General features: G+C 66.3%; 58 protein-coding genes and 1 tRNA gene (2 of these 59 running past the window's edge). 31 read left to right on the plus strand and 28 right to left on the minus strand.

The annotated features are described in order from the left end of the window. A protein-coding gene (gene phaE / locus SriyCCGPB3_RS13320) for a class III poly(R)-hydroxyalkanoic acid synthase subunit PhaE (protein ID WP_350259401.1) crosses the window boundary here: on the minus strand, positions 1-426 show its start. Its footprint begins 651 nt before the window's first position; 426 of the gene's 1,077 nt are visible here — the first part of the coding sequence; it begins with the start codon at positions 424-426; its stop codon lies off the left edge, out of view. Positions 427-448: 22 nt separating this feature from the next. Further along, positions 449-1,063, minus strand: coding sequence for a CDP-alcohol phosphatidyltransferase family protein (locus SriyCCGPB3_RS13325; RefSeq protein ID WP_014037616.1), 615 nt, complete (start codon positions 1,061-1,063; stop codon positions 449-451). A gap of 344 nt (positions 1,064-1,407) precedes the next feature. Between SriyCCGPB3_RS13325 and SriyCCGPB3_RS13330 the strand changes: the two genes are divergently transcribed. Beyond that, positions 1,408-2,058 carry a class I SAM-dependent methyltransferase gene (locus SriyCCGPB3_RS13330; protein WP_248857970.1) on the plus strand — a complete coding sequence of 217 codons (651 nt, stop codon included), beginning with the start codon at positions 1,408-1,410 and terminating at the stop codon, positions 2,056-2,058. Positions 2,059-2,442: 384 nt separating this feature from the next. Here the strand turns inward: SriyCCGPB3_RS13330 and SriyCCGPB3_RS13335 are convergent, their stop codons facing one another. From SriyCCGPB3_RS13335 to ppsR, 5 genes are all read right to left on the minus strand, one after another. Beyond that, entirely contained in the window at positions 2,443-3,807 is a 1,365-nt protein-coding gene (locus SriyCCGPB3_RS13335; protein WP_350259402.1) for an MATE family efflux transporter, read from the minus strand. 118 nt (positions 3,808-3,925) lie between these two features. Continuing rightward, positions 3,926-4,543 carry a DUF2239 family protein gene (locus SriyCCGPB3_RS13340; protein ID WP_248857972.1) on the minus strand — a complete coding sequence of 206 codons (618 nt, stop codon included), beginning with the start codon at positions 4,541-4,543 and terminating at the stop codon, positions 3,926-3,928. Between the two features lie 124 nt (positions 4,544-4,667). After that, the gene (locus SriyCCGPB3_RS13345) at positions 4,668-5,156 is read right to left on the minus strand and encodes an NUDIX hydrolase (RefSeq protein WP_248857973.1); all 489 of its coding nucleotides are present in this window, start codon (positions 5,154-5,156) and stop codon (positions 4,668-4,670) included. A 42-nt stretch (positions 5,157-5,198) separates the two neighbouring features. Next, positions 5,199-5,708, minus strand: a complete 510-nt coding sequence (locus SriyCCGPB3_RS13350; RefSeq protein ID WP_049398213.1) for a DUF1249 domain-containing protein — start codon at positions 5,706-5,708, stop codon at positions 5,199-5,201. 150 nt (positions 5,709-5,858) lie between these two features. Further along, entirely contained in the window at positions 5,859-6,680 is an 822-nt protein-coding gene (gene ppsR / locus SriyCCGPB3_RS13355; RefSeq protein WP_110712723.1) for a posphoenolpyruvate synthetase regulatory kinase/phosphorylase PpsR, read from the minus strand. A 145-nt stretch (positions 6,681-6,825) separates the two neighbouring features. On the opposite strand from ppsR, the gene ppsA reads away from it, so the two are divergent. Next, the gene (ppsA, locus tag SriyCCGPB3_RS13360; RefSeq protein ID WP_350259403.1) at positions 6,826-9,204 is read left to right on the plus strand and encodes a phosphoenolpyruvate synthase; all 2,379 of its coding nucleotides are present in this window, start codon (positions 6,826-6,828) and stop codon (positions 9,202-9,204) included. A 149-nt stretch (positions 9,205-9,353) separates the two neighbouring features. Next, positions 9,354-10,247, plus strand: coding sequence for a mechanosensitive ion channel family protein (locus SriyCCGPB3_RS13365; RefSeq protein WP_110712725.1), 894 nt, complete (start codon positions 9,354-9,356; stop codon positions 10,245-10,247). 87 nt (positions 10,248-10,334) lie between these two features. Here SriyCCGPB3_RS13365 and SriyCCGPB3_RS13370 read toward each other — a convergent pair whose 3' ends face one another. From SriyCCGPB3_RS13370 to SriyCCGPB3_RS13390, 5 genes are all read right to left on the minus strand, one after another. Continuing rightward, a complete protein-coding gene (locus SriyCCGPB3_RS13370; RefSeq protein ID WP_180855460.1) occupies positions 10,335-11,450 on the minus strand; it encodes an alkene reductase in 1,116 nt (371 codons plus the stop codon). 208 nt (positions 11,451-11,658) lie between these two features. After that, entirely contained in the window at positions 11,659-12,531 is an 873-nt protein-coding gene (locus tag SriyCCGPB3_RS13375) for an EcsC family protein (RefSeq protein ID WP_110712727.1), read from the minus strand. A gap of 159 nt (positions 12,532-12,690) precedes the next feature. After that, positions 12,691-13,263, minus strand: a complete 573-nt coding sequence (orn, locus tag SriyCCGPB3_RS13380; protein WP_110712728.1) for an oligoribonuclease — start codon at positions 13,261-13,263, stop codon at positions 12,691-12,693. Positions 13,264-13,337: 74 nt separating this feature from the next. Beyond that, positions 13,338-13,862: a tRNA adenosine(34) deaminase TadA gene (tadA, locus tag SriyCCGPB3_RS13385; RefSeq protein WP_248857975.1), complete on the minus strand. Its 525-nt coding sequence runs from the start codon at positions 13,860-13,862 to the stop codon at positions 13,338-13,340. 75 nt (positions 13,863-13,937) lie between these two features. Beyond that, positions 13,938-14,297, minus strand: coding sequence for a winged helix-turn-helix transcriptional regulator (locus SriyCCGPB3_RS13390; RefSeq protein WP_153856070.1), 360 nt, complete (start codon positions 14,295-14,297; stop codon positions 13,938-13,940). A 78-nt stretch (positions 14,298-14,375) separates the two neighbouring features. On the opposite strand from SriyCCGPB3_RS13390, the gene SriyCCGPB3_RS13395 reads away from it, so the two are divergent. The 3 genes from SriyCCGPB3_RS13395 (at position 14,376) to SriyCCGPB3_RS13405 (ending at position 15,914) form a co-directional block, all read left to right on the plus strand. Next, positions 14,376-15,143, plus strand: coding sequence for an NAD(P)H-dependent oxidoreductase (locus SriyCCGPB3_RS13395; RefSeq protein WP_153856069.1), 768 nt, complete (start codon positions 14,376-14,378; stop codon positions 15,141-15,143). Positions 15,144-15,211: 68 nt separating this feature from the next. Further along, complete coding sequence (locus SriyCCGPB3_RS13400; protein WP_153856068.1) at positions 15,212-15,649, plus strand: acetyltransferase; 438 nt, start codon at positions 15,212-15,214, stop codon at positions 15,647-15,649. A gap of 58 nt (positions 15,650-15,707) precedes the next feature. Further along, positions 15,708-15,914 (plus strand): hypothetical protein, encoded by a 207-nt coding sequence (locus tag SriyCCGPB3_RS13405; RefSeq protein ID WP_153856067.1) that lies wholly within the window; start codon positions 15,708-15,710, stop codon positions 15,912-15,914. Positions 15,915-15,936: 22 nt separating this feature from the next. Here the strand turns inward: SriyCCGPB3_RS13405 and SriyCCGPB3_RS13410 are convergent, their stop codons facing one another. Both SriyCCGPB3_RS13410 and SriyCCGPB3_RS13415 read right to left on the minus strand, forming a co-directional pair. Next, complete coding sequence (locus SriyCCGPB3_RS13410; protein ID WP_433963275.1) at positions 15,937-16,467, minus strand: GNAT family N-acetyltransferase; 531 nt, start codon at positions 16,465-16,467, stop codon at positions 15,937-15,939. 46 nt (positions 16,468-16,513) lie between these two features. After that, a complete protein-coding gene (locus tag SriyCCGPB3_RS13415; protein WP_110712735.1) occupies positions 16,514-16,771 on the minus strand; it encodes a YjhX family toxin in 258 nt (85 codons plus the stop codon). 264 nt (positions 16,772-17,035) lie between these two features. Between SriyCCGPB3_RS13415 and SriyCCGPB3_RS13420 the strand changes: the two genes are divergently transcribed. Both SriyCCGPB3_RS13420 and SriyCCGPB3_RS13425 read left to right on the plus strand, forming a co-directional pair. After that, positions 17,036-17,701 (plus strand): HD domain-containing protein, encoded by a 666-nt coding sequence (locus SriyCCGPB3_RS13420; RefSeq protein WP_180847883.1) that lies wholly within the window; start codon positions 17,036-17,038, stop codon positions 17,699-17,701. 108 nt (positions 17,702-17,809) lie between these two features. Beyond that, the gene (locus tag SriyCCGPB3_RS13425) at positions 17,810-19,021 is read left to right on the plus strand and encodes an MFS transporter (RefSeq protein ID WP_110712737.1); all 1,212 of its coding nucleotides are present in this window, start codon (positions 17,810-17,812) and stop codon (positions 19,019-19,021) included. 16 nt (positions 19,022-19,037) lie between these two features. Here the strand turns inward: SriyCCGPB3_RS13425 and SriyCCGPB3_RS13430 are convergent, their stop codons facing one another. After that, entirely contained in the window at positions 19,038-19,517 is a 480-nt protein-coding gene (locus SriyCCGPB3_RS13430) for a MerR family transcriptional regulator (RefSeq protein WP_153856064.1), read from the minus strand. Between the two features lie 89 nt (positions 19,518-19,606). On the opposite strand from SriyCCGPB3_RS13430, the gene SriyCCGPB3_RS13435 reads away from it, so the two are divergent. The 4 genes from SriyCCGPB3_RS13435 (at position 19,607) to SriyCCGPB3_RS13450 (ending at position 22,160) form a co-directional block, all read left to right on the plus strand. After that, positions 19,607-20,845, plus strand: coding sequence for an NADH:flavin oxidoreductase/NADH oxidase family protein (locus SriyCCGPB3_RS13435; RefSeq protein WP_350259404.1), 1,239 nt, complete (start codon positions 19,607-19,609; stop codon positions 20,843-20,845). 92 nt (positions 20,846-20,937) lie between these two features. After that, entirely contained in the window at positions 20,938-21,414 is a 477-nt protein-coding gene (locus SriyCCGPB3_RS13440; RefSeq protein WP_350259405.1) for a hypothetical protein, read from the plus strand. A gap of 106 nt (positions 21,415-21,520) precedes the next feature. Continuing rightward, positions 21,521-21,790: a hypothetical protein gene (locus tag SriyCCGPB3_RS13445; RefSeq protein WP_110712741.1), complete on the plus strand. Its 270-nt coding sequence runs from the start codon at positions 21,521-21,523 to the stop codon at positions 21,788-21,790. A 124-nt stretch (positions 21,791-21,914) separates the two neighbouring features. Then, positions 21,915-22,160 carry a hypothetical protein gene (locus SriyCCGPB3_RS13450; protein WP_110712742.1) on the plus strand — a complete coding sequence of 82 codons (246 nt, stop codon included), beginning with the start codon at positions 21,915-21,917 and terminating at the stop codon, positions 22,158-22,160. A 44-nt stretch (positions 22,161-22,204) separates the two neighbouring features. Here SriyCCGPB3_RS13450 and SriyCCGPB3_RS13455 read toward each other — a convergent pair whose 3' ends face one another. Beyond that, positions 22,205-23,728, minus strand: coding sequence for an FAD-dependent monooxygenase (locus SriyCCGPB3_RS13455; RefSeq protein WP_153856061.1), 1,524 nt, complete (start codon positions 23,726-23,728; stop codon positions 22,205-22,207). A gap of 82 nt (positions 23,729-23,810) precedes the next feature. Between SriyCCGPB3_RS13455 and SriyCCGPB3_RS13460 the strand changes: the two genes are divergently transcribed. Continuing rightward, positions 23,811-24,455, plus strand: coding sequence for a TetR/AcrR family transcriptional regulator (locus SriyCCGPB3_RS13460; RefSeq protein WP_350259406.1), 645 nt, complete (start codon positions 23,811-23,813; stop codon positions 24,453-24,455). Between the two features lie 73 nt (positions 24,456-24,528). Beyond that, positions 24,529-26,670 carry a TonB-dependent siderophore receptor gene (locus tag SriyCCGPB3_RS13465; protein ID WP_350259407.1) on the plus strand — a complete coding sequence of 714 codons (2,142 nt, stop codon included), beginning with the start codon at positions 24,529-24,531 and terminating at the stop codon, positions 26,668-26,670. 54 nt (positions 26,671-26,724) lie between these two features. Here the strand turns inward: SriyCCGPB3_RS13465 and SriyCCGPB3_RS13470 are convergent, their stop codons facing one another. After that, positions 26,725-27,006, minus strand: a complete 282-nt coding sequence (locus SriyCCGPB3_RS13470; protein ID WP_008266215.1) for a hypothetical protein — start codon at positions 27,004-27,006, stop codon at positions 26,725-26,727. Between the two features lie 194 nt (positions 27,007-27,200). Between SriyCCGPB3_RS13470 and SriyCCGPB3_RS13475 the strand changes: the two genes are divergently transcribed. The 7 genes from SriyCCGPB3_RS13475 to SriyCCGPB3_RS13505 all read left to right on the plus strand — a co-directional run bounded on the left by SriyCCGPB3_RS13475 (position 27,201) and on the right by SriyCCGPB3_RS13505 (position 34,147). Then, complete coding sequence (locus SriyCCGPB3_RS13475; protein WP_180855467.1) at positions 27,201-27,875, plus strand: response regulator transcription factor; 675 nt, start codon at positions 27,201-27,203, stop codon at positions 27,873-27,875. Next, positions 27,875-29,218, plus strand: a complete 1,344-nt coding sequence (locus SriyCCGPB3_RS13480; RefSeq protein WP_164162067.1) for a sensor histidine kinase — start codon at positions 27,875-27,877, stop codon at positions 29,216-29,218. The genes SriyCCGPB3_RS13475 and SriyCCGPB3_RS13480 overlap by 1 nt, the downstream gene beginning before the upstream one ends. A 317-nt stretch (positions 29,219-29,535) precedes the next feature. After that, complete coding sequence (locus SriyCCGPB3_RS13485; RefSeq protein WP_239506173.1) at positions 29,536-29,958, plus strand: hypothetical protein; 423 nt, start codon at positions 29,536-29,538, stop codon at positions 29,956-29,958. A 135-nt stretch (positions 29,959-30,093) separates the two neighbouring features. After that, positions 30,094-31,293: an efflux RND transporter periplasmic adaptor subunit gene (locus SriyCCGPB3_RS13490; protein WP_248857977.1), complete on the plus strand. Its 1,200-nt coding sequence runs from the start codon at positions 30,094-30,096 to the stop codon at positions 31,291-31,293. Beyond that, positions 31,290-33,257, plus strand: coding sequence for a MacB family efflux pump subunit (locus SriyCCGPB3_RS13495; protein ID WP_433963276.1), 1,968 nt, complete (start codon positions 31,290-31,292; stop codon positions 33,255-33,257). The genes SriyCCGPB3_RS13490 and SriyCCGPB3_RS13495 overlap by 4 nt, the downstream gene beginning before the upstream one ends. An 89-nt stretch (positions 33,258-33,346) precedes the next feature. Beyond that, positions 33,347-33,745, plus strand: a complete 399-nt coding sequence (locus SriyCCGPB3_RS13500) for a hypothetical protein (RefSeq protein WP_110712751.1) — start codon at positions 33,347-33,349, stop codon at positions 33,743-33,745. 129 nt (positions 33,746-33,874) lie between these two features. Next, on the plus strand, positions 33,875-34,147 hold the full coding sequence (locus SriyCCGPB3_RS13505) for an EF-hand domain-containing protein (protein WP_350259409.1): 273 nt from the start codon (positions 33,875-33,877) through the stop codon (positions 34,145-34,147). Between the two features lie 175 nt (positions 34,148-34,322). Here SriyCCGPB3_RS13505 and SriyCCGPB3_RS13510 read toward each other — a convergent pair whose 3' ends face one another. Both SriyCCGPB3_RS13510 and SriyCCGPB3_RS13515 read right to left on the minus strand, forming a co-directional pair. Beyond that, positions 34,323-34,778, minus strand: coding sequence for a hypothetical protein (locus tag SriyCCGPB3_RS13510; RefSeq protein WP_164162064.1), 456 nt, complete (start codon positions 34,776-34,778; stop codon positions 34,323-34,325). Between the two features lie 185 nt (positions 34,779-34,963). Further along, positions 34,964-35,173, minus strand: a complete 210-nt coding sequence (locus tag SriyCCGPB3_RS13515; protein ID WP_153856052.1) for a hypothetical protein — start codon at positions 35,171-35,173, stop codon at positions 34,964-34,966. A gap of 188 nt (positions 35,174-35,361) precedes the next feature. On the opposite strand from SriyCCGPB3_RS13515, the gene SriyCCGPB3_RS13520 reads away from it, so the two are divergent. Further along, on the plus strand, positions 35,362-38,112 hold the full coding sequence (locus SriyCCGPB3_RS13520; RefSeq protein WP_350260377.1) for a UvrD-helicase domain-containing protein: 2,751 nt from the start codon (positions 35,362-35,364) through the stop codon (positions 38,110-38,112). Positions 38,113-38,368: 256 nt separating this feature from the next. Here SriyCCGPB3_RS13520 and SriyCCGPB3_RS13525 read toward each other — a convergent pair whose 3' ends face one another. After that, complete coding sequence (locus tag SriyCCGPB3_RS13525) at positions 38,369-38,962, minus strand: suppressor of fused domain protein (protein ID WP_350259410.1); 594 nt, start codon at positions 38,960-38,962, stop codon at positions 38,369-38,371. A gap of 622 nt (positions 38,963-39,584) precedes the next feature. On the opposite strand from SriyCCGPB3_RS13525, the gene SriyCCGPB3_RS13530 reads away from it, so the two are divergent. Continuing rightward, a complete protein-coding gene (locus SriyCCGPB3_RS13530) occupies positions 39,585-39,800 on the plus strand; it encodes a helix-turn-helix transcriptional regulator (protein ID WP_010480570.1) in 216 nt (71 codons plus the stop codon). A gap of 65 nt (positions 39,801-39,865) precedes the next feature. Here the strand turns inward: SriyCCGPB3_RS13530 and SriyCCGPB3_RS13535 are convergent. Next, positions 39,866-39,955: transfer RNA gene (locus SriyCCGPB3_RS13535), tRNA-Ser, on the minus strand. A 124-nt stretch (positions 39,956-40,079) separates the two neighbouring features. Here SriyCCGPB3_RS13535 and SriyCCGPB3_RS13540 point away from each other — a divergent pair. Next, on the plus strand, positions 40,080-41,150 hold the full coding sequence (locus tag SriyCCGPB3_RS13540) for a DUF4241 domain-containing protein (protein ID WP_350259411.1): 1,071 nt from the start codon (positions 40,080-40,082) through the stop codon (positions 41,148-41,150). A gap of 81 nt (positions 41,151-41,231) precedes the next feature. Here SriyCCGPB3_RS13540 and SriyCCGPB3_RS13545 read toward each other — a convergent pair whose 3' ends face one another. Further along, on the minus strand, positions 41,232-42,224 hold the full coding sequence (locus SriyCCGPB3_RS13545; RefSeq protein ID WP_005410175.1) for a LysR family transcriptional regulator: 993 nt from the start codon (positions 42,222-42,224) through the stop codon (positions 41,232-41,234). A 127-nt stretch (positions 42,225-42,351) separates the two neighbouring features. On the opposite strand from SriyCCGPB3_RS13545, the gene SriyCCGPB3_RS13550 reads away from it, so the two are divergent. Together SriyCCGPB3_RS13550 and SriyCCGPB3_RS13555 are read left to right on the plus strand one after the other, a co-directional pair. Continuing rightward, positions 42,352-42,939 (plus strand): FMN-dependent NADH-azoreductase, encoded by a 588-nt coding sequence (locus tag SriyCCGPB3_RS13550; RefSeq protein WP_014037684.1) that lies wholly within the window; start codon positions 42,352-42,354, stop codon positions 42,937-42,939. A 136-nt stretch (positions 42,940-43,075) separates the two neighbouring features. Next, positions 43,076-43,426 (plus strand): ligand-binding protein SH3, encoded by a 351-nt coding sequence (locus tag SriyCCGPB3_RS13555; RefSeq protein ID WP_110712764.1) that lies wholly within the window; start codon positions 43,076-43,078, stop codon positions 43,424-43,426. Positions 43,427-43,567: 141 nt separating this feature from the next. Here SriyCCGPB3_RS13555 and serS read toward each other — a convergent pair whose 3' ends face one another. After that, on the minus strand, positions 43,568-44,848 hold the full coding sequence (gene serS / locus SriyCCGPB3_RS13560; RefSeq protein ID WP_350259412.1) for a serine--tRNA ligase: 1,281 nt from the start codon (positions 44,846-44,848) through the stop codon (positions 43,568-43,570). A 113-nt stretch (positions 44,849-44,961) separates the two neighbouring features. Here serS and SriyCCGPB3_RS13565 point away from each other — a divergent pair, with 113 nt between their 5' ends. Both SriyCCGPB3_RS13565 and SriyCCGPB3_RS13570 read left to right on the plus strand, forming a co-directional pair. Continuing rightward, positions 44,962-45,600, plus strand: coding sequence for an energy transducer TonB (locus SriyCCGPB3_RS13565; RefSeq protein WP_110712765.1), 639 nt, complete (start codon positions 44,962-44,964; stop codon positions 45,598-45,600). A 119-nt stretch (positions 45,601-45,719) separates the two neighbouring features. Beyond that, the gene (locus SriyCCGPB3_RS13570) at positions 45,720-46,292 is read left to right on the plus strand and encodes an energy transducer TonB (RefSeq protein WP_153856023.1); all 573 of its coding nucleotides are present in this window, start codon (positions 45,720-45,722) and stop codon (positions 46,290-46,292) included. A 272-nt stretch (positions 46,293-46,564) separates the two neighbouring features. On the opposite strand, the gene aroA is transcribed toward SriyCCGPB3_RS13570, so the two are convergent. From aroA to SriyCCGPB3_RS13590, 4 genes are all read right to left on the minus strand, one after another. Then, positions 46,565-47,872 carry a 3-phosphoshikimate 1-carboxyvinyltransferase gene (gene aroA, locus SriyCCGPB3_RS13575; protein ID WP_350259413.1) on the minus strand — a complete coding sequence of 436 codons (1,308 nt, stop codon included), beginning with the start codon at positions 47,870-47,872 and terminating at the stop codon, positions 46,565-46,567. A gap of 76 nt (positions 47,873-47,948) precedes the next feature. Further along, the gene (gene pheA, locus SriyCCGPB3_RS13580) at positions 47,949-49,148 is read right to left on the minus strand and encodes a prephenate dehydratase (RefSeq protein ID WP_350259414.1); all 1,200 of its coding nucleotides are present in this window, start codon (positions 49,146-49,148) and stop codon (positions 47,949-47,951) included. Between the two features lie 51 nt (positions 49,149-49,199). Continuing rightward, a complete protein-coding gene (serC, locus tag SriyCCGPB3_RS13585) occupies positions 49,200-50,285 on the minus strand; it encodes a 3-phosphoserine/phosphohydroxythreonine transaminase (protein WP_350259415.1) in 1,086 nt (361 codons plus the stop codon). A gap of 337 nt (positions 50,286-50,622) precedes the next feature. Next, the gene (locus SriyCCGPB3_RS13590; RefSeq protein ID WP_132810424.1) at positions 50,623-51,429 is read right to left on the minus strand and encodes an FHA domain-containing protein; all 807 of its coding nucleotides are present in this window, start codon (positions 51,427-51,429) and stop codon (positions 50,623-50,625) included. Between the two features lie 126 nt (positions 51,430-51,555). On the opposite strand from SriyCCGPB3_RS13590, the gene SriyCCGPB3_RS13595 reads away from it, so the two are divergent. The 3 genes from SriyCCGPB3_RS13595 to SriyCCGPB3_RS13605 all read left to right on the plus strand — a co-directional run bounded on the left by SriyCCGPB3_RS13595 (position 51,556) and on the right by SriyCCGPB3_RS13605 (position 53,647). Next, complete coding sequence (locus SriyCCGPB3_RS13595) at positions 51,556-51,831, plus strand: polyhydroxyalkanoic acid system family protein (protein ID WP_005417302.1); 276 nt, start codon at positions 51,556-51,558, stop codon at positions 51,829-51,831. Between the two features lie 80 nt (positions 51,832-51,911). Continuing rightward, complete coding sequence (locus tag SriyCCGPB3_RS13600; protein ID WP_110712770.1) at positions 51,912-52,403, plus strand: phasin family protein; 492 nt, start codon at positions 51,912-51,914, stop codon at positions 52,401-52,403. A 236-nt stretch (positions 52,404-52,639) separates the two neighbouring features. After that, positions 52,640-53,647 carry a restriction endonuclease gene (locus SriyCCGPB3_RS13605; protein ID WP_180855557.1) on the plus strand — a complete coding sequence of 336 codons (1,008 nt, stop codon included), beginning with the start codon at positions 52,640-52,642 and terminating at the stop codon, positions 53,645-53,647. 119 nt (positions 53,648-53,766) lie between these two features. Here the strand turns inward: SriyCCGPB3_RS13605 and SriyCCGPB3_RS13610 are convergent, their stop codons facing one another. Beyond that, positions 53,767-53,927 carry the end of a type II toxin-antitoxin system HicB family antitoxin gene (locus SriyCCGPB3_RS13610; protein ID WP_134951390.1) on the minus strand. Its footprint extends 232 nt past the window's final position, so 161 of the gene's 393 nt are visible here — the last part of the coding sequence; the start codon falls outside the window, past its right edge; the stop codon is at positions 53,767-53,769.

The raw sequence follows: 53,927 nt of genomic DNA on the forward strand, positions 1-53,927 counted from the left end.
GAACTGCTGCAGCCAGGCGGCAAACTCCGGTACAGCGGCGCCAGCGTGGGTGCTGCCACGGGCCCCCTGCAGCATCCACTGCAGCATGCCATCGCCCTGCCCCTGCACCGCCTCGCGCCAGGCCTGGGCCACGTCGGTGCTGCTGGCGTCGCGGCCGGCGAAACGCGCGGCGACTTCCTGCATGGTGCCGTACCAGCTGCCCGCCTGTTCGCGGAAGCGGCGCACGGCATCTTCCGGCGCACCCTGCCCCTGTTCGGGCAGCAGCTGGCCCCACCAGTCGAACAGCCGTTGCCAGCTGCCAGGGTCATCGCCAGCCGGCGCACCGGGCGTGGTCGCACGGCGCAGGGCATCGCCCCAGGCGCCGAAGTACTGCCGGGCCAGGGTTTCGAAATCGCTGCTGCCGGCGTCGTGGGCCGAGCTGGTCATCGCAGGCCTCCGCAGGGCTGGCTCATGGCTTGGGGATACGCAGGGTCTTGCTGATCATCAGCGACCCGGACAGGGCGAACAACAGCACCATCGGGTGCAGCTGCCACGGGCCGATCTGCCACTGGCCGAACCAGATGTTCTGGCCGATGGCATCGGTACCGGCGGCGATCGCCAGCACGATCACCAGCAGCAGGCTGGTCGGGATCGGGGTGCCCTCGAAATACGCGACCTTGCCCTCGTCGCCGGCCAGCGCCTCGGCGGTGACGTTGTAGCGTGCCAGGCGGCTGACGCCACAGCAGACGAAGTAGCTCAGCACCAGCCAGTCCCAGCCGCCCTGCATGCCGCACGCATACGCCAGCGCTGCCGGTGCCACACCGAAGGAGATCACGTCGGACAGAGAATCCAGTTCGCGGCCGAGGGTCGAGCTGGACTTGCGCCAGCGCGCGATGCGCCCGTCGAGGGCGTCGAAGATGAAGGCCAGCGGGATCAGCGCCATGCCGAACAGCAGGTAGCCGCGCTCGCCGTCCTGCAGGAAGCGCATCGCGGCAAACACCGCACCGGTGCCGCAGAAAGCATTGGCCAGGGTGAACCAGTCGGCCAGCTGGAATTCGCGCAGCATCGAGAAGTGACGTTTCATGGGGTCTCACGGAGCATCAAGGCCCACAGGTTACCGCGAGCGCCGCCGCTGGCGACAGCGCTGGCGCGGCCGATCCTTCACCGCTCCCTCACCCATCGTCACCGGCGGTGAATTTTTCGCCACCCATCTTGACAGCCTAGGGGGGTGGCGCCTGTCGCGGCTTATCCACAAAGTTGCCCACGCGTAATCCACACCCCCTGTGGACAACCAGATCTCACCGACTGCGACGGTGGACATTTCCTCATCACCCTTCCGCGGGGTTTCCCTACTTCCCAAGCCGCAGAGTCGGCGCTATGGTCAGCGGCGGACCCGCCGCCGCCACGTCCGAAACCCTGCAACGGACGATGATGATGCTGGATGCTTCCACCCTGGCCGCGCAGCTGCGGCAGCCCCATGGCGAGGCCGCGCTGGCGGTGGCCGACTCGATGAACCGCAGCAATGGCGCGCTCAACCTGGCCGCGATCGGGCTGCTGGCCGTCGGCACTGGCGAACGGGTCCTGGAGATCGGCCCAGGCAATGCGGCGTTCGCGCCGCTGATGCTGCAGGCCACCGACAGCCACTATCTGGGTATTGAGCTGTCCACCGCCATGGTCGAGGCCGGCAACCAGCGCCTGGCCAGCGCCGGGTTGGCCGAGCGTGCCGCGATGCGACACGGCGACGCTCATGCGCTGCCGGTCGCCGATGCCGCGATGGATGCCGCGCTGGCGGTCAACACCCTGTACTTCTGGCCGAACCTGGCGCCGGTGCTGGACGAGCTGGCGCGGGTGCTGCGCCGGGGCGGCCGCCTGTGCCTGGCCTTTGGCGACGCCAGCTTCATGCGCAGCCTGCCATTTGCTGCCGACTTCCAGCTGCATGAGCTGGACGCGGTGGAGCTGGCGCTGCGTGTGTCGGGCTTCCGCGTCTCGGCCTGGCGCAGCCACCGCGAAATCGCGAGCGGCAATGACGGCCAGACCCGCGAAAAGCACTTCCACCTGCTGCTGGCACAGCGGCGCTGAAGTGGTAGAGCCGGCCGCTGGCCGGCTGCCCCGGCATTCCGGATTGCCGGCCAGCGGCCGGCACTACCCAGCCTGCATTCGCCGCCAGCGAGCAACACAGAACACCTGCATCACCAGTGGCCGGCCCACCGCAGCCGCCGCAACGACGGTGATCCGACCGCGTGGTAGAGCCGGCCGCTGGCCGGCTGCCCCGGCATTCCGAATTGCCGGCCAGCGGCCGGCACTACCCAGCCTGCATTCGCCGCCAGCGAGCAACACAGAACACCTGCATCACCAGTGGCCGGCCCACCGCAGCCGCCGCAACGACGGTGATCCGACCGCGTGGTAGAGCCGGCCGCTGGCCGGCTGCCCGGACCATTCCGGGTTGCCGGCCAGCGGTCGGTATTACCCGCCTTGCACCCGTCGCCGCCAACGCGCGAAGCAGAACACCTGCATCACCAGCATGGCCACCAGTCCCAACGGCCACGCCCACCACAGCCCCGGCAGCCCATGCCGCGCCTGCAACCACACCGCCAGCGGCAGCTCCAGCAGCAGTACCGCCGCCATGCCCAGCAACGCTGGCAACATCACCGTGCCACTGCCTCGCATCACTCCGACCAGCACCGTGCTGCCCCCCATCGCCAGCACGCCCCATACCACCGTGCGCAGCTGCGAAGCGGCCAGTTCGCGCACCTCTGCGGCCGCCAGAATCAGCCCGGTCAGCCAGGGTGCCAGCGCCACAACCAGTACCACCACCGCGCTCAGCATTGCCAGTCCAAGCAGCACGCCGGTGCGAGCGATGGCGGGCAGCCGTGCCGTACGCCCTGCGCCCATCGCATGCGCCGCGAGGATGGTGGCGGTAATGCCCAGTGACATCGCCGGCAGCTGCACCCAGCTCATCAACTGGTTGACCGCACCATAGGCGGCCGTGGCCGTGTAGCCGTAGCGGTTGATCCAGCCCAGCAACACGATCTCGGCAATGGCCAGACTGAGCATCTGCAACGAGGACGGCACGCCGATGCGCAGCATCGCGCGGATGATCGCGCTATCGAAACGGATGGTGCGCAGCAGCTCATGCCCCGGCGCCAAGGGGTGCCCCATCCGCTGCCAGCGCCACATCAGCCAGACCAGGGCCAGCAACGAGGCGAATGCCGCCGAAACTGCCGCACTGGCCGCGCCCAGCTGCGGCAGGCCCGCCCAGCCCAGGATCAGCAGCGGCGTGCACAGCAGGCCGATCGCCGTGGCCAGCAGCAGCGCATGCAGTGGCGTCGTTGCATCCCCCACTGCGCGGCTTACGGCAGTGGCCAGCCACAACAGGAAGAACACCGGAGCCCCCAGCAGCAGGACGCGTGCATAGACAATGGACTCACTGAGGACCGGCGCCGGCGTACCCAGTGCCGCCAGCAGTTGTGGCGCGAAGCCGCCGCCCACGGCCATCACCAGCACCGACAGCAGCAGGATCAGCGCCACCGCACTGCCAGCCACCGCGCGTGCCTGTTGCGGGCGGCCCGCGCCCCAGGCCTGGCCGATCAGCACCATCGCGCCCGTGGCCAGGCCCATCACCAGTGCCAGCAGCAGGAAGAAGACCGGGAAGAACGCAGCGGCTGCAGCCACTGCCTGTGTGCCGAGCAGATGGCCGAGGTAAATATTGTCCAGCGTGCCTGCGGCCAGCTGCAGCGCGTTGGTCAGCAGCATCGGCAACAGCAGGGTCAGGTAGGTGCGCCACAGTGGTGGTGCAACCGGGGGCGTCGGATGTACAGGGGTGCTCATGGGAGTCTCTGGGCAAGGCGCCGCCCTGCCCGGCGTTTCCGCCAGCAAAGCAAGCACAGGGGAAGCGGGCCGTGGCCCGCGGTCAGGTGGCGCCGTCGCTCAGCAACGGCGCGATGGCTCAGCCGCCAGCGTCTTCGAAGGCCAGGCGCAGGGCGTGGGCGCGCACATCCGCGGGCCAACTCCGCAGCGCCGCTTCCAGGCCCGCGCGGTCTTGCGCGAACAGGACACGGATCGCCTCCTCGAAACCCGGCAGGTCACCGGCGATGGTCTGCAGGAAGTGATAGGTACGCTCGCTGTGGCGGCGCTGGCGGTCCTTGTCGGCACCGGCACGGCTGGCCGCTTCCACCAGCCGGCGAAGCACCACCGAGGCCCCACCCGGCTGTTCGGCCAGCCACGCCCAATGGCGTGGCAACAGCGTCACTTCGCGGGCGACCACGCCCAGCTTGGGGCGGCCACGGCCACGCGGGGTTGCGGGCGCCTCTTCGGCAGTGACGTCGGCCTCCGTCTCCACGGCGGCGGGAAACGCTTCGTTTACCCGCGCCAGCAGTTCTGCGTCACTGCCGCGCGTATCGAAATCGCGAGTGCGTCCGGTGGCGTTGTCGAACACCAGCAATGGTCCGGCAGCGTTGTCGGCGCGCAGCTGCTTCAGCGCCAGCACGGCCACTTCCGGGGTACCGGAAGCGACAAGGCGATGGCCGTCGAAACAACTGAAGGGAGGGAGTCGGGACGCAGGCATGGCAATGGCATCAGAGGCGATGCGCAAATATTGCCCGGGTAATTTGATCCCGTCAATATTGCCCGGGTATTAATTTGCCAGAAGAGCGTACCAACCAAGGTTGGCAGCTACCCGATTTCCCGGTTCACAGGCGGCTGAAGGACCAGCTCACCATGCGCCCGTCCTTGTACGGCATCACGCCGTGGAACGGGCGCGGGTCGGCGTCGAACACCAGCGGCAGGAAGTTGCGGTCGCCCTCCCACATCGGCAGGGTATCCAGCTTGTCCAGGTCCACCCACTCCAGCGTGCCTTCGTGGTTGCCGCCGTGCGGGGTGCCCTCGAATCCATCGATGACGAACACGAAGCCAAGCCAATCCTCGCCGTGCTTGCCGAAGCCTGGCCAGCTGATGGTGCCGCGCAGGCGCATGCCGGTGCAGTCGATGCCGGCTTCCTCGGCGATCTCGCGGCGCATGCTGGCCGCCACATCCTCGTCCGCTTCGATCTTGCCTCCCAGGCCGTTGTACTTGCCCAGGTGGTGGTCACCGGGACGGGTATTGCGATGGATCATCAGCACCTTGCGACGATCAGGCGACAGCACATAGCCCAGGGTGGCGACGATCGGGGTGTACGGCATGGGGCAGCATCCAGCGGCAGGTCAGCCGTGGATTATGGCCGATCAGCGCACCAGCGACAGGCGGCGCTCGGCAGGTGTGCCAGCACCGTCGGGATCGCGGCGCAGGGTGGCCACGCCGTGGCCGCGCTCGGCCAGGTACTCCAGCCACTTGCCGAGGAAGGTGTTCATCCGCATGCGGTGGCTGATCAGCTCCGCTGGCGGCGGATACAGGCCCATCGTGTCCTGCCAGCGGCGGCCCACGTAGCAATGGGTGGTCTCGGCCTGGCGCGCGTCACGGTACAGGCGCACATAGGCCGACGGATCCGGCTCGCCGGTGACCGGGTCGGCCAGGTCGTAGGTCAAGCGCAGTTCCACCGTGTAGCGGTGGCACTCGATCACGTCCAGGCGCACGTCCAGGCCGTCGCCGATCGAGGAAATGTAGCTGCCCGCCACCAGTCCGGCCGGTTCGAACAGGCGCACCAGGTGGCGGTAGTTTTCCGCGTACAGGCCCATGAGCCAGCTCAGCCGGCTCAGGCGGGGAATGCGTTCGGTGCGGGGCAAGGCTCGGGCCATGGGTCGATCCTACACGTTGGTGCTTCAACGTGGGGGCGCGCACGTGCAAGCCAACCCCTGGGTAGTGCCGGCCGCTGGCCGGCAGCCCTGCATCGCAGCCGAGGGTTCATCGAGCAGCCGGCCAGCGGCCGGCTCTACCAGCTCTGAGGATCAATACAGCTCGCGCTGCAGCCCCAGCGTGGCCAGCACCTTGCTGGAAATCTCCTCGATCGAGGTATGGGTGGTGCTCAGGGTCGGGATCCGCTCCATCTGGAACATCACCTCCGCTGCAGCCACCTCGCGCTTGCAGGTGTCCAGGTTGGCGTAGCGCGAGTTCGGGCGCCGCTCCTGGCGGATCTGCTGCAGCCGGTCGGGATCGATGGTCAGGCCGAACAGCTTGCGCCGGTAGGCACGTAGCCGCGGCGGCAGGCGGTCGCTTTCCAGGTCTTCGTCGGTCAGCGGGTAGTTGGCCGCGCGCACGCCGTAATGCAGGGCCAGGTAGATGCAGGTGGGCGTCTTGCCGGCGCGCGACACCGCCACCAGGATCACGTCGGCATCGTCGTAGTTCACCGCGATGCCGTCGTCATGGGTCAGGGCGAAGTTCATCGCGTTGATGCGGCGGTGGTAGGTGTCGAAATCGACCATGCCATGGGCCTGGCCGACCCGGGCCAGGCGCGGGGTGGCCAGTTCGCGCTCCAGCGGTTCGATGAACGGCGCGAACACATCCAGCATCAGCGCGCCGCTGTCGGCCAGGATCAGGCTCAGGCTCTGGTCCACGCAGGAGTTCACCACGATCGGCCGGACCTGGTACCGCTCCCCTGCCGCCTGGATCCGGGCACAGGCTTCACGCGCTTTTTCGGGGTCGTCGACAAACGACATGCGATCGGTAATGAAGCTGAACCCGGAGAACTGGGTGAGCAGGCTATGCCCAATGGTTTCAGCGGTGATACCGGTTCCATCGGAAACGTAGAACACCGGACGGATGGTCGACATGCGCGCTTTTACCCCCTACGAAGCCTAAAAAGGCCGCCAGCACAAGCTTGTGCCGACGGTACTCTGCCCGGCATCATATCGGCTTCTTCCTACGGACGCGGCCATTCCAGCCCGCCTCGGGCGATGGCCAAACGGAGCATCGCGCTTGAACGAGAACATCCTGTGGTTGCACGAACTGCGTCTGGCCGATCTGGCCCGCGTAGGCGGCAAGAATTCGTCGCTGGGCGAGATGATCGGCAACCTGGCCGGTCTGGGCGTTTCGGTGCCGGGCGGTTATGCCACCACCGCTGAAGCCTTCAAGGACTTCATCGCGCACAACGATCTGTCCAAGCGCATCTTCGACAAGCTGGCCACGCTGGACGTCGAGGACGTCAACGCGCTGACCGCAGCGGGCAAGGAAATCCGCACCTGGGTGATCGATGCCCCGCTGCAGCCGCAGCTGGACCAGGACATCCGCACCGCCTACGCCCAGCTGAGCGCCGACAACGGCGGCGGCGACGTGGCCGTGGCCGTGCGTTCGTCGGCCACCGCCGAGGATCTGCCGGACGCCTCCTTCGCCGGCCAGCAGGAAACCTTCCTCAACGTCACCGGTGCCGACGACGTCGTGCACAAGGTCAAGGAAGTGTTCGCCTCGCTGTACAACGACCGTGCCATCGCCTACCGCGTGCACCACGGTTTCAAGCATGAGGACGTGTTCCTGTCCGCCGGCGTGCAGCTGATGGTGCGTTCGGGCGTCGGTTCCTCTGGCGTGCTGTTCACCCTGGACACCGAGTCTGGCTTCCGCGACGTGGTATTCGTCACCTCGTCCTTCGGCCTCGGCGAAATGGTCGTGCAGGGCGCGGTCAACCCGGACGAGTACTACGTCTACAAGCCCACCCTGCAGGCCGGCAAGCCGGCGATCCTGCGCCGCTCGCTCGGCAGCAAGGCGATCCGCATGGTGTATTCGGATGTTCCGGGTGAGCGCGTCAGGATCGAGGACACCCCGGCAGAACTGCGCACCACCTTCTCGATCAGCGACGAGGACGTGCAGGAACTGTCCAAGCAGGCGCTGGTCATCGAAAAGCACTACGGCCGCCCGATGGATATCGAGTGGGCCAAGGACGGTGTCAGCGGCAAGCTGTTCATCGTGCAGGCGCGCCCGGAGACGGTGAAGTCGCGCAGCCATGCCACCCAGATCGAGCGCTTCGCGCTGACCGAAAAGGGCGGCAACGTGCTGGCCGAGGGCCGTGCCGTTGGTGCCAAGATCGGCTCGGGCGTGGCCCGCGTGGTGAAGACGCTGGACGACATGAACCGCGTGCAGCCGGGCGACGTGCTGATCGCCGACATGACCGACCCGGACTGGGAACCGGTGATGAAGCGTGCCTCGGCCATCGTCACCAATCGCGGTGGCCGTACCTGTCATGCCGCGATCATCGCGCGCGAGCTGGGCGTGCCGGCCGTGGTCGGTTCGGGCAACGCCACCAAGGTCATCGAAGATGGTCAGCTGGTCACCGTCAGCTGCGCTGAAGGCGATACCGGCTTCATCTACGAAGGCAAGCTCGGCTTCGAGCGCACCACCACCGATCTGGGCAACATGCCGCCGGCACCGCTGAAGATCATGATGAACGTGGCCAACCCGGAACGTGCCTTCGACTTCGGCCAGCTGCCGAACGCCGGCATCGGCCTGGCCCGCCTGGAAATGATCATCGCCAGCCACATCGGCATCCACCCGAACGCGCTGCTGGAATACGACCGCCAGGATGCGGCGACGAAGAAGAAGATCGACGAGAAGATCGCCGGCTATGGTGATCCGGTCAGCTTCTACGTGGATCGCCTGGCCGAAGGCATCGCCACCCTCACCGCCTCGGTCGCCCCGAACGCCGTGATCGTGCGCCTGTCGGACTTCAAGTCCAACGAGTACGCCAACCTGATCGGCGGCAGCAACTACGAGCCGCACGAAGAGAACCCGATGATCGGCTTCCGCGGCGCCAGCCGTTACGTCGACCCGAGCTTCTCGGCCGCCTTCGCGCTTGAGTGCAAGGCCGTGCTGCGCGTGCGCAACGAAATGGGCCTGGACAACCTGTGGGTCATGATTCCGTTCGTGCGTACCCTGGAAGAAGGCCGCAAGGTCATCGAGGTGCTGGAACAGAACGGCCTGAAGCAGGGCGAGAATGGCCTGAAGATCATCATGATGTGCGAAGTGCCGTCCAACGCACTGCTCGCCGATGAGTTCCTGGAGATCTTCGACGGCTTCTCGATCGGCTCCAACGACCTGACCCAGCTCAGCCTGGGCCTGGACCGCGATTCGTCGATCGTCGCGCACCTGTTCGACGAACGTAACCCGGCAGTGAAGAAGCTGCTGTCGATGGCGATCAAGTCGGCACGTGCCAAGGGCAAGTACGTCGGCATCTGCGGCCAGGGCCCGTCCGATCACCCGGATCTGGCCGAATGGCTGATGCAGGAAGGCATCGAGTCGGTGTCGCTGAACCCGGACACCGTGGTCGACACCTGGCTGCGCCTGGCCAAGCTGAAGGCCAACGGCTGATGCCGTGATGGCCACAGGCTGACGTCGTGTTCATCGGCGTCGGCCGATACTGCTGCTGCACGCAAGCCCCGCCTCTGCGGGGCTTCGTGTTTCTGGCGTCCATGTACGCCCTGCCCCGCGCAGATTCCCCCGCAGCAAAGGACTTCCGCATGATCGCCGCAGCAGCACCCGCCCCCGCCGCAACACCCTGGTTCCACTCCCTCGATTGGGAACGCCTGCTGGAGACCTACGGCGTGCCATTGCTGGCCGCGATCGTGGTGCTGCTGGTCGGCATGTGGGTGGCACGACGCCTGTCCAATGCGATGCCACGCGCCACCGCGCGCATGGGCGTGGACCCGATGCTGGGCAATTTCCTGCGCAACGTGGTGTACGCCGCATCGCTGGTGATCGTGGTGGTGCTGGCGATCGGCACGTTGGGCGTGCAGATCACCCCGCTGCTGGCCGTGCTTGGCACCGCCGGCCTGGCGGTAGGCCTGGCGCTGAAGGATTCGCTGTCCAACATCGCCTCGGGCGTGATGCTGGTGACGCTGCGCCCGTTCCGCGTCGGTGACGTGGTGACGGTGGCCGGACAGACCGGCACGGTGCGCGAAGTGCGCATCTTCCAGACCGTCATCACCGGTGCCGACAACCAGCACACCACCATTCCGAACACGTTGATCACCGCTGCGCCGATCATCAACCTGACCGCCGAGCCGACCCGCCGCGTCGAACTGGTGGTGGGCATCGGCTATGAAGACAACATCCAGCTGGCGCGCGACACCGCGCTGGCGCTGATGAAGGCCGACCCGCGCGTGTTGCAGACGCCGGCACCGGACGTAGTGGTGTACGAACTGGGCGCGCACGCGATCAATCTTGGCATCCGCTGCTACGTGAAGTCGGCCGACTGGTTCGGTACCAAGGTCACGCTGCTGGAACAGCTCAAGCTGGGCTTCGACAAGGCCGGCATCAACATCCCGTATCCGCAGCAGGACATGCACCTGTACCTGCATGGCAAGGATGGCGGCGTGGTCGAGGCCGACGCGCTGGTGCGCGACAAGCCCTGATCCGACACAGAAATGCCGGCCAGCGGCCGGCACTACCCTGCCCCGCGCGCCCCGGTAGTGCCGGCCGCTGGCCGGCAGCCTCCGGGATCAGGCGGCGACGCTTTCTTCCAGCGTTGGGTAATCGGTGAAGCCGATCACGCCTCCGCCGAAGAACGTCGCCCGATCCGGCGGGTTCAATTCCGCACCCAGACGCAGGCGCTCCGGCAGATCCGGGTTGGCGATGAACGGGCGACCGAAGCCGATCAGGTCGGCCCAGCCTTCCGCCAGTGCCTGCTCGGCGCGCTCGGCGGTGTACTTGCCGGCGTAGATCAGGGTGCCCGGGTAGATCAAGCGCAGCGCCTGCTTGAACGCTACCGGCATCAGCGGTGCATCGTCCCAGTCGGCTTCGGCGATGTGCAGGTAGCCCACGCCCAGCGCACCCAGCAGGTGCGCCGCGGCCAGGTAGGTAGCCTGCGGCGTATCGTCCACCGCGCCCTGCAGCGTCGTCAGCGGCGCCAGACGAACACCGACGCGGTCACCACCGGCTACTGCAGTCACCGCCTGCACGACCTCGCGCAGGAAACGCAGCCGGTTCTGCAGCGAGCCGCCATAGCCGTCGCTGCGCTGGTTGGCCTGCGAGTCGATGAACTGGTTGATCAGGTAGCCATTGGCCCCGTGCAGCTCAACGCCATCGAAGCCGGCGGCCAGCGCATTGCGGGTGGCCTGCGCGTAGTCGGCGATGATGCCCGGAATCTCGGCCTCGGCCAGCGCGCGCGGCATCGAGTGCTGGATCATCTCGCCCACGCCCGCTTCCGGGCCTGCGCCGGTGGGGTCGACAAACACCTTCACGCCCTCGGCCAGCAGCGCCGACGACGACACCGGCGCGGCACCATCGGGCTGCAGGGCCACGTGCGAGACCCGACCCACATGCCACAGCTGGGCGTAGATGCGGCCACCAGCAGCGTGCACGGCGTCGGTCACCTGGCGCCAGCCCTGCACCTGCTCCGGGCTGTGGATGCCCGGGGTCCAGGCATAGCCCTGGCCCTGCGGGCTGATCTGGGTACCTTCGCTGACGATCAGGCCGGCGCTGGCCCGCTGCGCGTAATAGGCAGCCATCTCGGCAGTGGCAACGTTGCCGCCTGCCGCGCGCGAGCGGGTCATCGGCGGCATCACGATACGGTTGGGCAGGGTCAAGGCGCCCAGGCGGTGGGGGGTGAACAACATGGCGGCGATCTCTTGCGGGGGGAGTGACCGCAAGGATGGGGATGGATGCCGCAGCGCAACAGGCGGATCGTGGCAAAACAGTTGTGCCTTGCAGGCAAGGATGGCGTGGCCAGGGGTCAGAGCCCCTTCCTGCGGAACGGGATCCGACCCCGCGCGCAACCGGGGTCGGATCCCTTTGCAACGCAGAGGGCTCTGACCCCGAAGCCGGTTACAGCGTGGGCTCGATCAACGCCCCGCCATGCGCCACGCGGTCATAACAGGTGCGCACCACGTCTTCGCCGTACTTGATCTCCAGCCGGCGCACGATGAAGTGGCCGCGCGCCATGTCCTGGTAGTAATCGGTGAACATCGTATTGAGCGTCGCACCGGCGGCCGCACCCACGATCGGCACCGCCTGTGCGGCGAATTTCTCGGTGACCACCACGCCGAAGCGCGCGGCCACCTTCTCCACCATCTTCGCCAGCAGCTTGCCGGCTTCCTTCGGCGCCACGCCCAGGGTCAGGTCGCGGCCGGTCACCACGCGCCCGGCCAACTCGGCCGACAGGTGGCGCATCACATCGGTGGTGAAGCCACGGGCCAGGTAGTAACCGGTCTCGCTGGCGTCATCGCGCGGCGAGTTGCCGCCCAGCGCGAACACCTCCAGGCAGGCCTGGCGTGTGCTGAACTCGGACAGGTCGAAGCCCTCGCTACGGGCCACGTCGGCTACCGCACGCATCATGATGGTGGTCGATACCGGCAGCTCGATGAACAGCGCGGCAAAACCAAAGGCGCCACCCACCGCACCGGAGGTCGCTGCCGCCAGCTTGTGCCAGCGGGTGGATGCCCCCTTGCCGGGCGTGTTGTCCATGCTCCACAGCGCCGCCTGCGCCGACTTGGACAGTGCTGCCTGCACCGCACCGTGGATGCGGCCGGAGACCGCCTTGGGCAATGCCTTCACCGCGAACTCCAGTGGCGTGCCGACCAGGTTGGCCATGCGCGCGGTCAGGGTCGGTGCTTCCAGCAGGGTCACCGCCCGCTGCAGGTCAGACCAGTCGCGGGCGTCGTGGGCAATGTCGCGGGGGAGCAGGATGGGCTCGTTCATGGCGCCGATCTTAGCGCCAGGGAGTTGAACGGAGGGTAGTGCCGGCCGCTGGCCGGCAACCTGATACACGTCACGCAGGCCGCTGAATTGCCGGCCAGCGGCCGGCACTACCAGTTCGCGTGTCACCCGGTAGCGCCGGGCCATGCCCGGCGGCGGCGTTCAAGCAGTCGGCAGGCCCGACAGCGCGCCCATGAACTGGCGGTAGTGGCGCAGCTCGGCGATCGAATCATGCACGTCGCTCAGTGCGGTGTGGTTGCTGTTCTTGCCCACGCCGGCGGCCACGTTCGGCGCCCAGCGCTTGGCCAGTTCCTTCACCGTGGACACGTCCAGATTGCGATAGTGGAAGTACTTCTCCAGGCGCGGCATCTGGCGGTGCAGGAAGCGGCGGTCCTGGCAGATGGAGTTGCCGCACATCGGCGACAGGCCGGCCGGGATCCACTGCGCCAGGAAATTCACCGTCTGTGCCTCGGCCTGGCCGAGGGTGGTGGTGCTGTCCACCACGCGCTGCCACAGGCCCGAACGGCGGTGCTGGTTGCGGTTCCACTCGTCCATCGCTTCCAGTGTTTCCAGCGGGTGGTGGATGGCAAATTCCGGGCCTTCGGCCAACACGTTGAGCTGGGCATCGGTGACAACGGTCGCGATCTCGATGATCGAATCATTGTCGGTATCCAACCCGGTCATCTCCAGGTCGATCCAGATCAGTCGTTCGTTGGCCGCGCCGTTGTCCGCCATGTGTCGCCTCGCTGCTGGGCAGGCGCGCGGCCTACCGGTGGTGGAAAGAGGCGCCCATCATACCCGTTCGCCCCTCAACCCTCGCCGCCGTGGTCTTCCAGCAGCAGCGGTGGCTTGCCACGCTTGGCGCGGAAATAGTTGGTCAGGCGCGTGCTGGCGTCCTTGGCCAGCACCCCGCCGTGGATCTCCACCCGGTGGTTGTGGCGGGCATCGCCGAGCAGGTCGAACACGCTGCCGCAGGCACCGGTCTTGGGATCGCTGGCGCCGTAGACCAGCCGCGAGACACGCGCATGCACGATCGCCATCGCGCACATCGCGCACGGCTCCAGGGTCACGTACAGCGTGCTGCCAAGCAGGCGATGATTGGCCAGCCGCTTGCCACCGGCACGCATGGCCACGATCTCGGCATGTGCGCTTGGGTCGTGCGAGGCGATGTTGAGGTTCCAGCCCTCGCCCAGCAGTTGGCCGTCGGCGCCCACCAGCACCGCCCCCACCGGAATCTCATCGAACTCGCGCTGCGCGCGTTCTGCCAGCGCCAGTGCATGGCGCATCCAGTGTTCATCGGCGTCGTGCACCGGTACACCCAGGGCATCGGTCATGGCGGTTCTCGTGTGTCTGCAGGGCCAGGATGGCCGCCGGGGCCGCATTGTACGCCCGGGGCCGTGCAGGCGCCGCTAACGCGCGTCGAAGCGCTCGCGGGCCGCATCCAGCGCCGGGAAGTTGTGCTCGGCCCAGCGGTCCAGGGCGGACAGCGTCTCGACCAGGCCGCGCGCAACCTCGGTCAACCGGTACTCGACATGCATCGGCTTGCTGCCCAGATCGCAGCGCTCGACCAGACCGTTGCGCTCCAGTTGGCGCAATGTCTGCGTCAGCACTTTCTGCGAGATGCCTTCGATCTTCCGCAGCAGCGCGCCGTTGCGTTGTGGGCCCTGCGCCAACGCTGGCAACAGCAGCATTACCCACTTGCCGGAGATCAGTGCCAGCGCATCGCGCGCCGAGCAGTCGGCGGCATAGACATCACCGGGATAGGCCATGGTTACCTCAAGGTACGTAATTGCGACAGTTCGCCGGCATCGCGAGGATGGTCGCACACTCCAACACGCCCTCTGCTCATGCGCGCCCTGATCCTGCTGGCCCACCCCGAACCCCGTTCCTTCAACGCCCACCTTGCCACGCAGGCCGCCGAGCAGTTGCGGCAGGATGACCTGCAGGTGAACGTGATCGATCTGTATGCGCAAGGCTTCGACCCGTTGGAAGCCGCGCACCACCATCCTCAACGCCTGCAGCCCGGCCGCTTCGATGCCCAGCGCGAACAACGGCACAGCGCCGAACAAGGCCAGCTGCCTGCCGAGGTGCAACGCCATCTGCAACTGCTGCAGGCCACCGACCTGCTGATCCTGCAGTTCCCGCTATGGTGGTTCGCTGCACCGGCCGCCCTCAAGGGCTGGCTGGACCGCGTGCTGGTCTACGGGCCGATGTACAACAGCCGCCAGCGCCACGAACACGGCGTGATGCGCTGCAAGCGTGCATTGCTGAGCGTCACCACCGGCTCATCGGCACGGGCCTGCGCGATCGACGGCCGCGAGGGCGATACCCGGCTGCTGCTCTGGCCGCTGATGTACAGCCTGCGCTATGTTGGCTTCGACGTGATGGAACCGCATGTGGTGCACGGCGTGCGTTCCGGACTTCCGCCAGACCGTGTGCAGGCGCACGACGAGGCACTCGCCACGGCTGCCCGCGACTACCGCGAACGGCTTGCCCGGTGGTCGCAGTGGCCGACTGTGCCCTTCAATGACAGCGAGGATTTCGAAGAAGGTGTGGTGCTGCGCGCGGAAGCACCTGCGTTCAGCCCCTTCATCCGCCATCGCGATGCGGGATGACGCCGCGCCTGCACGCGCTACCGGAAAGCCTCATACTGCACGCTCCTGCTAAGCACCTTGGTGAACACATGACCACCCTGCGCCCCTCGCGCGCCGACGATGGCGCCGCCCTCGTCGCACTCTGGCGTCGCGCCGTCGACGCCACCCACGACTTTCTCAGTGCCGAAGACCGCCAGGCCATCGATGCCGAAGTGGCAGGCTTCCTGCCGCAGGCGCCGATGACCGTCGCTGTCGATGCACGGGACCAGCCACAGGGCTTCATGCTGATCGACGGCAGCCACATGGAAGCGTTGTTCATCGATCCCGACGTGCGCGGCACTGGTATCGGCCGGCAGCTGCTGCAGCACGCACTGGCGCTGCACCCGCAGCTGAGCACCGACGTCAACGCACAGAATGCGCAGGCCGTAGGCTTCTACCTGCGCATGGGCTTCGTCGAAACCGGTCGTTCGCCACTGGATTCCCAGGGCCGCCCGTATCCCCTGATCCATCTCCGGCACAAGGCCTGACATCCGTTGGCAGCCGCCGCGTGCTAGCGTGGCTGCTTTCGATCAAGGAACGCCGTGCATGGATGGTGCAAAAGCCCTGTTGACCCTGTTTGCGCTGGGCATCAGCCTGGTCTGGATCCTCGTGCCGTTCGCCATCTTTGCCGTGCGCAACCTGCTGCGCGAGGTACTGCTCGAGCAGCGCCGTACCAATGCACTGCTCGAGCATATCGGCGGCTACCGCATTCCAAAGCCGCAACCCGAACCGACCGTCTGGCGCGCGCCCTGAGCGGGAACGCGCCAGGCGTGGATCAGGCCGTCGCCTCGAACGCCGGTGAGTACTGCACCTCGCCCTGTGCCAACGGAGGCTGCAGGCAGAGTGCCTGGAAGTACTCCGCCGGCACACCCGGCAGCACCAGGCCTGGCTCGGCACGGAAGCCGAAGCGGCCGTAGTACGCCGGCTCGCCCAGCAGCACGCAGCCCTGTGCGCCCTGTTGTCGCAGGGCTTCCAATGCTGCCCGCATCAACGCCGCACCGATGCCCTGCCCCTGCCATTCGGGCAATACCGAGATCGGCCCCAGGCCAAACCAACCGCGACTGCCATCGCTGATCGATACCGGCGAGGCCGCCACATGGCCGGCCAAGTGTCCATCCACCTCGGCCACCAGTGAAACCGCCAGCTCGCCGCGCACGCGAAGCGCATCGACGATGAACTGCTCCGTGTGGCTGCTGTGTGCCGCGTTGGCAAAGGCAGCGCGGGTCAACGCATGGATGCCGGCGATGTCAGCGGAATTTTCGGTACGAAGAATGTAGTTCAAGGGACACCTCGATCGACGCGGCATTGCCGCGCCATGGAAACACAATGGAAAAGAAGCGATGCATCGTGCATCAGCGATTGTCCAGCTGCGGGCGCACCGCGACCAGTCCGGCACGATTGATCCGGTAGGGGCGGCCATCGTGCGAACTGATCAGGCGCTTGTTCTTCAGCTTCCTGAAGACGGCCAACGTGCAATCGCTCAGCAGCAGTCCTTCACGGTTGAAGCATTCGACACCGCGCACGCGGCCTGAGCCATCACGGCTGCAGGCAATGCAGCCACCCTGGGCGAGGACGTGCAGCGTCCTCTGCTCCGCTCGGGAGATATTCATGGAAAGAGAGATCCTGCGTAATCGGAAATGCGGACGACACGGGCTGCCAACAGCGCCCGGCCAAGGAACCACGCATTCGATAACCGCTCCCGGAAGACACACGGGAAGGGTTATCCGATGACGACACTCTCCAACATGAAAAACCACACTCGGTAGACACCTGCAGCTTGCAGGTGGCGTCACACTAACCAGCGCTCCACGGCCAGTCAACGCCCTGGCGCGAAAGCCGGGTGATAATCGAGCCTCCACCTGCAGGACGCGAACATGGACTGGGTTGCCCAGGCACGCGCATTGGCCACCGAAGCCCACGCAGGGCAACAGGACAAGGCCGGCCACCCCTATATCGAGCATGTGGCACGAGTGGCGGCGGCGATCCGCGACGATGACATGGCCAAGGCCGCAGCGTGGCTGCACGATGTGGTCGAGGACTGTCCGGACTTCGCTGACCGGATGCAGGCGTTTCCACCGCCGATCCGCGACACGGTCAACCTGCTCAGCCGCCACAGCGCGCAGGATGCAACCCACTATTACGCACGCATCCGTGAACATCCACTGGCCTTGAAAGTGAAGCTGGCCGATATCGCGGACAACGCCCATCCAAGGCGCCTGCGGCAGCTGGACCCCGCGCTGGCCGAGCGCCTGCGCGGCAAGTACAGCATGGCCCTCGCTGCACTGGGCCAGCGTCAATCGTCGTCGGATGCGGGGAGCGGAGCCACGCCGCAGCAGCGCCTGCAGCACCTGATGGAGGCGGCCTGCTCGCTGGAGCAGTGTGTTGGCGGACCTGGATCCACCACGGGCACCCGCGACACGTCACTGTCCGCACACCACGCGGCCCTGATCAGGGTTCGCGACATCGTGCTCGCCGAACTGGAGACGCAGATGGAACCCGTCGCGTTCGCCATCTGGAGCGACATGCATATCCGGGCCTGACCGGCCGTGGACTCCACCGGCCGAACGCTGTTTCTTGGCAGCATGCGGTGATCCCTGCTGCGTTGCAGCAGTACAATGCCCGGCTCCCCGCCCCCATCGCGCCCCCGCATGAGCCCCAACTCTTCCCTGGCTGCGCGGCTGACGCCCCGTCAGCGCACCCTGATCATCCTCGCCCTGTCACTGGGCGGCTTCGCCATCGGCACCAGCGAGTTCGCCAGCATGGGCCTGATGCTGGAAATCAGCCGTGGGCTGTCGATCTCCGAAACCCAGGTCGGCCACCTGATCAGCGCCTACGCCATCGGCGTGGTAGTCGGTGCGCCGATCCTTGCCTTCGTCGGCGCCAGCTTCCCGCGCCGCAAGCTGCTGCTGGCGCTGATGGGCTTCTATGCCATTGGCAATCTGGCCAGTGCGCTGGCCCCGAACTACGGCACGATGCTGGTGGCACGTTTTGTGGCCGGCCTGCCGCACGGCGCGTACTTCGGTGTGGCAATGCTGGTCGCAGCGGCGATCAGCCCCGCCGGCCAGCGCGGCCAGGCGATGTCGCGGGTGCTGCTGGGCCTGTCGATCGCGATCCTGGTCGGCAATCCGCTGACCACCTGGCTCGGCCAGCAGCTGAGTTGGCGCACCGCCTTCGCCCTGGTCAGCGTGCTGGCCATTGCCACCGTGGCGATGATCGCGCGCTTCCTGCTGCCGGACCCGGATGAGGTGCGAACTTCGCCGATGCGCGAACTGCGCGCGTTCAATACCACCCAGGTGTGGCTGGCACTGGCGATCGGCGCGGTCGGCTTCGCCGGCATGTTCTGCGTGTTCACCTACCTGGCACCCACCCTGGTGCAGGTCACCGGCGTGGCTGAATCGTGGATGCCGCTGGCGGTGGGCGTGTTCGGCATCGGCGCGATCATCGGCAACATCGCCGGTGGCTGGCTGGTGGACAAGTTCCACTTCAAGGCCGCCGCCGTAGTGCTGCTGTGGTCGATCGTGATGCTGCTGCTGTATCCGCTGGCCGCACAGTCGGTGTGGACCATCGGCCCGATGATCATCACCGTCGGCACCATGGGCGCGCTGGCTGCGGTGCTGCAGACCCGCCTGATGGACGTGGCCGGCGAGGCGCAGACCTTGGCCGCCGCCTCCAATCATGCCGCCTTCAATACCGCCAATGCACTCGGCCCGTGGCTGGGCGGCATGGCGATCAGCGCCGGCTTCAGCCCGGCCAGCACCGGCTACGTCGGCGCGGCCACCGCCATCGGCGGCCTGCTGCTGTGGTGCGTGGCGGTGATGCTGGACAAGAAGCGCAAGGCCGCCGTCGCCGGCAGCCACTGACTACCGTGCCGGGTCGTCAGTCGCCACCCCTGCGGCGGCGGCGATCCGGTCGCAGCATCGCCACATCGCCCGCCGCCAGCGTCGGCCGCGCCAGCTCACCACGCTTCACGCGGTCCAGCACCCGCCGCGAATTGGCGGCGCAATCAATGCCTTCCGGCCGCGCCTGGATGTCTTCGATCAGGGCCAGCAGGTGCGTCCGGCTCTGTGCCAGCCGCAACTGCAGCGCCTCGATGTCGACCACCTTCTGCTGCAGCATCGTGATCAGTGCATCGTGCTGCCACTGGCCCATGTCCGGTGGCAGCAGCGCGCGGATCTCGTCCAGGCTGAAGCCTGCGCGCTGTGCACCGGTGATCAGCTCCAGCAGCAGTACCGCCTGCTCCGGGTAATCGCGGTACCCATTGGCCTGGCGCTGCACTGTCAGCAGTCCGGCGTCCTCATAGAAGCGGATCCGCGACGCTGCCAGGCCCGTGAGGCGGGCCAGCTCACCGATCTTCATCTGCCTGAATCCTCGACATTGGAACCCGTTGACCTTCAATCAAACTTGAAGGTTAGCGTAGCGCCATTCCCCTGTCCTGGAGCTGTCCGATGTCGCTGTTCTCGCCCCTGGCACTGCCTTCCGGTGCCGTCATCCGCAACCGCATCGCCAAGGCGGCGATGGAGGAAAACATGGCCGACGACGATCACGCGCCTTCGGCCGCGCTGCTGGAGCTCTACCAGCGCTGGGCCGACGGCGGCGCCGGCGTGATCATCACCGGCAACGTGATGGTCGATGGCCGCGCCATGACCGGCCCGGGCGGCGTGGTACTGGAAGACGATCGCCACCTGGAGCGCTTCATCGCCTGGGCCGACACCGCGCGCTCGCGCGGGGTGCAGATGTGGATGCAGATCAACCATCCCGGGCGGCAGATGCCGGCCGCCCTCGGCCAACCGGCATTGGCGCCTTCGGCGGTCCCCTTGGACATGGGCGCACTGTCCAAACAGTTCGCGCCGCCGCGGGCGATGACCGAGGCGGATATCGAAGACGTGATCGCCCGCTTCATCCGCAGCGCCGAGCTGGCCGAACGTGCCGGTTTCAGTGGTGTGGAAATCCATGCCGCGCACGGCTACCTGCTCAGCCAGTTCCTGTCGCCACTGTCGAACCGTCGCGAGGATCGCTGGGGCGGCAGCCTGGACAACCGTGCACGCCTGCTGCTGGAGATCGTGCAGGGCGTGCGCGCGGCGGTGTCGCCCGCCTTCGCAGTGGCGGTGAAGCTCAACTCCGCAGATTTCCAGCGCGGCGGCTTCTCGCCCGAGGATGCGCGCGCCGTGGTGGAGATGCTGGCGCCACTCGGCGTGGATCTGGTCGAGCTGTCCGGTGGCAGCTATGAAGCACCGGCCATGACCGGCGCCGCGCGCGACGAGCGCAGCCTGGCCCGCGAGGCCTACTTTCTGGAGTTCGCGCGTGAGATCGCCACGGTGGCGACGATGCCGCTGATGGTCACCGGCGGCGTCCGCCGCCGCGCGGTGGCCGAGCAGGTACTGGACAGCGGCGTTGCGATGGTCGGCATTGCCACCGCGCTGGCGATCGAGCCGGATCTGCCACACCACTGGCAACAGGGCCGCGACCAGGTGCCCGCGTTGCGCAACATCAACTGGCGCAGCAAGCCGCTGGCGGCCAGCGCACACATGGCGGCGGTGAAATACCAGTTGGCTCGGCTGAGCCGCCGCCGCCCCACCGCGCCGGGTGTCTCACCGGTATGGGCACTGCTGCTGGCACAGGCGGCCGGTAAATGCCGGACCCGCCGCTACCGGCGCTGGATCGGTGCACGCGCGGGCGGCAACTGAGCGGGCAGGCTTCTCATCGTCGAAGCGATGCTCCACCATCTGCACGATCGGCGGCAATCCGTCGCCGGTCGCAGCACGCAGAAGGAACCACCGTGGCAGCAGGACCAACCAGGAACCGCGAAAAGCTGCTCGATGACCTGCTCTCGCTGGGCCGCAACTGGGCGCTGGCGATCGCCATCGCCGGTGCCGGTGCAGCGGTCCATTACAGCGAGTCGGTGTACGAAGCAGGAATCTGGCGCGGCCTGCTGCCCACGATCTGCTTCCTGGTCGCCATCGTCTGGATCGTGCTCAGCATCATCCGCTTCGACCTGACCATCCAGCAGCACTTCGAGCGGAAGCTGTCGCGCTGGCTCAGCCGCCTGCTGTATATCGTGCTGCTCGGCACCGGTATCACCGCCGTGTTCTTCGTCACCGAGCTGGCGGAGAACAACCACATCGCGCGGATGTGCGACTCGGTGGCCAACGAACCCGGCAGCCGCATCCACAGGTCGGCCGAATGCCAGCGCCTGTACCAGCACCGCGCGGCCTACCGGCAGCGGCTCGAGTCGGCCGAGGGCGAGTTCGACTGAGGACGTCGCGCTGCATGCGTTTGACGCACGCGAAGAACACACGGCGTGGATATGCGGTCGGGCACAGTAGCTGCGCCCCCCCTTCCGTATGACAACTCCGGCCCGCATGCTCCACCACCCCGCCCCTGCCTGCCACGATGCCGTTGCCCTGCAGGCGGGTGTACTCGGCGGGGTACTCGGCGTGGCGCTGTTCAAGGCGATCGCCCTGTCGGTACTGACCAACGGCTCGTTGATGGCGACGGGATTGTGGCTGCTGGCCTGCGCCCTGCTGGGCGCCTGGGCGCTGGCCGCCTACCTCGCGTGCCTCGCGCTGAGCCGCCGCGTCTTCGTGCTGATGCTGGCACTGTGCACGGTGCTGGTGGTCTGCATCGCCTGACCACGCAAGTGCCCGACTATCACCAAATCGTTACAAAATAACAAGTGCGATCGGTCGGATTGTGCGTGCCCGGCATCACGGATTGGAATGCCATGGCCGCTCCGGCATCACCCCGAGACCACCCATGACCCTGCAGCCCCTGTACCGCGCCGCCCTGACCGCCATCGCCCTGGCATCGCTCAGTGCCTGCGCCACCTATGACGACAGCAACATGCACCAGGCCTGCCAGGAATCGCCGCACCTGAAGGATCTGCCGCGCGACGTGGCCGCCCGCGAGAGCCGTTGCAACAAGGGCATGGAAGTGTGGTCGAGCGAGCGCAAGGGCAGTGACCGGCCGATCGACCTGAGCGGCAAGAAGAAGGATCTGTAATCGTGGCCGGCGCAGCCTGCACGGCTGCGCCTTCACCGTGAGGGTCAGGCGGCCATCCCGAACCAGCGCTGCAACGCCTGGGGCAACCCCGTCTTATCACCGCCCGCGTCGCAGGCCCAGGCGACGATGCCATCGGGGCGGACCAGAACCGCGCCCAGCCCCAGCACGCCCTCCTGCTCCGACATGATGCATGGAGGGCGTTGCGGCAAGCATTCAACAGCCTGCAGCAACGGAGCCCCTGTCTCGAACACCAGCAGCGCGCCCTGCCCTGCCCTCAGCACCTCCCCTGGGCGGCGGCCATCGGCCAGCAGGACGTCCGGCACGCTGCGACCGACCAACGGATGGCCATCGCCCAGATCGAGCTGCTGGGCAACGCCCCAGACCCGTTCGGCCAGATAGGTCGCACCATCACGGGTGTCGGCCAGATCCGCCATCACCGTCGCCAGCGCGCGTGCGCCAGTCCCCGGACGCATCAGCGCAACCTGCGCGCGTGACCAGTCCAGCACCCTGGCGCCGATCGGATGGCGTTCGGCCTGATAGCTGTCCAGCAGTGCCTCATCAGCATCACCCCGCACCACGGCGGCCAGCTTCCAGCCGAGGTTCATTGCGTCACCGATACCGAGGTTCAACCCCTGCCCACCCAAGGGCGAGTGCATGTGCGCGGCGTCACCGGCCAGCAGCACGCGGCCGTTGCGATAGGCCGTGGCCTGGCGTGCGGCATCGGTCCAGGTGGTGGCCAGATGCAGCGCGGTGATCGTTGCATCGCGGCCGGAGACCCGACGCAGCAACGCCTGCGCGGCACCCTGGTCGAGCACGGTCCGATGGCCAGCACCACCGTCGAAATCGGCCAGCGCCAGCACATCCGGTGGATTGAAATTGCACATGCCGTGCGCGGTGTACTGGCGCCCCGGCGTGAGCACCGACGGATCTGCCAGCTCGACCCGCAGCGAATGGCCGGTGAACTCCGGCTCGGTGCCAGCGAAGCTGAAGCCCGACTGCTTGCGCACGGTGCTGCGGGCACCATCGCAACCGACCAGCCAGCGGCCGTATACCCTGCCGCGTCCGGTCTGCACCGCAACCTGCGCCTCCTCCGCTGTCACCGCCTGCACTGCGCAACCGCGGTCGATGCGTACGCCCAACCCGCTTGCCCGCTCGGCCAACACCGCCTCCAGCGCCTGCAGCTCAATCGCCATCTGCACCCCCACCGGCGTTGGCAGTCGCCAGCGCCAACGCTCGATGTCCACGTTGTCCAGCGCGAACGGGATGCCAGCGAAATGGCCACCCAGCGGCCGCGGCTGCGCCAGCCAGTGAGCCGTGCCGGGCGGCGGTGCGCCCTTGTCCGGTTTCAGCACCTGGCTGGCGGCGACCGCGTCCAGCAGACCGCGCCGGTCCAGCGCTTCCAGCGTGGGCGCGTTCAAACCGCGCAGTCCAAAGGGCAGCCGCTTCAGCGGTGATTCGGGCACCTCGGCCTGCTCCAGCACCGCGACCGAACACCCGGCCAGGGCCAGTTCGCAGGACAGGAACAGACCGACCGGGCCAGCGCCGGCAATCACGACGTCGTACACCATGGGAATTCCTTGTGAGCACCGGGCCGGCGCTCTGTAGATTCGAATGTTACACTCGGTGTACGTTTCAACAAGTGAACCGCCCATGACCCCGCCTCCGGGCCGCCGCGAGCAGCGCAAGGCCGAGACCCGCCAATTGATTTCGGACGTCGCCACCGAACTGATCATCCGGCACGGCTTCGAAGCCGTGTCCATGTCCGGGATTGCCGAGGCCGCCGGGGTCTCGCGCAAGACGGTCTTCAACTATTTCGCCAGCAAGGAGGACCTGGTGTTCGACCGCGACGAGGAAGCGCGGGCGCTGCTGCGCGAGGGCATGGCGGCGCGCAGCGGCCTGACTCCACTGGCCGCCTTCCAGTCACTTGTCCGCGAACTGCTGGACCGTGGCCATCCCCTGCTGCGGATCAATGCCGGCGCGGCCGCCTTCTGGGCCACCGTGGCCGACAGCCCGGTGCTGGTCGCGCATGCACGCCGATTGCAGGCCCAGCTGACCGATGACCTCGCACAGTTGATGGCGGTCTCCGCAGGCCGGGACACCAATGACGCAGAAGCCCGACTGGCCGCGGCCATGCTGATGGCATCAATGGTGGCCGCCTATGAGAAGGGACTGGCCAGCCAGCTGCAGGGCGAGGATCCGCGCGAGGCCATGGTGCAGGTGATCGTGCGTGGTGCCACCGGCGTGCTGGCGGCCCTCGCCGGCACCCCCTACACGGACCCGCACGCACGTCCATAGCGCATGCGGGGGATAGGTCACGAAGTGTTGCAAATGCTAATCTTTCTCATTTGCAGCCATGCCAACTCCCCCCATGCCCCGTCCGACAGCCTTGCAGCGCGCCCTGTGCCTTGCGTTTACCCTGCCCCTGGCCCCGCTCGCGCAGGCCGCCGAGCCCCAGACTGCCGCCCCCAGGGACCTGGACAAAGTGGAGGTCCGCGGCCGCGCCCAGACGCTGTACCGGGTGGACGATGCGGCGGTCGGCACCCGCACCGATACACCACTCGAGCAGGTTCCACAGTCGATCCAGGTGATCCCGCGCGAGCTGATCGACGACCAGGCCGCGCGCCAGGTGACCGACCTGTACCGCAGCATCAGCGGCATCAGCTTCTTCAGCTATGCCGGGGTGACCCTGCGCGGATTCCGCCAGGAGAACGTGCTCTATGACGGCCTGCGCGGTGACCCGTATGCCGGCTTTTCGGTGCCGCAGCTGTTCAACATCGAGCGCGTGGAAGTACTGAAGGGTCCGGCCGGTGCCTTGTATGGCGGCGGCGATGCCGGTGGTGTCATCAACTATGTGACCCGCAAGCCCAGGGCCACCGCCGAACGGCGCATTGAAGTGCAGCTGGGCAACAAGAACTTCCGTGCCGGCTCGATCGAAGGAACCGGCCCGCTGAACACCGCCGGCACCGTTCGCTACCGTGCCGGCCTGTATGCCGACGGCGAACAGGGGCTGCGCTGGAATGCCGACAGCGAGAGCGTGATCGGCGATGCCTCTCTGGCCTTCGACATCGGCCGGACCGGCGAGCTGGTGCTGCAGTTCACCAACATCACCCAGGACCTGGGCGGCAACCGCCTGCGCGGCGTGCCGGTGAACGATGCAGGCACCTTCCTCACCGATCGCCGCTGGAACCACAACGAGGCCAGCGACTTTCTCGACATGCGGGCCAAGGTGGTGCTGGCACAGTATCGCTTCGCGCCACGCAACACTCTGGACGTGGATTTCGCCGCCCGCTGGTTCAGCAACAACGAACACCAGATGTACCACGAGCCGATGGGACTGATCGATCGTGACCGCGATGGTGTGGCCGAGTGGATGACGCGCCAGCTGCGCAACCAGATCCGCGACAACGAGGCGTTCACCGCCAACGCCAATGCGGTCTGGAGGATCAACACCGGCGCGGTCGAGCACAAGGTGCTGTTTGGCGCTGATGTGTACCAACTGGATGCGGATTTCACTGCGCAGACCGCCAACAGCGCCGACCTTGCGCGCGGCGCCGGGCCGGTACGCGGCATCGATCTGTTCCACCCGGTCTATGGGGCCAGCACCTGGCATGACTACAACCTGGGCGCCCTGCCCTGGCGCAGCACCTCCACCCGCAGCACGCGCCACGGTGCCTACCTGCAGGACGAACTGGCGCTGACCGCACGCTGGCATGTGCTGGCCGGGTTGCGCTGGGATGGCTTCAAGGACGACGACCGCATTGGCCGCAGCAGTGTCGATGGCAGCGACCTCAGCTGGCGCCTGGGCAGCACGTTCACCGTCCGCGACGGCTTGAACATCTACGCCAACGTGGCCAGCGGTTTCGTGCCGCAAAGCGCGGCCAACCAGAATCCCGCTGCCGGCGGCCCGTTCGATGCCGAGCGCAGCAAGCAGTGGGAGGTCGGGATGAAATCCCTGTTGGCCGATCGCGTGACCTTGAACATGGCGGCGTACCGCATCGACCGCAGCAACATCGTGCAGGCCACCGGTGAAGTAATGGGCGGGGTGAACCAGCTGGCCGCGCTTGGGCTGGTGCGCAGCACCGGCATGGAACTGGACCTGCTGGCCGACGTCACCGAGCGCTGGGTGGTGAACCTGACCTACGCCTACAACGACGCACGGGTGAAGGACGCCGGCCCGAACGGCATCACCAATGCCTCCGGTGGCCGCTTCGCCAATGCACCGCACAACAAGCTGGGGTTGTGGACCCGCTACGACCTGCCGGCGATCAACTCCGCCATCGGCTTTGGCGCCGATCATGTGGACGAACGCGTGAGCCTGGATGGACAGACGGTGAAGGCCTATACCGTGTTCGACATGAGCTGGAAGACCACGTGGAAGCAGTGGCAGTTCCAGGCCAACGTCAAGAACCTGTTCGACAAGGTGTATGCCGCCAGCGGCTTCATCGAGCGCAACGGGCACTTCCCGGGTGAACCGCGGCGGGTGTACGTGCAGGCGGCCTACGGCTTCTGAGGCCGTGCCGCAGGGAGCAGCGGGGGAAGTGGCCACCCACTTCCCCTGCCAGCGTCAGTGCGAGCAGGACACCAGCATCGAGCGGGTGGCCATCTGGGTGGAGGTGAAACCGTTCTTGTTGCCCACCGCGATGGCGTTTCCTTCATCGCCATCCTTGCTGAAGACCACATAGCCCCCCGGGCACATCTGCCCGGCCTTCTCGTAGCAGCCACTCCAGGAACTGGAGCCGCTGCAGTCGATGGACACGCCACGGCGACCATCGGGCGTGACGGTCATCCTGGCGGTGGTACAGCCGCCCAGCGCGGCAACGAACAACAGCGGAACGAACAACTTCATGGGCACTCCAGGGTTGGGGATCAGCAGACGGGCGCCAAGGCTGGAGTGCCCGGATTGCGCGAACCTTGCGCCAGATGGCCGCACCGCTGCGGGGTTCCCCCTGCGTTGGCACGCCATGTTCACGCAATGTTCCTGTAATACGGTGCCGGCGCCTGCCGAAGTCCCCCGCGCCCCTTCCCGTCCGATTCCCGCCGATGCACATCCTGCTGATCGAAGACGAAGCCGAACTGGCCGCTACCTTGAAGTCCGCCCTGCAGCGCGAGCGCTACGTGGTGGACCTGGCCAGCACCCTGGCGATGGCCCGCGAAGCAGCCCTGCTCGGATCGCACGACCTGGTGTTGCTGGACCGCACCCTGCCCGACGGTGACGGGCTGGGATTGATTTCACTGTTGCGTGAGCGCAACCCCGGGGTACCGATCATCGTGCTCAGCGCGCTGGGGCAGTTACCGGACCGCATCGCCGGCCTGGATGAAGGGGCCGACGACTACCTGGCCAAACCCTTCGCACTGGAAGAACTGTTCGCGCGGATCCGTGCAGCCGGGCGCCGGCCGAGCGGCATGCAGGTAGAGCCGGTGAGCATCGGCCGGCTGCTGTTCGACCCCGCTTCGGGCGAGGCCAGCGTGGGCGGACAGCGGCTGGAGCTTCCGCGCCGCGAGATCCGCGTGTTGGCGGTCCTCGCCCGCCGACTGGGCCGCACCGTGCTGCGCGAGTCCATTGAAATGGCGGTGTACGGCTTCGACGACGGCATCCATTCCAATACGCTGGACTCGCATGTCTCACGCTTGCGGCGCAAACTGGCCGACGCGGATGCGAGGGTGGAAATCCATGCCATCCGGGGTGTCGGCTATCTGATGCGGGAAACGAAGTAATGGCGCTTCGACCCTCACTGAAGCGCCCGCTGATCGTCAAAACGCTGATCTACCAGCTGCTCGCACTGCTGGTGGCGTTCTTCGCGCTGCTGATGGTGCTGGTGCGTGTCGACAGCGGCGGCTACTACACCATCCAGACCTTCGCCCCGGTGGCGGCAGAGGCCGTTCACCGCGACAGCAAGGGCGAACTGTATGTGGAACACACACCGGAGCTGGACGAACTGCTGAAGATCGTCCCCGGCGCGTGGTTCATCGCCGAGGATGAACATGGGCACCATGTGACCTTCGGCGACGTTCCGCCTGCCTATGCCTCGCTGGTCGGCGCCCTCGACGGCATTCCCTACGGCGACCTGCGCGGACGCGGCCGCAACGATGGCCTGGCCACGGTGATACGCCAGCACAGCGGTCCGGCCGGCAAGCTGACCATCATGGCGCATGGCGAAACCGATACGCTGACTTGGCAGATGGCGTTGGCTGCACACATCATCACCCTGCCGATCTTCCTGCTGCTGGGCCTGGCCACCATCATCCTGACCCCGATCATCGTGCGTCGCGCTCTGGCCGGCGTGGAACGCATCGCGCAGGAAGCACGCAACATCTCCGCCAGCCGCCGTGGCATCCGCCTGACAGAGACCGCAGTGCCGGTAGAGATCGCCCCCCTGGTGACCGCGGTGAACGAAGCGCTGGACCGCCTGGACGAAGAGCACGAACGGCAACGCCGCTTCATCGCCGCCGCCGCCCATGAGCTGCGCACGCCGATCGCCATCCTGCGCTTGAAGATCGATGCGACCGATGATTCCACCTCGCGCAGCCTGGCCGTGGAAGTCGCTCGGCTGGCAACGCTGGCCGAGCAGCTTCTCGACCTGCACCGCATGGAAGAAAATGGCCCGAAGGACTCCCTCAACCTGGCGCGCGTAGCCAAGCGGGTCGTCGCCGATCTGGCCCCCCTGCTGATCCAGTCCGACAAGACGGTCGCCCTGGCGGTGGAACCGAATTTCCCGGTACTGGGCGAGCCCGGCGCCATCGAACGTGTGCTCTCCAACCTGGTGCTGAATGCCGCCGAGCACGGTGGGCGCCATATCATCGTGCGCGTGCAGGGCAGCAGCCTTGAGGTGGAAGACGATGGCCCCGGCATTCCGGTCGACCAGCGCGAACGCGTGTTCGAACCCTTCCAGCGCCTGCGCCCCCGGCAGACAGGCGCCGGATTGGGCTTGAATCTGGTGCGGCAGGTGATGGACCGCCACGGCGGCCACGTCACGATTCTGGATGCACCCGCTGGCGGTGCCCTGATCCGCGTCGAGTTCCCGCTGCATCCAGGCGTCACCGGTGCGCCTGCGCACTGAGCGCCTCCCCCACGTGGATGACTCTCGGCTGTCCAGGCGCAGCGGCCGCGGTTGAGGCGCAAGGTTGCGGCAATGTTCGCTGCCCAGCATTCAGGTGAGTGGCACCCCTGAGGCTGCTGCGTCCGGATCTGACAGGAAGCCTGCATGTGACCAAGGGAGCTCCTCCACCGTCCTCTTCCACGCGCACTGTGCCACCGCGGAATTCGCCGGGCCTTACGTCTGCCGCATGGAATCGTCGCCCACGCTCTGGCCCGGCGCTCGGCCTGCAACATTGGCCACTGTGGCTGCGGACAGTTCCCGAAGTCGAGCGCACCGGCATGCTGCTGCGGCTGTTCGGCGCCTTGTTCCTGCTGCTGCCCGGCATAGCGCTGGTGACTTCAACGTATCGGCACACGAGTGCAGCGGCGACCGCTGCCGTATTCCTGTTCGTCGCCGTGCATGCCGCCCTGCATGGGCTGGCAGCATGGCGAGCGGCAACCTCGCGCCCAACGCCACCGCTGCTGCGCGCTCTGGATGGTCATGCCGCCGGGGCAATGATTGCCAGTGCGCTGCCGATCGCCATCGGTGCAGGCATGACGAAGCTGCCGGTTGCAACGTTCTTCTGGTTGTTGGCCGGCGCGGCGAGTCAACTCTGCGGTGCGCGGCTGGCAAGCCACCGCCTGCGCAATGCGCTGCTGGTTCTCGGTAGTGGCCTGCAGTTCATCGCCGCAGCACTGCTCGCCCTTCCTGCCGGAAGCTGACACGACGATAGACCCGCAAGGTTCACGCAATCCAGCGCATCGAGACTCGACAGACCTCCACTTCTGCCACGACAGACGTGCACTTCTTCTGTCGCGAGGACTACCGATGACCTGTCTCCCCTGGATGCTGCGCAGATGAGCGCCGTACCGCGCAAGCGCCGTCGTGCGCTCATCATTGCTGTCGCCCTGCTGTGCAGCGCGCTGATTCTGTTTGCCTGGCTTCGGCCCGCACCGCCACCACAACTGCAGGTTGCACCGGTCGTTCGCGGCAACATCGAACAGGTGGTGGAGGCCACTGGCACGCTGAAGCCCTCGCGACTGGTAAGCGTGGGTGCACAGGTTTCTGGCCGCATCGACACCCTGCATGTAAAGCTGGGCGACAAGGTGAGGGCCGGCGATCCCATCGCCGATATCGACTCGCGGACCCAGCGCAATGCACTGCTGAGCGCCCGGGCCGCACAGCGCACCGCGCGTGCCAACCGCGATGCATTGGCCACCGACCTGCGCCAGCTCGAGCAGACACTGCATCGACAACGGCAGCTGGTCGCGTCGCAGCTCGTGGCACGCGCCGACGTCGATGCGGCCAAGGCCAGGGTCGATGCCACCCAGGAACAGATCGCCGCGCTGGAAGGTGAGATCGTGCGGCGGCAGACCGACGTGGATATCGCGCAGACCAACCTCGAGTACACCCGTATCACCGCCCCCACCGACGGCACCGTGCTGGCCGTGGTGGCGCGCCAGGGGCAGACCGTGAACGCGGTACAGAGCGCACCGACCATCGTGATGCTGGGAAACCAGGACGTGATGACGGTATACGCGGAGATTTCCGAGGCAGATGTCGTGCATACCTCCATTGGCCAGGAAGCGTTCTTCACCATTCTTGGCGATGCAGGACGTCGCTACAGCAGTACGCTGCGCGACATTGCACCGGCTCCCGAATCGATCACCAACGAAGACACCTCCGGCTTCGCTCCGGCAGGTGCTTCGGCGGGCGCCAGTCGCACCGCCATGTACTACAACGGCCAGTTCGACGTAGACAACGCCGATGGTCGCCTGCGCAGCTACATGACGGCGCAGGTACGCATCGTGCTGGGGCGCGCCAAGGGCGTGCTGACCATTCCCTCGGCCGCGCTGGGTGCGCGCGCCACCGATGGCAGTTACAGCGTGCAGGTGCGCGGCGCGGATGGCCACCCGGCCCTGCGGCGCATCACCACCGGGCTGGACGACCAGATCAACGTGGAAGTGCGCAGTGGCCTGCAGGAGGGCGAGCAGGTGGTACTGGCGCAGACCGGCGATGCTGCCGCCACAGCCGCCACAGCCGCCGCGCAGCCATGATGGACGTGACGCAGGACGCACCACTGCTGCGCGTGCGCGGCATCCGCCGTGAATTCGCAGCCGGCGAACAGACCCTGGTCGTGCTCGACGGCATCGACCTGGATATCCGCGCCGGTGAGCTGGTGGCCATCGTCGGCCAATCCGGCTCGGGCAAATCCACGCTGATGAACATTCTGGGCTGCCTGGACCGGCCCTCGGCCGGCGCGTATCAGATCACCGGTCGCGAGACCGCGCAGATGTCACCGGACGAACTGGCCGAACTGCGCCGTGAGCACTTTGGTTTCATCTTCCAGCGCTACCACCTGCTGACCGACCTGACCGCGCTGGGCAACGTGGAAGTTCCGGCGATCTATGCGGGGATGCCGGCTGCCACGCGCCACGCCCGCGCGGCCGAGCTGCTGGCGCGGCTTGGCCTGGGCGAGCGCCTGCAGCACCTGCCTGGCGAACTGTCAGGCGGCCAGCAGCAGCGTGTTTCGATTGCGCGCGCACTGATGAACGGCGGCGCGGTGATCTTCGCCGATGAGCCGACGGGCGCACTGGATACACATTCAGGCCAGGAGGTGATGAAGATCCTGGGCGAGTTGCATGCCGAGGGCCATACCGTGGTGCTGGTCACCCACGACATGGCCGTGGCCGAACATGCGCAGCGCATCATCGAAATCCGCGATGGCCGCATTGTCGATGATCGTGCCACGGGCAGGCTCCTGATGGCAGGAGCGCCAGCGACGGCCCTGCCGCAGCGCAGCGAAGGCAGTGGCTGGCAGGCCATGCGCGACCGCTTCGGCGAAGCCTTCCGCATGGCCCTGCGCGCGATGAACGCGCACCGCATGCGTACCTTCCTGACCATGCTCGGCATCATCATCGGCATTGCATCGGTGGTGGCGGTGGTGGCGCTGGGCACCGGCGCACGGCAGGCCATCCTGTCCAACATCTCCTCGCTGGGCACAAACACCATCGAGATCTATCCGGGCTCCGGCTTCGGCGACGTGCACGCCGCACAGGTGGAAACCCTGACGCCCGGCGACAACATGGCGCTGGCCGGGCAGCCGTTCGTGGACAGCGCCACGCCCGGCGTCGCCAGCAGCGGCACTACCCAGCGCGGCAACCGCTCGGCCAACGTGCAGATGCAGGGCGTGAGTGAGCAGTACTTCCGTGTGCACGGCTTGAAGCTGGGCGAAGGCGCCTTCTTCGGCCCACCTGCCGTGGCAGGCTACCAGCAGGTGGTGGTGATCGATGCCAATACGCGTGCACGGTTCTTCGCAGCACAGGAAGACCCGATCGGCCAGACCCTGCTGCTGGGCAACGTGCCGGTACGCGTGGTGGGCGTGGTGAAGAAGGACGCCGGCGCCGTCGGCGACGCCTCACTGCTGCGGGTGTGGCTGCCCTACACCACCACCATGGCGCGCATGCTGGGGCAGAGCCATGTGTCCAGCATCACCGTGCGCGTCTCCGATGCAATCAGCATGGAAGTCGCCGAGCGGGCTATCGGGCGATTGCTCGCACGCCGCCACGGCAGCACCGATTTCTACATGAGCAACAACGCCCAGATCCGGCAGTCCATCGAACAGACCACCGGCATCCTTACCATGATGATCAGCTCCATCGCCGCCATCGCGCTGGTGGTGGGTGGAATCGGGGTGATGAACATCATGCTGGTGTCGGTGACCGAGCGCACACGCGAGATCGGCGTGCGCATGGCGGTGGGCGCGCGACGCAGCGACATCCTGCAGCAGTTCCTGATCGAATCGGTGCTGGTGTGCCTGCTCGGCGGAATGCTCGGTATCGGCGTAGCCCTGGCGCTGGGCGCCGCGTTGGAGCTGGCCAACGTGGGTTTCAGCCTGGTGTTCTCTGCCAATTCGATTCTGGCCGCCTTCGCCTGTTCCAGCCTCATCGGCATTGGTTTCGGCTTCCTGCCCGCGCGGCGCGCCGCCCAGTTGGATCCGGTGGAGGCGCTGGTTCAATAGCCACTTCACTGCCTGCAGTGGCGGCAGGTTCGCGCAATGTCTGCAGGGTCTACTGCAGCTACCGACAATGTCCGCACAGGAGCTGGACGATGTTCATGAAACCGGGAAGAGCCGCGCTGTTGCTGGCGGCGGCTGCGAACCTGTTGGTGTTGTTGCCTTACTCCGGCGACGCCCATGCGCAACGCGGCGACCGCTACAGCCCGCAGTGGAACCAGGACTACCGTGACCGCGATCGTGATGCATGGGAGCGCCGTGAGCGTGAGCGCGAACGTGATCGGGAACGCGAGCGCCGCCACGAGGCCAGGACAACCGGCGTAGTGGTGGGTGTAGTGGGCGCGGCGGTGGTGGCTGGTGTGATTGCCGCAGCCGCCAAGCGCGAACGCGAGACCCGCGAGCGCGCCGACTACTGCATACGCCGCTACGGCAACTATGACCGCCGCAACGATACCTACCGCAGCGCCGACGGCTACACCTATCCCTGCCGCTGACCGCCCCCCAAGGAAAAGGAACCCATGACCAGGACCATATTGTTGATTGCACTCTGTGTTGCCCCGTTGCTTGCCGCAGCCACACCGGCCGACCCTGGACAGGCCTATATCGATTCCACGTTCACCGCGATGGACGCCAACAAGGATGGGCACGTCGACAAGGCCGAGTACGCGAGATTCCAGCAGGAACGTTTCAGCAGACAGGCCGATTCGATCGACGTCGCATTCAAGGAAATGGATGCCGACAAAGACGGAAAGATCAGCAGGAAGGAAGCCGCGGTGGTGCCGGAAATCGCGAAGTATTTCGCGGGGCTGGATACTGATGGCGATGGCCATCTGTCGCTGAAGGAGATGCAGCAGGCGATGGTGGCCGCACAGACGGCAGATGCTCCGACAAGGTAGCGCCCCGATACGGGTAGCTGCCCACCATGGTGGGCCAAGCGCCTGATCGCGCTTCATTACCGGATGCCACGTCGCATCGCTTTGGTAGGTGCCCACCTTGGTGGGCACGACTCCGTCACCACGCGCGAGGACCCGAACGCCCACCAAGGTGGGCATCTACCAGGTAGCGCGACGCTCAGCGCACCTTGTACAGCACCGCCGCACCGGGGCGCGGCTCGAACGCCGGAACCGTCTGCTGGGTGAGGGCCGCGCCCTTGGCATCCCACACCAGCGTTTCCACCGGGTATTCATCCTTGCGGGTCATCTGATCGATCTTGGCGACGACCACCGTCGCAGCAGCCGGCACCTCCGGATTCCAACCAAATACACCAATGCGGCCGTAGAACACCGCGGGTGCAGAGGCATCCAGCCGGCGGTCCGGGCACATCACCAGCCCACGATCGAGCATGACCCGCAGTGCGCCGACCGGCACCTTTTTCACTGTAGGCGTGGTGCGCTCGTTGCTGTGGCCGGGGCAGACATTGGCAGCGCGGGTAACCATGTCCTCGGCCACCTGGCGGTCGGATTGTGCGAAGGCTGCGGCCGGGATCAGGCAGAGGCCGAGCAGTACACGCGTGGACGTCCGGGTCATTGCAGATTCCTGTGATGGATGCCAAGCGAACTTAGCAATGCCGGTCCTCCGAGTTGCAAAGACCACGTGATGCTGCAGGCCAGCCCCACGCAGCCTTCGTCTTCACGGAACCAGGCAGCGTTCCACCTGCCGCGACTGCACGTGGCAGGCATTCACTACTGCTGACGCAGCAGGTTCCGGATCGCCTAACGGATCCGGCCCGGCGCCCGTGCCAGACGCATGATCCCGTCCGGTGGAATGACGGTGCCATCGTCCATCACGATAAGCATGTCAGCGACTTCGCCCTCGTGCCCCTGCTTCGCAGTGGTCACTAGGATGTTCAATGGATCCGTCCGGATATCGTAGCCGCCACCGATGTGCTTCAAGGTTCCGATTTGGTTCCAATCAATTTCCATGGCCAGCTCTTGGATTCAGGCATTTCATGTTGCCATGCGCCGGGTGGTTGGGCGAGCTGAGATAGACGGCATCTGGATGCGCCCTGCCCTCTAGTGAAAGACCCCATGCAACGTCAAGGCCCCTTATCATGCGGGCTTAGGGGCTCTACATGCCCGGTTGACGCTTGCAAGGCAGTACCTGGATGTCTATGGAATGGCGCCCCTCGGGCTGGGGCCAACGTGTGACACGCTCGCCACACTGGCGGTTGCGGCTGGATGGCGAATGCATCGAGCTGAACATCGCAGGCCAACAGTACCGCCAGCGCGTGGATGACGATCACAGCGTGCAGGTCATTCCTGGGCTTTTCTGGGCCAGCGTTTCATTGCAGACCGACAGCGGTTTCGTGTCCGTGGGCGGCCTGCCCAACGGGCAAGCGTCCCAGCTTGCAGCGGCTGTGCGGACCCTGCTCTTCGCGCGCAGCACGCATGGGCGCAAGGGCCTGTTCGAGGACATCCTCGAGCAGATCCAAGCCTGGTTGAGCGCGGCGGACGCACTGACTGATCGAGGTCACGCCAGCCGACGCTGGATCACCCATGAGCAGCAGCAGGCGTTGCTGGCTGATCGGCCCGCCCTGCCGCTCTCCCCGGATGAGCTGGAGAGTCTGTTCCTCGATGCGAACGTGCACGGCGACCTGCGCTCCAGCCGCCATCTGGTTGCGCTTGAGGCACTGAATGACTGGCATCTGGATTGGCCCGCCATCTGGGCCGACGCCAACGCGACCATGGCAACGCGTGAGCAGGTGCTGGCCAAGGACTTCCTCGACCGGGTCGAGAGCAAGCCCCTGACCGAGGAACAGGCCCGCGCCGTCATCTGCTTCGACAACCGCGTGCAGGTCGTGGCCGCGGCCGGCTCCGGCAAGACCTCCACGATGGTCGCCAAGGCGGCCTATGCCATCGACCGCGGCTTCGTCGAACCCGAGCGGATCGTGATGCTCGCCTTCAACAAGGACGCTGCCAAGGAGCTGGAGGAACGCGCGCAGCAATCCTTCGACCGGCTCGGCATGGGCGATACCGTGGTGGAGGCCCGGACCTTCCACGCCCTGGGCCTGGCCATCATCGCCAAGGCAACGGGACGCAAACCGGACATTCCGGAATGGGCCATCGACGCGACGCAGGGCTTCAACAAGCTTGCCGAACTGGTGGACGACCTGAAGGACCGCTCGACCCACTTCCGCACCCAGTGGGATATGTTCCGCCTGGTGTTCGGGCGCGATCTTCCGCCGTTCGGTGCCGAAATGATGGCCGATGGCTACGACCGCGATGGCACGCCCTATATCCGCACACTGCAGGGTGAGCGGGTGAAAAGCCTGGAAGAGTGCGTCATCGCCGACTGGCTGTTCTACAACGGCGTGACCTACGACTACGAACGGCGCTACGAATTCGATACGGCGACCGACACCCATCGCCAGTATCGCCCCGATTTCTATTATCCGGACGCCGGGTTGTATCACGAGCACTTTGCGTTGGATGCCGGTGGCCAGCCGCCAAAGCATTTCGCCAACTACGCAGAAGGCATGCATTGGAAGCGCGAGCAGCATGCAGCGCGTGGCACGGCTCTTGTCGAGACCACCTCGTATGGCCTGCGCAGCGGAGACGCCCTGCGCCATCTGGCCGAGAGGTTGGACGAGTCCAACGTCGAGCTCGACCCGAACCCGGACCGCGAGCTGCCCGAGCAGGGCGCAAAGCCCATGCCGGACGCGGACCTGATCGGCTTGATGCGCACCTTCATTGCTCACGCCAAGAGCAACTGCCTGACGCTGGACGCTATGGCCGCACGCCTGCGGCAGATGCCCGAGGATCAGTTCAAGGAGCGACACCGTCGCTTCCTAGAAATCGCAGGGCCGGTTTTCCAGGCCTGGGACAACGCACTGGCTGACGAGCGCGGCATCGACTTCGAAGACATGCTCAATATGGCCGCTGGACTGCTGGAACAGGGCCGCTACGAATCGCCTTACGATCTGGTGATGGCCGATGAATTCCAGGACGCATCGCGCGCCCGCGCACGCCTCTGCCGTGCATTGGTCAGCCGCCCCGGCCGCTATCTGTTTGCGGTGGGCGATGACTGGCAGTCGATCAACCGCTTCGCCGGGGCCGACGTTTCGGTGATGACCGGATTCCGCGAGTGGATGGGCCATGGCCAGGTGCTGAAACTGGAGCAGACGTTCCGCTGCCCTCAAGCGCTCTGCGATGCTTCCAGCCACTTCGTCAGCAGGAACCCCTCTCAGATCGTCAAGGAGGTTCGTTCTGCTGCACCGGCCATGGGCCCGGTGCTGCAGGCGTTCCAGATGAATCGGCGTGAGGAGGTGCAGGATGGCGTTCGCCAGTACCTCGCCAAGCTGCATCAGCAGTTGTTGTCCGGGGCGGTGCCGCAAGGGCGCAACGGACGCGTGACGGTCTTCATCCTGGGGCGCTACCGCGCCGATCGCAGCGCGATGCCTTCGGATTGGAAGACAGCCTTCGGCAGCACGGTGGAGGTCGAATTCCTGACCGCACATCGATCGAAGGGGCGCGAAGCGGACTACGTGATCCTGCCGGGCATGATCAACCGCAGCTTCCCGAGCCTGCGCGCGGATGACCCGGTGCTTTCCCTGGCAATGCCGGATGGGGATACCTACCCACTGAGCGAAGAACGGCGGTTGTTCTATGTCGCGCTGACGCGGGCGCGACGGTCGGTGGCCATGTTCACCCTGCAGGGGAAGCGCTCGCCGTTCCTGGACGAGCTGGTGAAGGACGGGGCAGTGAAAGTGACCGCAATTTCAGGCGCGGCCATCAATGAAGAACGCTGCCCAGTGTGCAAGGTGGGCGTGTTTGTGGACCGCAATGGGCCGCATGGGGCTTTCCGGTCGTGCTCCAGTTACCCGTTGTGCCACAACAAGCCGAAGGGTGGGCGTCGCGGGTAAGCGCATTCTTCTGCGCACTCAGCGCGGCGATGTTCGACCTGGCCAAACTTTCATCAAGAACTATGCCCGGAGCCTGGTCCCGCCAGGGGATCAGCCATCCATGCTGCAGCTGGACCTCGTCAACTTTTGATGGATGACCCCATGGAACAGTGGCATCTCGCGACACTGCTGGCGTTATTCCTGCACCGGATCGAGGTGACGGGTGGCATCATGCCGCCCCTTCTCGGCCAGCCGACTCGGCTAGGGCGTCAACGCCTCAATCCAGTGCTACCTGCTGCCTCGACATGTCCAGTATGTTCACATTCTGGTCGACGAGCTGGGCTTCAAAGACGTCGCTGCCGAATTCCCGGATAAACAAGCGCTCCTCCTCGTAGATCGAGATACATTGAAGCCAGTTGACCTGCAGCGGCGGAATATCAAGCTGCGGAAAATGATCTTCATTCCAGAAGAAGGGTACAGCCAGATAAACGTGAGGCATCCTTGGATTTGGAATATAATCACGAAATATGTTATCTACAACGCACCCCGGAAGGACAGATCTCTTAGTCTTTATGATGTGGAGCGCGACTGACGCAACGGCATTCACCCAGTAGCCCTCAGAGGCGAGCGCTGCGGCACATAGCTCAACTCTCGTGAAGAGCTCATCACCAGAACCTGTAATCAACGCAACCTCGGACAAACCGATCGTTCCGATCGATACAATCTCCGGGTCGACGGGGTCCAGGCAGGTCAGCATGTCGATTGACGCAGCCCCCGTCTCATCCAGGTATTCCCGGACCTCTGGCTTGCCACCAAATATCTTCTGCTCGTATTTAGCTACCAATCTGCAGTGAGCACTTGGGGTAGACATTTATCACTCCGGACTTCAGTCAATTGTAGTTTTTACGTCCTTCTAACCTCGCGACACCGCGCTAGTCCCGCAGAAGCTGGAGTTGGGGTCAGACCTTCCATGTAACGCCGCCTCACACTGAGTAGTGCAGAGGCGGGATCAAGACATAGCTCAGCGGCATCGCATAACTCTAGGTTGGCGCCCTTATGGACACGCATGAGGTGCGGCAGTCTAGCGAAGGGAGATGGCGAGTCAATGCAACTATGCAGAATTTGATGAAAGGTAGCGACGCAATTGACACCCCGCTTCCATCTTTAACCCGTGAGGCCGTGCCGCTGGGCTGCGTTGGCTGTAACCAACTTTTGAACGTAAGAGTGCGCGAGGTACAGGGCTCCAGCGGACGAGGGGGCGATAGCGTCATGCTTGCGCTGTGATAGCTGAGGGGCATCCTTGTGCGGCGCATCGGCCGCTTGCCAACTACAGCGAAGGGTCGCCAAGCAGGATCAGAAGGTTGCAGCTCTTTTAGAACCGTCCGTGATATCGGGGTAGAACCCCGGGGTAGAACCCCCTGCCGGCAACGTCCTGCAGTTCCAGCTCAGCCTTGCCGAACGCACATCCAAGACTCACCGCATCGGAGGCCATCATGGGCGCGGCTGAAAGACTGGAAGAGCTGCTATCGCTTGATCGCGTGCGCCAGATGACCGGTATGGGCACCACCTTCATCTACGGCGAGATCAAAGCTGGCCGCTTCCCGCGCTCTATCCGCATCGGCCGTCGCGCACTCTGGATACAATCCGAGGTGCAAGGCTGGGTTCGGCAGCAGATCGCGCAGAACCGACCTTTGCAGGTGGATGGGTAAGCGGGCGGGTAGCGAAGGCTGTAGAAACGAAAAAGCCCCTATTTCTAGGAGCTTTTTGTAAAGACTGGCGGAGAGAGTGGGATTCGAACCCACGGAAGGTTTAACCCTTCGCCGGTTTTCAAGACCGGTGCCTTAAACCGCTCGGCCATCTCTCCAATCGGGTCCCGGTCGCCCGGGCAGCGGCGTATTCTCGCACGTGAAGAGCATTTGCCCAAGACCACCCTTGCCCCCGCCCTTCGCATCCGGCACGGTGGGGCCTTCACTGCAATCGGAGCACCCATGGCCCACCTCGATCTGGCCAACCTGCGCACCACCCTGCTGGACGACACCCAGCTGGCCGCAGTGGCGCTGCACCGCACGTTCGCCGGGCACCTGCCGGTCAGCAGTGGGCATCTGGTGGTCTGCGATCCGCTGGTCCAGGCCGAGGCGCCCGCGCTGGCCGACTACACCGCCCCGCTGGGCCGGCATCCGGTCGAGATCATCGTGCACAGCGGCCGCCCGGCGCTGGCCGTGGTCTGGTTCAAGCCCCGCGAAGCCCTCACTGCGTCTGCCCTGCACTGGCAGATGGCGCGCTGGACCACGCAGGACCTGACCGGCCTGGATGAGGACAGTTTCATTGGCTATCCGGTCGACGCCGGCATCGGCTGCTTCATGGATACCAACACTCAGCAGGCACTGCTGGCCCTGATCGAACAGGCCGATGGCGACGAAGACAGCGAATGGTCGGATGCGCTGATCGACCATGACGGCCTGGATGAAGGCGCCGAGTACCGCCCCTGGGGCGAGGACTCTCCACACGGCCTGGTCGTATTCACCAGCGGCTGGGGCGACGGCGTCTATCCCAGCTACTGGGCGCTGGATACCTCCGGCATTCCGGTCGCCCTGGTCACCGACTTCCTGTGCATCCAGGGCGGTGACGGGCGCGACGAGCGCGAGATCGCCGACCAGGCCTATCGCGATAGCCTTCCACCCGAAGAAGCTGAAGCGCTGGCACGGCTGGTTGCCGCCGTGGACCGCGACGACCCGGATGCGCTGCGAGAGCTGTTGAAGGATGCGCCACAGCGCGCCAACCAGATCGAGCCCGGTTGCGGCGGCACCGCCCTGTTCGAGGCGATCCGCCTGGACCGTCCACAGGCACTGCGGGTGCTACTGCAGGGCGGCGCGTTGCCGGCAATGCCGGAGCGCCTGCACATGAGCAAGGTGACCAGCTACATGGACTACGCCCGCTTCCTGAAGAAGCCACGCAGCGCGGAACTGATGGCGGTGCTGGAAGCGCCGGTCGTTGCCGAGCCCACACCGACCGCACCGCCGCGGCGCAGCTTCTGGGATCGGCTGTTCGGCCGGAAGTGACCGGGGCCGGAAAGCAGCAACGCCGGGCATGGCCCGGCGCTACCGTTTCACAGATCGGCGGTGCGGTTGCGGCCAGGTGCCTCAGCCCGCATCCACCGCCAACGCGCCCAGCGCACTGGCCTTGATCCGCTCCTTGGCCTTTTCACAGGCGCCACCGCAATCCAGGCGCGAGGCCTCCAGCTGCGGCGGCAGGTGCTCGGCCAGGAAGTCGATGAACACGCGCACCGCCGGCAGCAGGCCGCGGCGCGAGGCGAATACGGCATGGCACACGCCCTGCGGCAGCGACCAGTCCGGCAGCACCACTTCCAGTTCGCCGTTGCGCACCGCATCGGCGCACACGGTTTCCGGCAGCATGGTGATGCCGAAACCGTCCTTCACCATGCTCTGCAGCAGCGGGAAGTCGAAACCGGCCACGCGCGGCTGCAGGTCGACCCGGCGAACCTCGCCTTCCGGGCCGTGCAGCTCCCAGCGCTGGCGGGCCTCGTCTTCGCTGATGCTGAGGGTGACGTGCTGGGTCAGCTCTTCAGGATCCTTCGGTCGGCCGGCGCGGTCCAGGTACTTCGGGCTGGCCACCAGCAGTTCCTGCACCTGTCCGAAGCTGCGCATCACCAGGCTGCCGTCGTCGTCCAGACGCGAACGCACGCGCAGGGCCACGTCGTAGCCTTCATTGATGATGTCCACGCGGCGGTTGCTGATGTTCAACTGCAGGCGCACCTTCGGGTACTGCTCAAGGAATTTGGGCAGCAGCTTGGGCAGCTGCATCTGCGCCAGCGACACCGGCACGCTGGCGCGCACCACGCCGCGCGGTTCGGCGCTGAGGCGGTCCACCACTTCGCGGGCGGCCTGTGCTTCGGCCAGCATCGTCTGCGCATGGCGGTGCACGCTGGTGCCCACGTCGGTAACGGCAAAACGACGCGTGGAGCGCTGCAGCAGGCGCACGCCCAGGTCGGTTTCCAGCTGGCTGATGCGGCGGCTCAGTCGCGACTTGGGAATGCCCAGCGCGCGCTCGGCGGCGGCGAACCCGCCGTGGTCGACCACCATCGCGAAGTAGTACAGATCATTCAGGTCATGCATGCCCGAGTTCCATATCTAGAACAATACGTGGCATTCAATCATCTTTATTCCGTCTTTGCAACAACCTATCGTTCTCTCCGTCGGCGGGGCCACCCCGCCCCTTCCTCCCAGAACATAGGTGACTGCCATGAAGCTTCTGCATCTCGACGCCAGCGTGCTTGGCGACAACTCCGTCTCGCGCCAGCTGTCGGCCGCCGTGGTCGCCCGCTTCACGGGCCAGATCGACGGCCTGCAGGTCGATTATCGCGATCTTGACGCCAATCCGGTACCGCATCTGCGCAGCAGCTCGCTGGCCAAGACCGATGCCGCCGAGGCGACCGACGCTGAACAGGTGATGCAGCAGTTCCTGGAGGCCGACATCGTGGTGATCGGCGCGCCGATGTACAACTTCAGCATTCCGTCCACGCTGAAGGCCTGGATCGACCGCGTGGCCGTGGCCGGCCGCACCTTCAAGTACACCGAGAACGGCCCGGTGGGCCTGGCCGGTGGCAAGCGGGTGATCATCGCCAGCAGCCGCGGCGGCATCTACACCGACTCGCCGGCCGACTTCCAGGAGCCGTTCCTGCGCCAGGTGTTCGCCTTCATGGGCATCAACGAAGTCGAATTCGTGCGTGCCGAAGGCATCGCCTACTCGCCGCAGCACCGTGAAGACGCCATTGCCGGCGCGCTGGCAGCACTGCCGTCGCACGCAGCGGATGAAGCCGTCGCTGCGTAACGCGTTCCAACGGTCAGCGCCCCTCTCTCCTCGTCTGGGCGCTGAACGCGGGCCGGGATCCCCTCCCCCATCCCGGCCCACCCTGGCGGCCCCGCTTTGCGGGGCCGTTTTCTTTTGGACGCGCTAGGCTTGCGGCATGGACTACATCGTGACGACTGCGCACCGCAGCGAGTTTCCGCACCCGATCACCCTGCGCCGCGGGCAGGCGCTGGTGGTGGGCGAACGTTATGAAGGCCCCGAGGGCTGGGATGACTGGTTCCTGTGCGAAGCCGAGGGCCAGCAGCCCGGATTCGTGCCGGCGCCGGTGATCGGCCGCGATGCGCAGGGTGGCGCGTTTGCCACGGAAGATTACTGCGCGCGGGAACTGGATGTGGATCCCGGGCAGGTGCTGCGCGGGCAGCGCACGCTCAATGGCTGGGCGTGGTGCGTGCCGGAGACGGGCGAACCGGGCTGGGTGCCGTTGGAGAAGCTGCGGGTTGTGGGGTGATTGCGCGGTACATCCACGCATGGCGTGGATGTAGCCCGCATTGTAGATCCACGCCATGCGTGGATTCGGTGCCATGCAAGCATGGCACCCACCAGAGCCAGAGCAGTGCCAAGCAAGCATGGCACCCACCCCATCAGACTATCAGCCGATGGTTTCCAAGCCACCCATGTACGGGCGCAGCGCTTCCGGTACGGTGATGCTGCCGTCGGCGTTCTGGTAGTTCTCCATCACCGCGATCATCGCGCGGCCCACCGCCACGCCCGAACCGTTCAAGGTATGCGCCAGTTCCGGTTTGCCAGTGGCCGGGTTGCGCCAGCGGGCCTGCATGCGGCGGGCCTGGAAATCACCACAGTTCGAGCACGAGGAGATTTCGCGGTACGTCTCCTGCGACGGCAGCCAGACTTCCAGGTCGTAGGTCTTCACCGCCGAGAAGCCCATGTCGCCGGTGCACAGCAGCACCTTGCGGTACGGCAGGCCCAGCTTTTCCAGCACCACTTCGGCGCAACGGGTCATGCGCTGGTGTTCGGCGTCGCTGTCCTCCGGGCGGCTGATCGAGACCAGCTCGACCTTCTCGAACTGATGCTGGCGGATCATGCCGCGCACGTCGCGGCCACCGCTGCCGGCCTCGGCACGGAAGCACATCGAGTGGGCGGTCATGCGCAGCGGCAGGCGTTCGGCATCGACGATCTCATCGCGCACGATGTTGGTCAGCGGTACTTCCGAGGTCGGGATCAGGTAGCGCGTGGAGTCGCCCACGGCGGTCTTGAACAGGTCGTCCTCGAACTTCGGCAGCTGGCTGGTGCCGCGCAGCGAATCGGCGTTGACCAGCAGCGGCACGTTGGTTTCCTCGTAGCCGTGCTCACCGGTGTGCAGGTCGACCATGAACTGGGCCAGGGCGCGGTGCAGGCGCGCGATCGGGCCACGCAGCACGGTGAAGCGCGAGCCGGACAGCTTGGCGGCGGTCTCGCCGTCCAGCCAACCGTTGCGGGCGCCCAGTTCGACGTGATCGAGCACCTTGAAGTCGAACTGGCGCGGGGTTCCCCAGCGCGTCTGCTCGACGTTGTCGTTCTCGTCGGCACCGGCAGGCACGTCATCGGCCGGCAGGTTCGGAATGCCCATCGAGATCGCTTCGATCTTCTCGCGCAGCTCGTCCAGCGCCACTTCCGAGGCCTTCAGCTCGTCGGCGAAGGCAGCGACCTCGGCCATGATGGCCGACACGTCCTCGCCCTTCGCCTTGGCCTGGCCGATGGCCTTGGAACGGCTGTTACGCAGGCTCTGCAGCTCCTGGGTCCGCACCTGGATGCGCTTGCGATCGGCCTCCAGGGACTCCAGGGCAGACACGTCGAGCTCGAAGCCGCGGCTGGTGCGCAGGCGTTCGGCGAGGTCGGCGGGCTGGTGGCGGAGCAGGGCTGGATCAAGCATGGCAGGTGTCGTGGTAGGTATCAGGGATGGGATTATCGCTTGTTATACGGATTTCTGCCGCCCGGTTCATTCCCGGCGTGGCAGAATCGGGCTATTCCGTACTGGTCCGGTCCATGTCTGCACCCCGCTCGTCGTCCGCCAAGTCGTTCACTGTGCATATCCCGCGCAACGCCCTGAAGATCGCCGGCATCGCCTTCGGCGTGGGCATGCTGCTGTTCGTGCTGGTCTGGCTGACCGGCCGTGACAAGGAGTTCTTCCGCGCCGACCCGGCCGCACAGACCCCGCAGGAAACCGCCCAGGTCGAGCCCCTGCCGGAACCCTTGGCCGCTGCAGCCGGTTCCAGCGACATGCCTGACGCCAAGCCGGCACCGGTGGAGGAGGAAGCGCCGAAGCTGGTCGAAACCGCTCCGCCGCCACCCGCCCCGATCGCCGAGCCGGCCCCGGCCGCCCCGGGCGCGGCGCCGGCCGCGACCGGCAACAGCCAGCCGATGCCGATTGCTGGCCAGTCACCGCCGCCGTCATACCCCGCCGCCGCCCTGCGCGCCGGTGAAACCGGCACGGTGGTGGTACGCGTGGATGTGGATGCTACCGGCTACCCGAACAACGCCACGGTGATCCAGCGCAGCGGCTCACGCGAGCTCGACCGTGCCGCCACCGATGCCGTGCGCCGCTGGCGCTTCACCCCGGCGCAGAGCAATGGCCAGGCCGTGCCCGGCAGCATTGAAGTACCGTTCGACTTCAAGACGCAGTAACTGAACGCTTCCCGGCAGGCAAACTGAACCCTGCCGGTGGCGTTGACGCAACGCTGACACTTCTCGTCCGTGGCTCGGGCAACACTTCCCACGTCGTCAGTTGACGGAAGGAGTTTGCGATGACTGCCACCACCCACGAAGACCTTCATTCGCCGCAGCTGCAGCAGGATTCGAGCGTGCAGCACAAGCCCACGTCGCCCTGGATGTGGATCGCGCTGATCGTGGCGATGTTTGCGGCCGCCCTGCTGTGGCTGCGCCATTCCAACCAGGAGGATGTGGCGCCGGCACCGGTCGGTGAGCGCATGTTGCCCGCCCCTGAGCAGGCTGCGGCGACCGATGCAGCAGCACCTGCAACGCGCCAGGCTGCACCAGCCTCCCGCCAGCACAAGGCCGCACCGGCGATACGCAATCGCGAAGCGCGCCCGCTGGCCAGCAACCGCATGCCCACCTACCCCGCTGCCGCACTGCGCAGTGGCGTGCAGGGCAGCGTGATCGCCAGCCTGAATGTCGATACCCGTGGCAATGTCGCCAACGCTGCGATCGTTTCGCGCAGCGGCGAGCGCAGCCGCGACCTGGATCGTGCGGTGCTCAGCACCGTGCAGAACTGGAAGTTCCAGCCGGCGATGCAGGAAGGCCGTGCAGTAGCAAGCGTGGTGCGGGTCCCGGTGGATTTCCGCACCGAGCAGCGTTGATCGCGGACGAGGGGTTCGTGATGTTTCGACGGAGGCTTCGGCCTCCGTCCTTTTATGCGGAGAAGCGTGCCGACCAAGGTCGGCACCTACCGGGTGATGTGAGCGTGCCGACCAAGGTCGGCACCTACCGGGTGATGTGAGCGTGCCGACCAAGGTCGGCACCTACCGGGTGATGTGAGCGTGCCAACCCAGGTTGGCACCTACCGGGCGATATGAGCGTGCCAACCGAGGTTGGCACCCACCGGGTTGCGTCATCCGCCGGGCGTGGCCTTTCAGGCCAGATTGAACCCGGCGCTGCGCGCCAGGCCATCGAAGTCCGGGAAGGACGTAGCGACGTTGGCGATATCGTTGATGCGCACTTCGCCGTCACTGATCTGGCCGGCGATGGCGAAGGCCATGGCGATGCGATGGTCACCGTGGCTTTCGATGGTGCCGCTGCCCAGACGCACACCGCCGTGCAGGGTGGCACCGTCTTCGGTTTCGTCCACCTGCACGCCCAGCGCGCGCAGGCCGGTGGCCATCGCGGCAAGGCGGTCGGATTCCTTCACCCGCAGCTCGGCCGCACCGCTCACCACGGTCTGGCCTTCGGCGGCGGCGGCGGCCACGAACAGCGCCGGGAACTCGTCGATCATGTCCGGCACCAGTGCTTCCGGAATGCGTGCCCCCTTCAGCGGAGCGTAGCGCACCACCAGATCCGCCACCGGTTCACCGCCCTGCTCGGCCGGATTCTCTTCGGTGATGTCCGCACCCATCAAGCGCAGCGCGTGCAGCAGGCCGGTGCGGCGCGGGTTCAGGCCGACCTGCTTCAGGCGCAGCTCGGAGCCGGGAATGATGCTGGCCGCAACCAGATAGAACGCGGCCGAGGAGAAGTCGGCCGGCACCACGATGTCAGTAGCGCGCAGGCGCTGACCACCACGCAGGCGTGCCTTGCCGGGCGAGAATTCGATGTCCACGCCGAACGCGGACAGCATGCGCTCGGTGTAGTCGCGGGTCGGGTGCGGTTCGGTCACCTGGGTTTCGCCCCGCGCGTACAAGCCGGCCAGCAGTACCGCCGACTTGATCTGCGCACTGGCCACCGGCGAGGCGAAGTCGATGCCGTGCAGCGATTGCCCGCCATGCACGTGCAACGGCGGCGTCCCGTCGTCCTGGGTGTCGATCTTCGCGCCCATCTGCGACAGCGGGCCGGTGACACGGCGCATCGGGCGGCCGGACAGCGACTCATCGCCGATCAGCGTGCAGTCGAACGCCTGGCCCGCCAGCAGGCCGGCCAACAGGCGCATGCCGGTACCGGCGTTGCCGCAGTCCAGCGGCGCATCCGGCGCCTTCAGGCCGTCGATGCCGACGCCGTGCACGATGCGCTGCGACGGGCTGGGGGTTTCGATGCGCACGCCCAGCTGGCCGAAGATGCGCGCAGTGGCGCGGGTGTCTTCGCCTTCCAGGAAACCTTCGATATGCGAGGTGCCATCGGCCAGCGCGGCGAACATCACCGAGCGGTGCGAGACCGACTTGTCGCCGGGAATGGTCAGGCTGCCCTGCAGCGGCTGGCCCTTGCGGGCGATCCAGTGTTGCGCGTTGCTCATCGTTCGATCATTCCGTAAACGCCAGCAGCGCCGGCGATGCATCAGGGAGCGGCGGCCGTGGCCGCCGCGGCAGCACTCAGGGCACGGCCACCGGGTAGGAGCCCAGCACCTTGATCTGCGCCGAGTGCGCTTCCAGTTCGGCCAGCGCCGCCTGCATCGGCGCATCGTCGATGTGGCCGGCCAGGTCGATGAAGAAGCCGTATTCCCACTTGCCGTGGTGCGACGGCCGCGACTCGATGCGGTTCATGCTGATGCCGTGGCGGGCGAACGGGCTGAGCACGTCGAACAGCGCACCGGGCTTGTCATGGATGAACACCAGCACCGACGTGCGGTCGTGGCCGGAGGTCGGGAAGATGTTGCGGCCCACCACCAGGAAGCGGGTGGTGTTGTCGGCATCGTTCTGGATCGGCTTGGTGACCACCTTCTTCAGGCCGTACACGTGGCCGGCGCTCTCGCCACCAATGGCCGCCGCGTCGTCGGCGTTGCGCGCACGGCGCGCACCTTCGGCGTTGCTGGATACCGGAATCTTCTCGGCCTTCGGCAGGTTGGCGCGCAGCCACGCCGAGGTCTGCATGAACGACTGCGGGTGCGCGTAGATGCGCTCGATGTCCTCGATCCGGCCACTGCGCGACATCAGGTACTGCTGCACGCGCAGTTCCACTTCGCCACAGATCTTCAGGTTGGAGGTCAGGAACATGTCCAGGGTGATCTGGATGGTGCCCTGCCCCGAATTCTCCACCGGCACCACGCCGAAATCGGCGTTGCCCGCTTCCACTTCCTGGAACACTTCTTCGATGCTGGCCATCGGCAGGCCCAGCGCGGAGCGGCCGAAGTGCTTGAGCACGGCCTGCTGGCTGAAGGTGCCTTCCGGGCCGAGGTAGCCGATCTTCAGCGGCTCCTGCTGGGCCAGGCAGGCCGACATGATCTCGCGGTAGACGTGCACCAGCAGCTCATCGCTGAGCGGGCCTTCGTTGCGGTCCACCACCATGCGCAGCACCTGCGCTTCGCGCTCGGGGCGGTAGTAGTCGACGGCGGCGGCGAGCTTGCCCTTGGCCCTGCCGACCTGGTGGGCGAAACGCGCGCGCTCGGCGATCAGGCTCTGGATGTCGCGGTCAATCTGGTCGATCTTCGAGCGCACATCGGCCAGCGCCAGCGGCGCCAGGGTGGGTGCCGGGTTCGACGCGGCCTTGGACTTGCCCTTCGCCCTGGTGGACGCGCTGTCCTTGGCCGGTTCGGCCTTCTTCGGCGCCTTCTTGCTGGATTTGCTGCTTGCCATCGGAATTCCTTGTTGCGGGGCACGCACCCGACGGTGCGCGCCGTTCATTGCTCAGCCGTGACGCTGCTGGAAATCGGCCATGAAGGCGACCAGCGCCTCGGCCCCGGCCAGCGGCATGGCGTTGTACAGCGAGGCGCGGATGCCACCCACCACCTTGTGGCCCTTCAGCGCCAGCAGGCCGGCGGCCTTGGCTTCGGCGACGAAACGCGCATCGAGCTCGGCACTGGGCAGGAAGAACGGGATGTTCATCCGCGAACGTGCCGCGTGCGCCACTTCATTGCGATAGAAACCGCCGGAGCCGTCAATGGCGCCGTACACCAGCGCGGCCTTGGCGGCATTGCGCTTGGCAAACTCGGCCACGCCGCCTTCGGCCAGCATCCACTTGAACACCAGGCCAGCCAGATACCAGTTCCAGGTCGGCGGGGTGTTGAGCATCGAATCGCGGGCAACGTGCGAGCGGTAATCAAAGATGTCCGCACGCGGCTGGCCGCTGCGCTCGAGCAGGTCGCGGCGGATGATCATCACCGCGATGCCGACCGGGCCCAGGTTCTTCTGCGCGCCGGCGTAGATCACGCCATAGCGGCGCACATCCAGCGGTTCACTGGCGATGGACGAGCTGAAGTCGGCGATCAGCGGGACGCTGCCGGTGTCGGGCACATCACGGAACTCGACGCCGTGGATGGTCTCGTTGGCGGTGATGTGCACGTAGGCGGCATCGGGTGAGAGCTGCCAGTCGGCACGCGGCGGCAGCGTGCGGTAGCCATCGGCCTCGCTGCTGGCGGCAATGTTGACGTCGACGTAGACACCGGCCTGCTTGACCGCGGTCTTGCCCCAGTGGCCACTGACCACATAGTCGGCACGCTGGCCGGGGTCGGCGAAGTTGAGCGGGATCAGCGCCTGCTGGGTGGTGGCACCACCGGACAGGAACAGCACCACATAGTCTTCGGGGATATCGAGCAGGCGACGCAGGTCGGCCTCGGCCTCGGCGGCCACGGACATGAACTCCGCACCGCGATGGCTCATTTCCACGATCGAGGCACCGGTACCGTGCCAGTCCAGCATTTCCGCCTGCGCCTGGCGCAGGACCGATTCCGGCAAGGTCGCAGGGCCGGCACTGAAGTTGAACGCGCGCGTCATGTCACACCTGTGGGGCAAGACCCCTAGTATGCCGCAGTGCACCAGCCTTGCGGCCTAGTGCGGCAAGGGAAATTTGGTTTCATTGGAATCCATTGGCCGCCAGCACGGCGCCGGTAGTCGCCGACCTTGGTCGGCGTACGCCGCAGGCGTCACGCCCACCGGAGAAGCGTGCCGACCAAGGTCGGCACCTACCAGAGCGGATCCAGCGGATTCAGACCAGGAGCAATGCCCCGGTAGTCGCCGACCTTGGTCGGCATACGCCGCCAGGCGTCATCCCCGCCGAAGGAGCGTGCCGACCAAGGTCGGCACCTACCAGAGCGGATCCGACCGGTTCAGATCAGCGCGCGCCGAACCAGAGCAGCAGGCTGAGCAGTGCGGCCAGCAGCAGCGCACTCACCAGCAGCCACGGCCAGCGCCGGACCTTGCGCGGCGCGGCCGGCAGCACCGGGGTCTGTTCGGCCTCCTGGCTGGACTCGTCTTCCGCAGGCAGCGGACGCCGGCGCGGGTCGTGCGGCACTTCCAGCACGAACCGGTGCTGGCCATCGAACACCACCTGGTCGCCCGCCTGCAGCCAGCAGTGGCGCACGGCCACGCCATTGACCCGGGTGCCGTCGGCACTGCCCAGGTCACGCAGCAGCACGCGCTCGCCGTGCACTTCCACGCGGGCATGCTGTTCGGCGAACGCAGGATCGTCGATGGCGATGTCGGCGTCGTTGCCGCGGCCGATCAGGCGGGCCCGCGACAGGGTATAGCTGCGCCCATGGTGCAGCCCGCCGACGCCGCGCAGCAGCCGCTGCTGCTCATCGGAGCCATCGTCGTTTTTCGGTGCGGGCGCCTGCAGCAGGCTCTCGACTTCGCCCTGCAGGACCATTTCCACGCCATCCACGTACACCGCATCGCCTGCACGCAGCAGGGCCATCCGGCGAACCGGGCGACCATTCACGTGGATACCGCGGATACCGTTACCGACCTGCAGCCAGAGGCCGCGATCATCCATGCAGAACTGCGCCAGCAGAAGGGCACCGTTGCCGGCATCGCCGAGCCGCACACTACCGTTGGCCTGGCGCACGATGCGTTGCACCCCGGGCCGCAGCGGCTGGTCGGGCTGTTGTTGTTGACTGAAGTGAACAAGCAGGTTCTGCACGCGGCGCAGCCTAGCAGGTTGGTCGCCAACGAAGAAGAACCCACGATGAGTGCTTGGCGCGAAGGCCCTCGATGCGCACAATGCTCGCCCTCTATTGATCATCCCCGCCCTGCGCCAGGAGCCCGTATGTCCACCATCGATGTCCGCCACGCCCACGCCCTGCCCGACGCACAGGCGCGTGCCGCGATCGAACAGGTTGCCGCCAAGTTGTCCGAGCGCTTCGGCCTGAAGTCGTCCTGGACCGCCGATGTGCTGAACTTCTCCGGCAGCGGCGTGGACGGTGCGATCGAACTGCAGCCGGGCGCCGTGCGCGTCACCGCCAAGCTGGGCTTCCTGCTGTCGGCGATGAAGGGCATGGTCGAAGGCGAGATCCAGCGCGTGCTGAAGGAAAAGCTGGGCTGAACCCCGGCGGCCGCCGTCACGGCCGTGCAACGCCATCGCGCGCTACTCTCGGGACAGGCCCAACTCCCACGGGAAGTGCGATGAACCACTACGAAAACGACGACCGCCGCAACGACGACGCCTCTTTCGGTGACCAGGCCGAGCGCTTCTCGCGCAAGCTCAGCGATTCGGCCCAGCAGGTCTGGCTGGCAGGCCTGGGCGCCCTGGGCCGTGCACAGGCTGAAGGCAGCCGCTTCTTCGATGGCCTGGTGAAGGAAGGCGAAGCCTGGGAGGCCCGCCGCCGTGAACGCCACGGCGAACAGGGCCCGGGTTGGCGCGACAACGTCGAAACCTCGCTGGACGAGGCCCGGGAGAAGGCCTCCGGCACCTGGAACAAGGTTGAAAAGGCCTTTGATGACCAGGTGCAGGGCGTGCTCAAGCGCCTACATGTCCCCACTGCGGACGAGGTGACCGCGCTGGAAGCCCGCATCGACGCCCTGCATGCGCGCCTGGCCAAGCTGGAGAACCGTGCCGCTTCGGGCGCCGATGCTCCCGCCCCGGGCAGCCATCAGTCGCCCGACAGCGTGCCCTGAATGCCATTGTTGCAATGCAATAAATTTTGATTGACAATCGCGAGCAACCCGCCAATCGCTTCGGCTGCCGTTTGTTCCCTCCCCTCACGGCTTCAGGATTGGCGGGTTTTTCGTGTCCGCCATATACCGATCTGCGCGCGCCATCACGTTTCCTGTCAGGAACCTCCTGACCCAGCGATGCGGCACGACCTTTACACTGTCGTCCTCCGCATTCGCCCCTTCCGCGCACCTCCTGCATGCTCCCTTGGATCCTGGCCCTGCTGTCGGCCCTGCTTACCTGTTCCCTGGCCGTTGTCTATCTGTGGTGGATCAAGCGGCGGCAGAAGGAGATGCAACTCGGCCTGCAGGCCTTGGCTGGCATGCACTGGCGCGAATTCTCCGTGCTGGTCAAACGCATGCTGCGCGAACAGCGCGGCCTGCGTGAACTGAACGACCCGGCCGAGGAGTCCCGCGAGCCGAGCAGCGACTTCCTGCTCAGCGATGGTCCCAACCAGTGGCTGGTGTCCTGCAAGCACGGCCTGGCCTACCGCATTGGTACCGCCGCAGTGAACGAACTGGGGGCGGCCGCGCGCCTGGCCGGCGCCAAGGGCGGCGTGCTGCTGACCGAGGGCCGGATCGAACGCGACGGCCGCAGCGCCGCCGAGAAGCAGGCCGTCGAGGTGCTGGACGGCCCGCGCCTGTGGCCGTTGCTGCAGCCCTATCTACCGGCAGAAATCGAAACCCGTGTGCGCGCCAGTGCCCGCCATGAAGCCCTGCGCCGCATTGCCATAGCCGCGCTCGCCGCGGTGACGCTGGGCCTGCTGGTGGGACTGAGCCTGCAAGGGCTGCATGTGCAGGACGCTCCGCCCGTTGCCGAGGAGACGGGCGCCCCCGCGCCGGTTGCGCCTGCGGTTGAAGCGGCGCCCGAACTGGCGCCGGCCCCCGCCACCACACCGCCGACCACGGCGCCTGCGCCGACGCCCTCAACCGATGCGCGCAGCATTCCCAACCCGGATGCCGCCACGCTCGAGCGCTTCCAGGCCGATCTGTCCCGTGCCTTGGCTGGCAAGCCCGGCATCGCCAGCGGTGTCTGGCTGACCCGGCAGACGCTGGCGATCAACCGCACCGGCGAGCTGGACGCGGTGTGGCCGCAGGTCTGCGAGGAAGTGCTGCACTACCCCGCCCTGCGTAACGTGCGCATCCAGCTCAACGCCCGCCCTGGCGTGGATGAGCCCGTACGCTGGCGGCAGTGCGCTACGTATTGATTGGGGTGTCTGTAGATCCACGCCATGCGTGGATGCCTCTGTAGCGTCGAGCCACGCTCGACTCATCGCGCATCGCGCGAACAGCAGCCGAGCATGGCTCGGCTCTACATGGCGCCTGCTCAGCCCAATGCCGCGAGATGGGCGATGTAACTGGAGCGCGATTCACCCGCCGCTCTGGCCTGCGCATCCAGCCTCGCCAGGATCCGGCGTGGCAGGCTGATATTGACCCGCTCGATAGTGTCGTCCAGTAGAGCCGGATCAATGCAGATGTACGCAAGAA

The organism is Stenotrophomonas riyadhensis, assembly GCF_040256885.1.
In the GTDB taxonomy this organism is placed as follows: domain Bacteria; phylum Pseudomonadota; class Gammaproteobacteria; order Xanthomonadales; family Xanthomonadaceae; genus Stenotrophomonas; species Stenotrophomonas riyadhensis.

Bases quoted from the DNA above. Each gene is read 5' to 3' on its own strand.
- SriyCCGPB3_RS13325 (WP_014037616.1), bottom strand. From the start codon at position 1,063: ATGAAACGTCACTTCTCGATGCTGCGCGAATTCCAGCTGGCCGACTGG.
- SriyCCGPB3_RS13330 (WP_248857970.1), top strand. From the start codon at position 1,408: ATGATGATGCTGGATGCTTCCACCCTGGCCGCGCAGCTGCGGCAGCCC.
- SriyCCGPB3_RS13335 (WP_350259402.1), bottom strand. From the start codon at position 3,807: ATGAGCACCCCTGTACATCCGACGCCCCCGGTTGCACCACCACTGTGG.
- SriyCCGPB3_RS13340 (WP_248857972.1), bottom strand. From the start codon at position 4,543: ATGCCTGCGTCCCGACTCCCTCCCTTCAGTTGTTTCGACGGCCATCGC.
- SriyCCGPB3_RS13345 (WP_248857973.1), bottom strand. From the start codon at position 5,156: ATGCCGTACACCCCGATCGTCGCCACCCTGGGCTATGTGCTGTCGCCT.
- SriyCCGPB3_RS13350 (WP_049398213.1), bottom strand. From the start codon at position 5,708: ATGGCCCGAGCCTTGCCCCGCACCGAACGCATTCCCCGCCTGAGCCGG.
- ppsR (WP_110712723.1), bottom strand. From the start codon at position 6,680: ATGTCGACCATCCGTCCGGTGTTCTACGTTTCCGATGGAACCGGTATC.
- SriyCCGPB3_RS13365 (WP_110712725.1), top strand. From the start codon at position 9,354: ATGATCGCCGCAGCAGCACCCGCCCCCGCCGCAACACCCTGGTTCCAC.
- SriyCCGPB3_RS13370 (WP_180855460.1), bottom strand. From the start codon at position 11,450: ATGTTGTTCACCCCCCACCGCCTGGGCGCCTTGACCCTGCCCAACCGT.
- SriyCCGPB3_RS13375 (WP_110712727.1), bottom strand. From the start codon at position 12,531: ATGAACGAGCCCATCCTGCTCCCCCGCGACATTGCCCACGACGCCCGC.
- orn (WP_110712728.1), bottom strand. From the start codon at position 13,263: ATGGCGGACAACGGCGCGGCCAACGAACGACTGATCTGGATCGACCTG.
- tadA (WP_248857975.1), bottom strand. From the start codon at position 13,862: ATGACCGATGCCCTGGGTGTACCGGTGCACGACGCCGATGAACACTGG.
- SriyCCGPB3_RS13390 (WP_153856070.1), bottom strand. From the start codon at position 14,297: ATGGCCTATCCCGGTGATGTCTATGCCGCCGACTGCTCGGCGCGCGAT.
- SriyCCGPB3_RS13395 (WP_153856069.1), top strand. From the start codon at position 14,376: ATGCGCGCCCTGATCCTGCTGGCCCACCCCGAACCCCGTTCCTTCAAC.
- SriyCCGPB3_RS13400 (WP_153856068.1), top strand. From the start codon at position 15,212: ATGACCACCCTGCGCCCCTCGCGCGCCGACGATGGCGCCGCCCTCGTC.
- SriyCCGPB3_RS13405 (WP_153856067.1), top strand. From the start codon at position 15,708: ATGGATGGTGCAAAAGCCCTGTTGACCCTGTTTGCGCTGGGCATCAGC.
- SriyCCGPB3_RS13410 (WP_433963275.1), bottom strand. From the start codon at position 16,467: ATGCCGCGTCGATCGAGGTGTCCCTTGAACTACATTCTTCGTACCGAA.
- SriyCCGPB3_RS13415 (WP_110712735.1), bottom strand. From the start codon at position 16,771: ATGAATATCTCCCGAGCGGAGCAGAGGACGCTGCACGTCCTCGCCCAG.
- SriyCCGPB3_RS13420 (WP_180847883.1), top strand. From the start codon at position 17,036: ATGGACTGGGTTGCCCAGGCACGCGCATTGGCCACCGAAGCCCACGCA.
- SriyCCGPB3_RS13425 (WP_110712737.1), top strand. From the start codon at position 17,810: ATGAGCCCCAACTCTTCCCTGGCTGCGCGGCTGACGCCCCGTCAGCGC.
- SriyCCGPB3_RS13430 (WP_153856064.1), bottom strand. From the start codon at position 19,517: ATGAAGATCGGTGAGCTGGCCCGCCTCACGGGCCTGGCAGCGTCGCGG.
- SriyCCGPB3_RS13435 (WP_350259404.1), top strand. From the start codon at position 19,607: ATGTCGCTGTTCTCGCCCCTGGCACTGCCTTCCGGTGCCGTCATCCGC.
- SriyCCGPB3_RS13445 (WP_110712741.1), top strand. From the start codon at position 21,521: ATGCTCCACCACCCCGCCCCTGCCTGCCACGATGCCGTTGCCCTGCAG.
- SriyCCGPB3_RS13450 (WP_110712742.1), top strand. From the start codon at position 21,915: ATGACCCTGCAGCCCCTGTACCGCGCCGCCCTGACCGCCATCGCCCTG.
- SriyCCGPB3_RS13455 (WP_153856061.1), bottom strand. From the start codon at position 23,728: ATGGTGTACGACGTCGTGATTGCCGGCGCTGGCCCGGTCGGTCTGTTC.
- SriyCCGPB3_RS13460 (WP_350259406.1), top strand. From the start codon at position 23,811: ATGACCCCGCCTCCGGGCCGCCGCGAGCAGCGCAAGGCCGAGACCCGC.
- SriyCCGPB3_RS13465 (WP_350259407.1), top strand. From the start codon at position 24,529: ATGCCCCGTCCGACAGCCTTGCAGCGCGCCCTGTGCCTTGCGTTTACC.
- SriyCCGPB3_RS13470 (WP_008266215.1), bottom strand. From the start codon at position 27,006: ATGAAGTTGTTCGTTCCGCTGTTGTTCGTTGCCGCGCTGGGCGGCTGT.
- SriyCCGPB3_RS13475 (WP_180855467.1), top strand. From the start codon at position 27,201: ATGCACATCCTGCTGATCGAAGACGAAGCCGAACTGGCCGCTACCTTG.
- SriyCCGPB3_RS13480 (WP_164162067.1), top strand. From the start codon at position 27,875: ATGGCGCTTCGACCCTCACTGAAGCGCCCGCTGATCGTCAAAACGCTG.
- SriyCCGPB3_RS13485 (WP_239506173.1), top strand. From the start codon at position 29,536: ATGCTGCTGCGGCTGTTCGGCGCCTTGTTCCTGCTGCTGCCCGGCATA.
- SriyCCGPB3_RS13490 (WP_248857977.1), top strand. From the start codon at position 30,094: ATGAGCGCCGTACCGCGCAAGCGCCGTCGTGCGCTCATCATTGCTGTC.
- SriyCCGPB3_RS13495 (WP_433963276.1), top strand. From the start codon at position 31,290: ATGATGGACGTGACGCAGGACGCACCACTGCTGCGCGTGCGCGGCATC.
- SriyCCGPB3_RS13500 (WP_110712751.1), top strand. From the start codon at position 33,347: ATGTTCATGAAACCGGGAAGAGCCGCGCTGTTGCTGGCGGCGGCTGCG.
- SriyCCGPB3_RS13505 (WP_350259409.1), top strand. From the start codon at position 33,875: ATGGACGCCAACAAGGATGGGCACGTCGACAAGGCCGAGTACGCGAGA.
- SriyCCGPB3_RS13510 (WP_164162064.1), bottom strand. From the start codon at position 34,778: ATGACCCGGACGTCCACGCGTGTACTGCTCGGCCTCTGCCTGATCCCG.
- SriyCCGPB3_RS13515 (WP_153856052.1), bottom strand. From the start codon at position 35,173: ATGGAAATTGATTGGAACCAAATCGGAACCTTGAAGCACATCGGTGGC.
- SriyCCGPB3_RS13520 (WP_350260377.1), top strand. From the start codon at position 35,362: ATGGAATGGCGCCCCTCGGGCTGGGGCCAACGTGTGACACGCTCGCCA.
- SriyCCGPB3_RS13525 (WP_350259410.1), bottom strand. From the start codon at position 38,962: ATGTCTACCCCAAGTGCTCACTGCAGATTGGTAGCTAAATACGAGCAG.
- SriyCCGPB3_RS13530 (WP_010480570.1), top strand. From the start codon at position 39,585: ATGGGCGCGGCTGAAAGACTGGAAGAGCTGCTATCGCTTGATCGCGTG.
- SriyCCGPB3_RS13540 (WP_350259411.1), top strand. From the start codon at position 40,080: ATGGCCCACCTCGATCTGGCCAACCTGCGCACCACCCTGCTGGACGAC.
- SriyCCGPB3_RS13545 (WP_005410175.1), bottom strand. From the start codon at position 42,224: ATGCATGACCTGAATGATCTGTACTACTTCGCGATGGTGGTCGACCAC.
- SriyCCGPB3_RS13550 (WP_014037684.1), top strand. From the start codon at position 42,352: ATGAAGCTTCTGCATCTCGACGCCAGCGTGCTTGGCGACAACTCCGTC.
- SriyCCGPB3_RS13555 (WP_110712764.1), top strand. From the start codon at position 43,076: ATGGACTACATCGTGACGACTGCGCACCGCAGCGAGTTTCCGCACCCG.
- serS (WP_350259412.1), bottom strand. From the start codon at position 44,848: ATGCTTGATCCAGCCCTGCTCCGCCACCAGCCCGCCGACCTCGCCGAA.
- SriyCCGPB3_RS13565 (WP_110712765.1), top strand. From the start codon at position 44,962: ATGTCTGCACCCCGCTCGTCGTCCGCCAAGTCGTTCACTGTGCATATC.
- SriyCCGPB3_RS13570 (WP_153856023.1), top strand. From the start codon at position 45,720: ATGACTGCCACCACCCACGAAGACCTTCATTCGCCGCAGCTGCAGCAG.
- aroA (WP_350259413.1), bottom strand. From the start codon at position 47,872: ATGAGCAACGCGCAACACTGGATCGCCCGCAAGGGCCAGCCGCTGCAG.
- pheA (WP_350259414.1), bottom strand. From the start codon at position 49,148: ATGGCAAGCAGCAAATCCAGCAAGAAGGCGCCGAAGAAGGCCGAACCG.
- serC (WP_350259415.1), bottom strand. From the start codon at position 50,285: ATGACGCGCGCGTTCAACTTCAGTGCCGGCCCTGCGACCTTGCCGGAA.
- SriyCCGPB3_RS13595 (WP_005417302.1), top strand. From the start codon at position 51,556: ATGTCCACCATCGATGTCCGCCACGCCCACGCCCTGCCCGACGCACAG.
- SriyCCGPB3_RS13600 (WP_110712770.1), top strand. From the start codon at position 51,912: ATGAACCACTACGAAAACGACGACCGCCGCAACGACGACGCCTCTTTC.
- SriyCCGPB3_RS13605 (WP_180855557.1), top strand. From the start codon at position 52,640: ATGCTCCCTTGGATCCTGGCCCTGCTGTCGGCCCTGCTTACCTGTTCC.